This window comes from Pseudomonas sp. MAG002Y (genome assembly GCF_019400845.1).
GTDB classification, from domain to species: Bacteria; Pseudomonadota; Gammaproteobacteria; order Pseudomonadales; family Pseudomonadaceae; genus Chryseomonas; species Chryseomonas luteola.
This window is the reverse complement of the sequence record NZ_WOEJ01000005.1, coordinates 230,686-288,356: the sequence shown is the minus strand read 5'-3', so window position 1 is coordinate 288,356 and position 57,671 is coordinate 230,686. Positions and strand designations below refer to the sequence as shown.

The 57,671-nt window shown below is 56.0% G+C and carries 51 protein-coding genes (2 of these 51 only partly in view); 36 read left to right on the top strand and 15 right to left on the bottom strand.

Annotated features, from left to right (window positions below):
* The 5 genes from GM154_RS09755 to pip all read left to right on the top strand — a co-directional run.
* Positions 1-310, top strand: partial view of a TRAP transporter substrate-binding protein gene (locus tag GM154_RS09755; RefSeq protein ID WP_010798153.1) — the 3' end only. 674 nt of this gene lie to the left of the window's left edge; 310 of the gene's 984 nt are visible here — the last part of the coding sequence; its start codon lies beyond the left edge, outside the window; its stop codon occupies positions 308-310.
* An 89-nt stretch (positions 311-399) separates the two neighbouring features.
* Positions 400-930 carry a TRAP transporter small permease gene (locus GM154_RS09750; RefSeq protein ID WP_010798152.1) on the top strand — a complete coding sequence of 177 codons (531 nt, stop codon included), beginning with the start codon at positions 400-402 and terminating at the stop codon, positions 928-930.
* Between the two features lies 1 nt (position 931).
* Positions 932-2,215: a TRAP transporter large permease gene (locus GM154_RS09745; protein ID WP_150347494.1), complete on the top strand. Its 1,284-nt coding sequence runs from the start codon at positions 932-934 to the stop codon at positions 2,213-2,215.
* Positions 2,216-2,435: 220 nt separating this feature from the next.
* Entirely contained in the window at positions 2,436-4,400 is a 1,965-nt protein-coding gene (locus GM154_RS09740; protein ID WP_219652084.1) for a PAS domain-containing sensor histidine kinase, read from the top strand.
* 245 nt (positions 4,401-4,645) lie between these two features.
* On the top strand, positions 4,646-5,632 hold the full coding sequence (gene pip, locus GM154_RS09735; RefSeq protein ID WP_219652083.1) for a prolyl aminopeptidase: 987 nt from the start codon (positions 4,646-4,648) through the stop codon (positions 5,630-5,632).
* 133 nt (positions 5,633-5,765) lie between these two features.
* Here pip and GM154_RS09730 read toward each other — a convergent pair whose 3' ends face one another.
* On the bottom strand, positions 5,766-7,727 hold the full coding sequence (locus GM154_RS09730; protein WP_219652082.1) for a glycoside hydrolase family 3 protein: 1,962 nt from the start codon (positions 7,725-7,727) through the stop codon (positions 5,766-5,768).
* A gap of 136 nt (positions 7,728-7,863) precedes the next feature.
* Complete coding sequence (locus tag GM154_RS09725) at positions 7,864-8,838, bottom strand: Gfo/Idh/MocA family protein (RefSeq protein ID WP_219652081.1); 975 nt, start codon at positions 8,836-8,838, stop codon at positions 7,864-7,866.
* Between the two features lie 231 nt (positions 8,839-9,069).
* Here GM154_RS09725 and GM154_RS09720 point away from each other — a divergent pair, with 231 nt between their 5' ends.
* Positions 9,070-9,735 carry a nucleoside/nucleotide kinase family protein gene (locus GM154_RS09720; RefSeq protein ID WP_219652080.1) on the top strand — a complete coding sequence of 222 codons (666 nt, stop codon included), beginning with the start codon at positions 9,070-9,072 and terminating at the stop codon, positions 9,733-9,735.
* A 66-nt stretch (positions 9,736-9,801) separates the two neighbouring features.
* Here GM154_RS09720 and GM154_RS09715 read toward each other — a convergent pair whose 3' ends face one another.
* Positions 9,802-10,515, bottom strand: coding sequence for a LuxR family transcriptional regulator (locus GM154_RS09715; RefSeq protein WP_010798145.1), 714 nt, complete (start codon positions 10,513-10,515; stop codon positions 9,802-9,804).
* Between the two features lie 120 nt (positions 10,516-10,635).
* Between GM154_RS09715 and GM154_RS09710 the strand changes: the two genes are divergently transcribed.
* From GM154_RS09710 to GM154_RS09700, 3 genes are all read left to right on the top strand, one after another.
* Entirely contained in the window at positions 10,636-11,052 is a 417-nt protein-coding gene (locus GM154_RS09710) for a DUF4902 domain-containing protein (RefSeq protein WP_083397884.1), read from the top strand.
* An 80-nt stretch (positions 11,053-11,132) separates the two neighbouring features.
* A complete protein-coding gene (locus GM154_RS09705) occupies positions 11,133-11,714 on the top strand; it encodes an acyl-homoserine-lactone synthase (protein ID WP_010798143.1) in 582 nt (193 codons plus the stop codon).
* 180 nt (positions 11,715-11,894) lie between these two features.
* On the top strand, positions 11,895-12,215 hold the full coding sequence (locus GM154_RS09700; protein WP_010798142.1) for an Arc family DNA-binding protein: 321 nt from the start codon (positions 11,895-11,897) through the stop codon (positions 12,213-12,215).
* Positions 12,216-12,612: 397 nt separating this feature from the next.
* Here GM154_RS09700 and GM154_RS09695 read toward each other — a convergent pair whose 3' ends face one another.
* Positions 12,613-13,308: a TerC family protein gene (locus GM154_RS09695; protein WP_010798140.1), complete on the bottom strand. Its 696-nt coding sequence runs from the start codon at positions 13,306-13,308 to the stop codon at positions 12,613-12,615.
* 210 nt (positions 13,309-13,518) lie between these two features.
* Between GM154_RS09695 and GM154_RS09690 the strand changes: the two genes are divergently transcribed.
* Together GM154_RS09690 and GM154_RS09685 are read left to right on the top strand one after the other, a co-directional pair.
* The gene (locus tag GM154_RS09690) at positions 13,519-14,304 is read left to right on the top strand and encodes an exodeoxyribonuclease III (protein WP_219652079.1); all 786 of its coding nucleotides are present in this window, start codon (positions 13,519-13,521) and stop codon (positions 14,302-14,304) included.
* 68 nt (positions 14,305-14,372) lie between these two features.
* Positions 14,373-14,924, top strand: a complete 552-nt coding sequence (locus tag GM154_RS09685) for a GNAT family N-acetyltransferase (RefSeq protein WP_219652078.1) — start codon at positions 14,373-14,375, stop codon at positions 14,922-14,924.
* A 44-nt stretch (positions 14,925-14,968) separates the two neighbouring features.
* Here GM154_RS09685 and GM154_RS09680 read toward each other — a convergent pair whose 3' ends face one another.
* From GM154_RS09680 to GM154_RS09655, 6 genes are all read right to left on the bottom strand, one after another.
* Positions 14,969-16,678, bottom strand: coding sequence for an ABC transporter ATP-binding protein (locus tag GM154_RS09680; protein ID WP_219652077.1), 1,710 nt, complete (start codon positions 16,676-16,678; stop codon positions 14,969-14,971).
* A gap of 168 nt (positions 16,679-16,846) precedes the next feature.
* Positions 16,847-18,049 carry an aminotransferase class I/II-fold pyridoxal phosphate-dependent enzyme gene (locus GM154_RS09675; protein WP_219652076.1) on the bottom strand — a complete coding sequence of 401 codons (1,203 nt, stop codon included), beginning with the start codon at positions 18,047-18,049 and terminating at the stop codon, positions 16,847-16,849.
* Positions 18,033-18,296, bottom strand: coding sequence for an acyl carrier protein (locus GM154_RS09670; protein WP_010798135.1), 264 nt, complete (start codon positions 18,294-18,296; stop codon positions 18,033-18,035). Before GM154_RS09670 ends, GM154_RS09675 begins: the two co-directional genes overlap by 17 nt.
* Positions 18,297-18,333: 37 nt before the next feature.
* A complete protein-coding gene (locus tag GM154_RS09665) occupies positions 18,334-19,248 on the bottom strand; it encodes an NAD(P)-dependent oxidoreductase (protein WP_219652075.1) in 915 nt (304 codons plus the stop codon).
* A 4-nt stretch (positions 19,249-19,252) separates the two neighbouring features.
* On the bottom strand, positions 19,253-21,001 hold the full coding sequence (locus GM154_RS09660) for a fatty acyl-AMP ligase (RefSeq protein WP_125889039.1): 1,749 nt from the start codon (positions 20,999-21,001) through the stop codon (positions 19,253-19,255).
* A 42-nt stretch (positions 21,002-21,043) separates the two neighbouring features.
* Entirely contained in the window at positions 21,044-21,493 is a 450-nt protein-coding gene (locus GM154_RS09655) for an HIT family protein (protein ID WP_219652074.1), read from the bottom strand.
* Positions 21,494-21,722: 229 nt separating this feature from the next.
* Here GM154_RS09655 and GM154_RS09650 point away from each other — a divergent pair, with 229 nt between their 5' ends.
* Complete coding sequence (locus tag GM154_RS09650; protein WP_289927667.1) at positions 21,723-22,877, top strand: N-acetyltransferase; 1,155 nt, start codon at positions 21,723-21,725, stop codon at positions 22,875-22,877.
* The gene (locus GM154_RS09645; protein WP_197870362.1) at positions 22,861-23,691 is read left to right on the top strand and encodes a nucleotidyltransferase family protein; all 831 of its coding nucleotides are present in this window, start codon (positions 22,861-22,863) and stop codon (positions 23,689-23,691) included. Before GM154_RS09650 ends, GM154_RS09645 begins: the two co-directional genes overlap by 17 nt.
* On the opposite strand, the gene GM154_RS09640 is transcribed toward GM154_RS09645, so the two are convergent.
* On the bottom strand, positions 23,682-24,461 hold the full coding sequence (locus GM154_RS09640) for a phosphocholine cytidylyltransferase family protein (RefSeq protein ID WP_258019786.1): 780 nt from the start codon (positions 24,459-24,461) through the stop codon (positions 23,682-23,684). The genes GM154_RS09645 and GM154_RS09640 overlap by 10 nt on opposite strands.
* 148 nt (positions 24,462-24,609) lie before the next feature.
* Here GM154_RS09640 and lptF point away from each other — a divergent pair, with 148 nt between their 5' ends.
* The 6 genes from lptF (at position 24,610) to GM154_RS09610 (ending at position 30,822) form a co-directional block, all read left to right on the top strand.
* A complete protein-coding gene (lptF, locus tag GM154_RS09635; protein ID WP_219652073.1) occupies positions 24,610-25,683 on the top strand; it encodes an LPS export ABC transporter permease LptF in 1,074 nt (357 codons plus the stop codon).
* A complete protein-coding gene (gene lptG, locus GM154_RS09630) occupies positions 25,680-26,753 on the top strand; it encodes an LPS export ABC transporter permease LptG (protein ID WP_019367194.1) in 1,074 nt (357 codons plus the stop codon). Before lptF ends, lptG begins: the two co-directional genes overlap by 4 nt.
* A gap of 105 nt (positions 26,754-26,858) precedes the next feature.
* The gene (locus GM154_RS09625) at positions 26,859-28,043 is read left to right on the top strand and encodes a CDP-alcohol phosphatidyltransferase family protein (RefSeq protein WP_219652072.1); all 1,185 of its coding nucleotides are present in this window, start codon (positions 26,859-26,861) and stop codon (positions 28,041-28,043) included.
* A 37-nt stretch (positions 28,044-28,080) separates the two neighbouring features.
* Positions 28,081-29,007 carry a diacylglycerol kinase family protein gene (locus GM154_RS09620; protein ID WP_258019785.1) on the top strand — a complete coding sequence of 309 codons (927 nt, stop codon included), beginning with the start codon at positions 28,081-28,083 and terminating at the stop codon, positions 29,005-29,007.
* Between the two features lie 8 nt (positions 29,008-29,015).
* Positions 29,016-29,984: a hypothetical protein gene (locus GM154_RS09615; protein WP_219652071.1), complete on the top strand. Its 969-nt coding sequence runs from the start codon at positions 29,016-29,018 to the stop codon at positions 29,982-29,984.
* A gap of 67 nt (positions 29,985-30,051) precedes the next feature.
* Entirely contained in the window at positions 30,052-30,822 is a 771-nt protein-coding gene (locus tag GM154_RS09610) for an aspartyl/asparaginyl beta-hydroxylase domain-containing protein (RefSeq protein ID WP_125889032.1), read from the top strand.
* 53 nt (positions 30,823-30,875) lie between these two features.
* Here GM154_RS09610 and GM154_RS09605 read toward each other — a convergent pair whose 3' ends face one another.
* Complete coding sequence (locus GM154_RS09605; protein WP_219652070.1) at positions 30,876-31,643, bottom strand: aspartyl/asparaginyl beta-hydroxylase domain-containing protein; 768 nt, start codon at positions 31,641-31,643, stop codon at positions 30,876-30,878.
* Between the two features lie 56 nt (positions 31,644-31,699).
* Positions 31,700-34,117, bottom strand: a complete 2,418-nt coding sequence (locus GM154_RS09600) for a mitochondrial fission ELM1 family protein (protein ID WP_258019784.1) — start codon at positions 34,115-34,117, stop codon at positions 31,700-31,702.
* Between the two features lie 300 nt (positions 34,118-34,417).
* Here GM154_RS09600 and GM154_RS09595 point away from each other — a divergent pair, with 300 nt between their 5' ends.
* The 8 genes from GM154_RS09595 (at position 34,418) to GM154_RS09560 (ending at position 43,621) form a co-directional block, all read left to right on the top strand.
* Positions 34,418-35,458 (top strand): purine nucleoside permease, encoded by a 1,041-nt coding sequence (locus tag GM154_RS09595; RefSeq protein WP_219652069.1) that lies wholly within the window; start codon positions 34,418-34,420, stop codon positions 35,456-35,458.
* A gap of 352 nt (positions 35,459-35,810) precedes the next feature.
* The gene (locus GM154_RS09590) at positions 35,811-36,548 is read left to right on the top strand and encodes a FadR/GntR family transcriptional regulator (protein WP_125889078.1); all 738 of its coding nucleotides are present in this window, start codon (positions 35,811-35,813) and stop codon (positions 36,546-36,548) included.
* Positions 36,545-37,540, top strand: a complete 996-nt coding sequence (locus GM154_RS09585) for an ABC transporter ATP-binding protein (RefSeq protein WP_219652068.1) — start codon at positions 36,545-36,547, stop codon at positions 37,538-37,540. The genes GM154_RS09590 and GM154_RS09585 overlap by 4 nt, the downstream gene beginning before the upstream one ends.
* On the top strand, positions 37,537-38,628 hold the full coding sequence (locus GM154_RS09580; RefSeq protein WP_219652067.1) for an ABC transporter ATP-binding protein: 1,092 nt from the start codon (positions 37,537-37,539) through the stop codon (positions 38,626-38,628). Before GM154_RS09585 ends, GM154_RS09580 begins: the two co-directional genes overlap by 4 nt.
* Entirely contained in the window at positions 38,625-40,127 is a 1,503-nt protein-coding gene (locus GM154_RS09575; RefSeq protein ID WP_219652066.1) for an ABC transporter substrate-binding protein, read from the top strand. The genes GM154_RS09580 and GM154_RS09575 overlap by 4 nt, the downstream gene beginning before the upstream one ends.
* Before the next feature lie 55 nt (positions 40,128-40,182).
* Positions 40,183-41,130: an ABC transporter permease gene (locus GM154_RS09570; RefSeq protein WP_219652065.1), complete on the top strand. Its 948-nt coding sequence runs from the start codon at positions 40,183-40,185 to the stop codon at positions 41,128-41,130.
* Positions 41,127-41,999, top strand: a complete 873-nt coding sequence (locus GM154_RS09565; RefSeq protein WP_150347517.1) for an ABC transporter permease — start codon at positions 41,127-41,129, stop codon at positions 41,997-41,999. The genes GM154_RS09570 and GM154_RS09565 overlap by 4 nt, the downstream gene beginning before the upstream one ends.
* Positions 42,000-42,025: 26 nt before the next feature.
* Positions 42,026-43,621, top strand: a complete 1,596-nt coding sequence (locus GM154_RS09560) for a gamma-glutamyltransferase family protein (RefSeq protein ID WP_219652064.1) — start codon at positions 42,026-42,028, stop codon at positions 43,619-43,621.
* Positions 43,622-43,707: 86 nt separating this feature from the next.
* Here GM154_RS09560 and GM154_RS09555 read toward each other — a convergent pair whose 3' ends face one another.
* Positions 43,708-43,890 (bottom strand): hypothetical protein, encoded by a 183-nt coding sequence (locus GM154_RS09555; protein WP_010798112.1) that lies wholly within the window; start codon positions 43,888-43,890, stop codon positions 43,708-43,710.
* Between the two features lie 639 nt (positions 43,891-44,529).
* On the opposite strand from GM154_RS09555, the gene GM154_RS09550 reads away from it, so the two are divergent.
* The 6 genes from GM154_RS09550 (at position 44,530) to GM154_RS09525 (ending at position 51,697) form a co-directional block, all read left to right on the top strand.
* On the top strand, positions 44,530-46,086 hold the full coding sequence (locus GM154_RS09550; protein WP_219652063.1) for an aspartate aminotransferase family protein: 1,557 nt from the start codon (positions 44,530-44,532) through the stop codon (positions 46,084-46,086).
* Between the two features lie 14 nt (positions 46,087-46,100).
* The gene (locus GM154_RS09545; RefSeq protein ID WP_219652062.1) at positions 46,101-47,426 is read left to right on the top strand and encodes a lysine N(6)-hydroxylase/L-ornithine N(5)-oxygenase family protein; all 1,326 of its coding nucleotides are present in this window, start codon (positions 46,101-46,103) and stop codon (positions 47,424-47,426) included.
* Positions 47,423-48,586 (top strand): MFS transporter, encoded by a 1,164-nt coding sequence (locus GM154_RS09540; RefSeq protein ID WP_219652061.1) that lies wholly within the window; start codon positions 47,423-47,425, stop codon positions 48,584-48,586. The genes GM154_RS09545 and GM154_RS09540 overlap by 4 nt, the downstream gene beginning before the upstream one ends.
* 1 nt (position 48,587) lies before the next feature.
* The gene (locus tag GM154_RS09535; protein WP_219652060.1) at positions 48,588-49,193 is read left to right on the top strand and encodes a GNAT family N-acetyltransferase; all 606 of its coding nucleotides are present in this window, start codon (positions 48,588-48,590) and stop codon (positions 49,191-49,193) included.
* Positions 49,190-51,010, top strand: coding sequence for an IucA/IucC family siderophore biosynthesis protein (locus GM154_RS09530; protein WP_219652059.1), 1,821 nt, complete (start codon positions 49,190-49,192; stop codon positions 51,008-51,010). Before GM154_RS09535 ends, GM154_RS09530 begins: the two co-directional genes overlap by 4 nt.
* Positions 51,011-51,283: 273 nt before the next feature.
* Positions 51,284-51,697, top strand: a complete 414-nt coding sequence (locus GM154_RS09525) for a response regulator (protein ID WP_074825481.1) — start codon at positions 51,284-51,286, stop codon at positions 51,695-51,697.
* A gap of 167 nt (positions 51,698-51,864) precedes the next feature.
* On the opposite strand, the gene GM154_RS09520 is transcribed toward GM154_RS09525, so the two are convergent.
* A complete protein-coding gene (locus GM154_RS09520) occupies positions 51,865-54,036 on the bottom strand; it encodes an ATP-binding protein (RefSeq protein WP_219652058.1) in 2,172 nt (723 codons plus the stop codon).
* Between the two features lie 335 nt (positions 54,037-54,371).
* Here GM154_RS09520 and GM154_RS09515 point away from each other — a divergent pair, with 335 nt between their 5' ends.
* From GM154_RS09515 to GM154_RS09505, 3 genes are all read left to right on the top strand, one after another.
* Positions 54,372-55,721 carry an MFS transporter gene (locus GM154_RS09515; protein ID WP_219652057.1) on the top strand — a complete coding sequence of 450 codons (1,350 nt, stop codon included), beginning with the start codon at positions 54,372-54,374 and terminating at the stop codon, positions 55,719-55,721.
* Between the two features lie 135 nt (positions 55,722-55,856).
* Complete coding sequence (locus GM154_RS09510; protein ID WP_074825474.1) at positions 55,857-56,717, top strand: SRPBCC family protein; 861 nt, start codon at positions 55,857-55,859, stop codon at positions 56,715-56,717.
* Positions 56,717-57,671, top strand: partial view of a zinc-dependent alcohol dehydrogenase gene (locus GM154_RS09505; protein ID WP_219652056.1) — the 5' portion only. The gene runs 215 nt beyond the window's last position; 955 of the gene's 1,170 nt are visible here — the first part of the coding sequence; its start codon is at positions 56,717-56,719; its stop codon lies beyond the right edge, outside the window. The genes GM154_RS09510 and GM154_RS09505 overlap by 1 nt, the downstream gene beginning before the upstream one ends.

Genomic DNA, 57,671 nt, shown 5'->3' with positions numbered 1-57,671 from the left:
TTACACCCAGACAGGTCACCTGATCCTGCCGGAAATGCTGGTCATGTCCAAGGCCACCTGGAACAAGCTGACGCCGGATCAACAGGCGCTGGTCAAGAAAACTGCACGTGAAGCGCAGATGGAAGAGCGTGAGCTGTGGGACAAGTACAACGCGGAAAGTGTCGCCAAGTTGAAAGCTGCCAACGTTGAGTTTATCGAAGTTGACCGCAAGCCTTTCTATGACGCCACCGCGCCGGTACGTGAAAAATATAGCCAGCAGTACGGACCCAAATTCGCCGAGCTGGTCAAGCGTGTTGAAGCGGTGCAATAAGGCCTGACGGCCATTACAACAACAACCTGACATGCCCTGCTCGCTCCGAGGTCCTCTCGCAGCGAGCATGCGGCCGCTCGGAGCTTTTCATGAAACATGCTCTTCTGCGTGTCAACGATGTCATCTATACCCTCTGTGTCTGGATAGCGGGCCTGTCAATTCTTGTCATCTCGCTCATCATTCCGTGGGGTATTTTTACCCGTTACGTAATGGGAACCGGTTCATCCTGGCCGGAGCCTATCGCCATTCTGCTCATGTCCATTTTCACGTTCATTGGCGCAGCCCCCAGCTACCGTGCCGGTGCGCACATGGCTGTAGCAATGTTTACCGATCGTCTTCCGCCACTGCTCAAGAAATACGATGCCGTTCTGGTCAATCTGCTGATGACCGCCATCAGCCTCTTCATGACGATCTGGGGTATCAAGCTGTGCATGGCGACCTGGTACCAGTTCACCAGTGACCTGGCCTGGCTCCGGGTAGGGATTGCCTATTCGCCTATCCCAATCGGTGGCGCGCTGACCCTCTGGTTCGTGCTCGAAAGAATCATTTTTGGCGATCAAAGCCAACGGCGCGTCGTGCAATACGATGCGGTAGAAGAAGCGGCCGAAGGAGTTGCCTGATATGGATGCGTTCGTATTACTAGGCAGTTTCATACTGCTGATTCTGCTGGGCATGCCGGTTGCCTACGCACTTGGCCTAGCGGCGCTCGTCGGCGCCTGGTGGATCGATATTCCGTTCGATGCGCTGATGATTCAGGTGGCTGGGGGTATCAACAAGTTTTCCCTGCTGGCCATTCCCTTCTTCGTGCTGGCGGGGGCCATCATGGCCGAAGGGGGTATGTCGCGGCGGCTGGTGGAGTGTGCCAACGTGCTGGTAGGCTTCATCCGCGGTGGGCTGTCGCTGGTCAACATCCTGGCCTCGACCTTCTTTGGCGCAATTTCCGGCTCCTCCCTGGCGGATACCGCCTCGGTAGGTTCGGTGCTGATTCCGGAAATGGAAAAGAAGGGCTATCCGCGTGACTATGCCACTGCCGTTACGGTCAGCGGCTCGGTTCAGGCGCTGCTGACTCCACCCAGCCACAACTCCGTCCTGTACTCGCTGGCTGCGGGTGGCACTGTTTCCATCGGCTCGCTGTTCATCGCCGGCATTGGACCGGGGCTTCTGCTCAGCTCCATTATGATGCTGATGTGCCTGTTCTTCGCCAAGAAGCGCAATTACCCCAAGGGTGAAGTCATTCCCATGAAGCAGGCGCTGAAGATCTGCGTCGAGGCGCTCTGGGGCATGATGACCATGGTAATCATTCTCGGTGGCATTATCTCCGGCATCTTTACAGCAACGGAATCTGCTGCGGTTGCCGTGCTGTGGGCATTCTTCGTGACGATGTTCATCTACCGCGATTACAAGTGGAATGAACTGCCCAAGCTCATGCATCGGACCGTACGTACGGTCTCTGTGGTGATGATCCTGATTGCCTTTGCCTCAAGCTTTGGCTACATCATGACGCTCATGCAGATACCGGCACAGATCACCGGCGCCCTCATGACCATTTCGGAAAACCGTTATGTAATCCTGATGTGCGTAAACATCATGCTGCTGATCCTGGGTACGGTAATGGATATGGCTCCGCTGATCCTGATCCTGACGCCTATCCTGTTACCGGTCATGATCTCCATTGGCGTAGATCCCGTGCATTTCGGCATGATCATGTTGGTCAACCTGGGTATCGGTCTGATCACCCCACCGGTAGGCGGCGTGCTGTTCGTGGGCGCAGCTGTAGGCAAGGTGACTATCGAGCAAACCGTAAAGGCGCTGCTGCCGTTCTATGTAGCCCTGTTTGCAGCCCTGATGGCCGTAACCTATATCCCCGCAATCTCTCTCTTCCTGCCCAGCCTGATGGGTAACTGATCCATCGCATGACTGCTGGTCTTATCGAGACCAGCAGTCCGTCTCTACTGCCGACTGGCAGCTCATCGGATCACCCCTGCAATTCGCTTCGTTTCCCCGCAATTTTTCCTATAGTGAACGTGCCATTATTGATAGCCTTTCAGTACGTTACTGCCTGCATTAATGGCCTGAGCCTGTTGAACCTATAAGAACGATAAAGCCCCACCTGGAGGATGCCTTGATGCAACATGCCGAACGGCTGCCTGCCGCTCTCATCGATGAGGGGCAGTATCGTCTGCTCGTGGAAGCCGTTTCTGACTACGCGATTTTCATGCTGGATCCGGACGGTTTCGTAGCAAGCTGGAATCCCGGCGCTCGCCGCTTCAAAGGGTACGAGACAACAGAAATCCTCGGTCATCACTTTTCGTGTTTCTATACCGCTGAGGACTTGCTGACCGGCCTGCCCGGTCGGGCACTTGAGCAGGCCCGCTGTGAAGGCCGGTTCGAGCAGGAAGGCTGGCGTGTTCGCAAAGACGGCACACGCTTCTGGGCACATGTCGTGATCGACCCTATCCGTAACGCACAAGGCACGCTGTTGGGCTTTGCCAAGGTGACGCGCGACCTTACCGAGCGAAAGGCGGCGGAAGACGCCTTGAGAAAAAGTGAAGAGCAGTTCCGCCTGCTGGTTCAAGGCGTCTCCGATTATGCCCTTTACATGCTGGACCCGACCGGTCAGGTGACCAGCTGGAATGCCGGTGCCGAGAAGATCAAGGGCTACACCCCACAGGAAATCATCGGTCAGCATTTCTCACGCTTCTACACCCCTGAAGATCGGGAAGCAGGCCTGCCGCAACAGGGGCTGGAAACGGCTCAACGTGAGGGTCGTTTTGAAAAGGAAGGCTGGCGAATCCGCAAGGACGGTACACGCTTTTGGGCCAATGTTGTCATCGATGCAATAAGGGACGACAACGGCACCCTCCTCGGCTACGCCAAGGTCACCCGAGACATCACCGAGAAACGGGAAACCCACCTGGCTCTGGAGCAAGCCCGGGAGGCCCTGTTCCAGTCACAGAAGATGGAAGCCCTGGGCCAGCTGACCGGTGGGATTGCCCACGACTTCAACAACCTGCTCATGGTGTTCATTGGCTGCCTTGAGCTGGTTCGCAAGCGTGTGCCGGATGATCCCAAGGTTACACCGCTGCTCGACAATGCCATCCAGGGCGCACAGCGAGGCGTGTCTTTGACCCAGCGCATGCTGGCCTTCGCACGCCGTCAGGAACTGAATCCGGAGACCATTGAGCTGCCTACTCTGGTCCGCGGTATGGCCGAACTGCTTCAGCGCTCCCTGGGCCCGTCGATCAAGATCGAAACCCGCTTTCCGCTGATTCTCAGACCCGCCCACGCCGACACCAATCAATTGGAGCTGGCCCTGCTCAACCTGGCCATGAATGCACGAGACGCCATGCCGGAGGGCGGCTCCATCATCATCTCGGCCCGTGATGAACTAATCTCCCAAGGCCATCCCAGCCACTTGAAACCGGGGGCCTACGTCTGCCTATCGGTACAGGACACCGGCCAGGGAATGGATGAAGACACATTGTCCCGTGCCATGGAGCCTTTCTTTACCACCAAGGGCATCGGTAAGGGAACGGGGCTTGGACTGTCCATGGTGCACGGCCTTACCGAACAATCCGGTGGCAGGCTCATCCTCAAAAGCCGGCTGGGCGAAGGCACTACAGCCGAAATCTGGTTACCCGCCGCACACGTATCTGATGCCGGCATGCAGACCACTGACGACCCTCTACCCGCGCCTTCAACAGACAAACCCGGAAATACCTTTCATATCCTGGTGGTAGACGACGACCCGCTCGTCCTGACCAGTACCGCTGCCATGCTGGAAGACCTGGGAAACACCGTTTACAAGGCCTCCAGTGGCACCCAGGCGCTCGATATAATGAGGAAGGCATATCCGCCTGTCGATCTGGTCATTACTGATCAGGCCATGCCTTACATGAGCGGCACTCAATTGGCAGAGGCCATACGGGCTCATTGGGCGGACCTTCCCATAGTGCTCGCATCAGGGTATGCCGAGTTGCCAGCAACGCTTTCGGTTGATCTGCACAAGCTGGCCAAGCCCTTCCGCCTGGAAGAGCTGGCCAAGGCCATTGATCAGGCCATGCGTCCGGACGCCATAGCCTCGGCTTGATGCTCTCACGCCGGGTGGCCATCGCGCACCCGGCCTTCCATCGGCTCGATACCTTTCAATAGAAACTCCACACCAGCGAAACAGCTCCTATAAAACGTATCCGAATCAATAACCTGATCTGGATTACCACCCCCTTCTCAGCTCATACCTCATTCGCCTTAACCTGACATGGCAAGTATCGCCTCACATTCAGCAGGAAGCCGCACAGTCGAATAGAGCAGTAAATCTGTCTTGCGGAGTTATCTATGGATGCTCAGTGTGAAGTTTGTTATTCAATTTTCCCTCCCATCGAGAATCCCAACCGAAGCGGGATGCTTCAGGTTGACGACACCCATCAACTCTATTGGGAGGAGTCCGGCAATCCTGAGGGGTTACCCGTCGTCTATCTGCACGGCGGACCTGGCGAAGGGGCCCCGCCCTCCAAGCGCCAATTCTGGGACCCGGACTATTACCGCATCATCCTCTTCGATCAGCGTGGCGCGTTACGCTCCACTCCTCTGGCCGAGGTTAAAAACAATACGACCCAGCATCTGATCGATGACATCGAGACCCTAAGGGAGATGCTCGGCATTGACAAATGGCTTGTCTGTGGCGGCTCATGGGGAACCACCTTGGCGCTTGCTTATGGCGAAGCCCATCCTGAGCGTTGCCTGGGTTTTGTCCTGCGTGGCATCTTTCTGGGCACAACCGATGAGATCAACTGGTTCGTTTACGGTATGCGCCTGTTTTTCCCAAAGGCCCATGAAGACTTCGTCAAATGGCTGCCAGAAGAAGAACAAGGTGATCTGCTGGAAGCCTACAGCAAGCGGGTGATTTCCGAAGACGAAGACATCCGGAGGGAGGCCGCCCGTTACTGGGTAAAGTATTCCGGCAGCTGTGCGCTGCTGCGCCATGATCCTGAAGGCGTTGAAGAGCAAGTCGCTGACGATACGACCATGATGGGCATGGGTATCCTGGATCCGTATTACTTCAAGCACAGCATGTTTCTGGAAGACGACCAGTTGCTTCGCAACATTGACCGTATCAACCACCTGCCGTGCGCCATTGTGCAAGGTGGGCACGATATGATCGCAACGCCTCATGCTGCCTATCGGCTGCACAAATCCTGGCCTGGCTCCGTGCTGAACATGGTGCCTGATGCAGGCCACTCACCAATGGAACCCGGAACGCTGAGTGGGCTGATCCAGGCGTTTGAAGTCTTCAAGAAAACCGGCGACTTCCACCAGCCTTGATAGCTCTGTCACGACACAGATACCGCTGGAGCGCTTGCAATAGACCACGCCACACAAGACCTGTGGCGTGGTCGAGGCTGCTGGCAGGGTTTGCCGCACTGGCAACCACACGGCAAACCTTTCCAGAGAGCAGTTAGAACATCAATCCATACCCCATCGGGTACAGAGGTTTGCGGTTGCCTTCCTGGTTGGTTGAGTGACGGTTGATTACCTGTTCCATGGAAAGCGGCAGATCAAACGGTAGCTTGCCTTTGAAGCGGGTCGGATTGACTACCGCGTCCAGAAGGATCTCGTCGGATACACCAAAGTTGCCGATCAGAGCGCCTACCTGCCCCTGAAGCTTGGTCAGTACCGCCGGACGATCCAGATACACACTTACAACGGTCGGCACACCCTTTGCGCTGGCAGCCTTGATCTGGATAAGGTCTGGATTGTCCTCCGGGTAGTCCAACGAACCCTCATGCTGCATGCTTCCGAACAGATAATTCGGATGTAAGAGCTCGTAGGGCGCTGTGGAACGCATGATGGCAACGTCCGCCTTGTCCAGCGAGTCCACGACATTCAGGCCGGCCTTTTGCGCCGCAGTGGCATCGACGTTATAAAGATAAACGTTTCGGCCCTGGCCAATAGGCAGCAACTTGCGGTTCTTGAGCAGTACCAGCGAGTTCTTTTGTGCGTCATCTGCCAATTGCTGATGCTCTGCACTGCCTACAACCTCGGCAGCCTTGGATTCATCCACATACGGATTCTCGAAGAGTCCCTGCTCGAACTTCTGCTTCATGATGCGGATGACCGCCTCGTCCACACGACGCTCGGACACGAGCCCCTGCTTGACCGCACTTACTACAAGACTGCTGTCATCCACTCCGCCAAGCTGGTCGACCCCGGCGTTGATAGCCTTGGCGGTACGCTCAAGCTCTGTCAGCGACTCGACCCCCCAGGGCATTCCCAGCGAGAACGGCTCACCCGGCTTGCTGCCGTTCTGGCAAGCCTCGTTACAGTCTTTGGTGATCAGCCAGTCGCTCACGACGACGCCCTTAAAGCCATAGCGGTCCCGCAGGAGATCCTGTAGCAGGAAGCGGTTGAATCCCGCCCCCACCTGCTCTTCGATCGGCCGTCCCTGGTGAGAGGCGTTCTGCAGAATCGAATAGGTCGGCATGACGGAGCCTACATTCGCCTCGAATGCCCCTATGAACGGAACGATATGCTGGCGAATGTCCTTGCCGTAGAAGTCTGCGTATTTGCCATAGGCATTGTGGCTGTCCCAGCCATCCTTCGCTTCTCCATAGCCTACCCAGTGCTTGACCACCGTCACCACACTGCCAGGGTTTAGGAAATTACCATTCTGCATGCCTTGAACATAGGCGCGAACCAGACGCTTGGCCAACTGGGCATCTTGTCCGAAAGTACCACTGCCACGGGGCCAACGCGGCTCGGTATAGAGATCCGCCTGCGGAGATAGCGCCACGTTGATGCCTACCGCGCGATACTCATCGCGTACGACCTCGGCAAAGGTCTTGACGACCTTAGCGTCCCCAATGGCGCCCAACCCCAACGCTTCCGGCCATTTGGAGAACGAACCGGACTGGTTGCTGGCGCCTGGTGTGTAGAGGAAAGAGTTGCGGGGGTCGGTGCTGATGCTCAGGGGAATCGCCAGCCGCGATTGTTCAGCCAAGACTTGCAGCGCATTGTTCTGTTTGGCGAAATTCTCGGGGTCTGTATCCAGGCGCGTGATACAGGTGTTTACCTTCTTGGTTTCGATCGTCTTGGCAATCGCGTCCTGATCATAGACGGCACCGCCACCCAGCCCACCGGCATCCGCTACGGTCGGAAAGGTGCCATGCATCATGGCGCCTGCTTTTTCCTCAAGCGTCATCCAGGTGACCAGGTTGCGGGCACGGTCCTCGGCAGGCAGTCGCCAATCCTCGTAACGATCCAGCCGACCGTTACGGTTCATGTCCTTGAACTGCAAGCCGCCCACCGTTAGTACAGGCAGGTCTTTCTGCTCAAGTGTTACACCGTGCGAAGAAATACCTTGCGCCGAGACTCCTGTTGCCAGTGTGGCTAAGCTGATTAAAGCAGCGGCCTTTTTCATCGAACCCTCTCTTTTCCTTGTTATTGGTTAACGTAGCGCACTAATGATCTAGGGCACTGGAACTATAGAGCAGGTTTTACGAATCCGCCTGTTAACCCTACCGATTTGTCTGGCGCAGGTATTTCAGCAAGCTTATCTATGTCTTGGCACGCCCCAGAATCTGGTCCATTACCCGGTCCGTTTTGACGGCTTCCCTCGCCAGCGCAGCGTAGTCACGCTCACCTCGAATATGCGCATTCATACCCAGCACGTGATACCACTGGATATGCTCAGGGTGCTGGATGTACTCGCTGACAGTTTCTTCAGCGTCCAGCCGGACCGGTTCATCACCAAATACTGAAAAGAGAATACGCCCTCGACTGCCAATGATTTCGACTCGATCTTCATGGCGGTCAGCCACAAAATTCCAGCACCCCATGCCGAGCGCGCCGGATGAGAAACGCCAGCTTGCAACTACTGCATCTTCCGCCGCATAGAGCCCTGCCTGCCTTGCAGTGAAACCGCTTACGGCCACGATATCGCCCAACAGGTACTGGAACAGGTCAAGGCCATGACTGGCCAGATCGGCAAAGTATCCACCTCCTGCGACAGCCGGGTCGGTTCGCCAGTTGGCGTGCTGCTCCAGATCTTTTTGCGAAGGTGGCTTTATCAGGCTCCAGGTCAGCTGCCTGACCTCGCCAATATGGCCCTGCGTCAACCATTCGCGTACCCGCTGAAACCGGGGCAGTGACCGACGGTAATACGATACGAAAAGATGGCGACCCGCCTTGTCGAATGCCTGCTGCATCTCCTCGCTCTGCGTACTGCTGAGCGCCATCGGCTTTTCGACACAGCAATGTTTACCTGCGGTGGCCACCTGCATGCTGTAGGCATGATGGCTGTCGGGAGGCGTTGCGATATAAACAGCGTCCACGTCTGGATCATCGATCAAGGCTTGCGCATCGGTGTATACCCGCGCAATGCCATGACGCGCCGCATAATCGGTGACTGCCTCGGCACGGCGGCCCATCACCGCTACCAGCGCAGAGCCAGACGCCTTGTAAAAGGCTGGCCCGCTTTTCCGCTCCGTCACATCCCCACAGCCAATCATTCCCCAGCGCACAACATCCATGAATTCTCTCCCGTTCAAGGAATCAATAGGTTCGGCACCTTTTTCTCTTGTCTTCGTGCGATACGACCACGCAGACTCAGGACTACCGTATAAAACAGGTGTGTCGGAATAGTAGTCACTGCATCCTATGCTGCGAACTGTTAGTTGGTAACGGCGCGGTGACAAACCGTCTGCCCAGGCATACAGCACGTTCGGCATAGACAATCCATCCGCAACAAGAAGCGAGCCACGATGACCAGCAGCCAACGCCCGGTAGCGGGCCTCTCCCTACCTAAACCCATTATCGAGCGGGCCGAAGCCCTTTTGCAGCAAGGTGGTCGTCGCCTGCTGGGAATCGCTGGCCCACCGGGTGCTGGCAAGTCGACCGTGGCAGATCTGCTGGCGGCTGAGCTGGGCACGCGAGCATTGGTCGTACCCATGGACGGCTTTCATCTGGCCAATCGGGAGTTGGCTCGCCTTGGCCGCGCGAAACGCAAAGGGGCACCGGATACATTCGATGTGTATGGATACCGGGCCCTGCTGGAGCGCCTCAGGCACCAGCAGGCAGACGAAACGGTCTACGCGCCCTCGTTTCATCGTGACATCGAGGAAGCCATTGCCGGATCGATTCCAGTCTCATCCGAAGTGTCGCTGATCATCAGTGAGGGAAACTATCTGCTACTTGATGAGGGCCCCTGGCAACCCGTGGCCGAACTGTTCGACGAGTGCTGGTACGTTGCTGTCGACCCTGATGAGCGCCGTACCCGGCTGATCGAGCGCCATATGCATTTTGGGCGAAGCCGCGAAGCTGCTCAGGCCTGGGTTGAGCAGACCGATGAGCCCAACGCTCTGCGTATCGACCAGTACAAGGATCGAGCCCATCTTCAGATTCCCTGGTCTGATGGACCGGCCCGGTAAGTGAGCTGCGTAATGAATCAAGGATCTGGCTGATGCGTTTCAGACAGGCCCTTGAGGCAGTAGTCACTAGAATAACATCCCCAACAAAGACGCTTTGACCGCCGCCTCCGCCTTATTGGATGCATGAAGTTTCCGCATGGCATTTACCAAGTGAAACTTAACGGTACGCTCGTCGATATTAAGAATCAGTCCAACTTCGATATACGTCTTGCCTACGGCTGTCCATTTGAGAACTTCCCGCTCACGGCAAGTTAGTTCACTCGTACATTCAGGCATGGTTTTCGGAGCCAGAAAACGCACCATTGAAGAATGAACAAGCGTAGTCAGCCATATAAGCTTGGCTTCTTTTTCGTCGAGTTCTGTAACGGTAAGTTTTTCCGAAGAACGAACCAGCGACAACAATCCCATCGTCCCGAACTGCCCTCGCGACGACAGGCACCAGCCATGACGAATGTCATGCTGCATCGCCTCTTCCCAGAAATCATGCTCCACTGCTGGTTGCTCCGCTGACCAGATCAGAGGGGACTGTTCCCGGATACCGTGCCGTACAGTTGGGTCGATGCAGTAATAATTATTAGCTACATACTTACTTTTCCAGGCATCAGGAAATGTTGTAAGAAGTTCTATTTTTGGGCTAGAAACAGGAAGTGGCGCCTGAAGGCCATAAGAACAGAATTGAAACCCCAGACCTGAAATGATCTTTCCAAGCTCACTGAACAATTGATGTTCGGATTTAGCCCCGGAGCATAAAGAGAGATAATCCTCACGCCAGTCTTTCACATTACTTCAACCTTTGTAAAAGATGCCCAAATGGGCAGTGGTTTGTTTCTAACAGGCTCCGTACCATCATCTATTGGTGATGACTTAATTATTGCGAAACAACTTGTAAGGTGATGAATCTTGGTCGATTTAGGTATTCTTTCGTCGCATCCCAAGGGCGCTGCCATGTCTTTATTAGCACCAGATCATTTCATCCGCATGTCTTACAAGGAGTTCAGCGACGTCACCTTTTACCAATACATGGCCTGGATGGACATGGATCTTGTTGAGGAGCTGCACAGCCTTGGAATAGACGCCGCTTCTGCCGGATTTTGCGAATGGGCCAGCACGACACATTCACCCTCCATCAGCATTGGCTGGACCTGGTTCAGACAAAGTTCAATTGGAAGCCCCTACCTTGCTCCCGGTGGAATCAGCACCAATCTGATGCTGCGATGTGCAACCGGTTACGATCTGGGACCACGGGCTACAGAAGAACTACTAATATCCTGGCTCTCTCGACAAAACTGGCAGTCCGGAATTCCAGTCACCTTATAAGCAGACCTGTCCAGATGGGCAGCTGTCCAAAAAAACGTCGCTCTCTTGTAATGGAGTAAAGACACTTACGGAGATGCGATATGCTTAATATGGTAACAGGGACGGTTAAAGATTTAAAACCGGCCATGGCACAGGCCCTTTCGGTATATCGATACAATATTTTTGTTGAAAAGATGGGTTGGCCTCTCGAGTGTCAGGAAGGTAACGAACAAGATGAGTTCGACCGTGAGGACACCCTTTATGTAGTGGCACATGACAGCAACAACGAAGTCTGTGGCTGCGCCCGCTTACTGCCTACCCATAAGCCGTATCTACTGGGTGAAGTCTTCCCCGAATTAATGGAAGGCGCGGCCTTACCGCATTCTTCCGATATTTGGGAACTGTCTCGCTTTGCCTTGAGCACCCCCAAAAATAAAGTATTAACCGCTGCGCAATCATGGCAAAACAATATCGCCTTGATGTCAAAAGTAGTTGATGCTGCAAGTGCTCGAGGAGCGCACCGCCTGATCGCTTTTTCCGGTGTTGGCAACGAAAGACTGCTCAAACGTGCCGGCCTGAATATTCACCGTATTTCCAAACCACATCTTATTGATAACAAACCGGTCGTCGCTTTCTGGATAGAAATCGACAACCAGACAAGAAATGCATTAGGTCTTCAATAAAACGACCTGATTGCCATGCGTGCTTAATAGAAAGATGGATAGACCAATCAATAAAAGGACGTTGATAAAAAGGCCCTAGTTTGGCTTTAAAAACACATCAGGTGATCCCTGCCTTTCAACACCTGAAAGCCAGCTTGACCTTGAATATACGCTTCCCAATCATTTAGATGACTTAAACTCATGACTCAGGCAATCAGATCTTATTCCAGCCGTACAGCAGACAAATTTGTCGTCCGTCTTCCTGAAGGAATGCGCGATCATATTGCGGATGTAGCCCGTCACCATCACCGGAGCATGAACTCCGAAATTATCGCTCGCCTTGAGCAGAGCTTGATCCAGAATGGTGAAATGGACGGTAGCGCCAGAATGCGGCTGGATAGCCCTGAGCTGAGCGCCCATGAACGCGAACTGCTGCAGCGCTTCAGGGGCTTGTCAGGACGTCAGCAGAACGCCTTGATTTCATTGATCGCCGATAACGCAGCGACAGCAGCACGCGAATAGGCACTCTTATCCGGGCCTGCCTTCCGCCATAAGGGCGGGTCCGGATCTTTTCAGGTACAGCCCAAGGCTCATCCCTACCTCCCCAGCCCCGCCCTAGGTTCATCCCCTCTGAAAGCAAGCGAACCGCAGATGACAACAGCGCCGCATTATCTATAATTGGATTCTGCCTTTGCTCTCTTCTTGTCATCTTTAACAGGCTGCAATGTTTGCTTGCTTCTTTGCCCTTGCGTGCCTGTATGTTCAGAGGCTTTCGCCATGCGCGTCTTTTACTTTCTCTTGATTCTTACCACGGGTCTTGCATTTCTCTGGTTATCACTCCCTGATATCCCCGGCCTTATCACGTTCTCGTGAATACTTCTGGTGCCTGGGCTTTATCAGGCGCCAGGCTAACCTCACCTTAAGCACCACCTGACCGTAGCGCACGATGTTGCTGATAGCGCCCCAGCAACGTACCTATCGCGACAACGATCAGCGCGCCTGTTACACCCGCTGCGTAATGCGCCCATGAAGGCAAGGCAGGCAGGCTGGTATCGGCCACCGCCATTCCACCCGCAATCCAGCCCAACAGCGCCGCGCCCAATTTGATGATGATTGGAAAACGCTCCATCAGGCGCAACACCAGCTTGCTCCCCCAAATAATGATCGGGATGCTGACCACGATTCCAAAAATGACCAGTTCGAGCTGGCCATGGGACGCCCCTGCCACCGCCACAACGTTATCCAGGCTCATAAGCGCATCTGCCACGATAATGGTCCAGATAGCGCCCAGCAGTTTCGGGCTTGCCTTCAAATCAGCATGTTCGTCCTCACCCTCGGGCAGCATCAGTTTTACACCGATCCAGGCGAGCAGCAGCGCACCGATTAGCTTGAGATAAGGCAACGTCAACAATTCAAGAGCGAAAAAGATCAATACGATCCTGAGCAGGATGGCACCGAGCGCGCCACCCAGAATGGCTTTATTTCGCTGCGCCTCGGGCAGTTTTCTACAAGCCAATGCAATTACCACGGCATTGTCGCCACCCAAGAGGATATCGATCAGGATGATCTGTCCAACAGCAAGCCAAAGATCAGGATTATTCATCAAATCAGTCAACACTATCTCCCTTGAAACAGAGACAGCCGCAACGTGCCGAGCCAGAACACGCAAAGTCTGCCGGTGAGGATTTACACCCCTTGTGGAGCCTCAATGTATCCAAAGGTTTCATGAAGAAGTGCAGACGACCGGAAAGAACGCCTGCTGCCGAGGTCATACGTCTATCCCTACAACGCGTTGTGGATGACATTACCGCTACAAGGAGCTCTTGTGGAACCGCTGAAAATCGCCACATTCAATGTGAATGGCCTGCAGGCACGACGTGCTCATCTGCTCGAATGGCTACACCGTGAATCCCCTGACATTGTGTGTTTGCAGGAATTGAAAATGGCTGATGCCAGTTTTCCTGTCGATGAGATCCAGAATGCCGGTTACGGTGCGTTATGGCAGGGCCAGAAGTCCTGGAATGGAGTGGCTATCCTGGCAAAGGGCGAAACGCCCCAGGAAAGTCGACGCGGCCTCCCGGGTAATGAGAACGACCCCCAGAGCCGTTATCTGGAAGCGGTCGCTCATGGAGTCGTCGTGGGTTGCCTGTATCTTCCCAATGGCAACCCACAACCAGGTCCTAAATTTGACTACAAGCTGGATTGGTTTGAAAAGCTGAATGCTCATGCTGCCCAGCTGCAGGCAAGTGGTCATCCGGTCGTTCTTGCAGGCGACTACAATGTCATTCCTACAGATGAGGATATCTATAGCACGCGCTCCTGGCAGAAAGATGCGTTATTGCAACCGGAAAGCCGAGCCTGCTTCGAGCAGCTTCTGGAACAAGGCTGGACCGATGCCCTGCGCACCTGCCACCCTAACGAGCGCATCTATACATTCTGGGACTATTTCCGCCAGCATTGGCAGAAAAACTCGGGCATGCGTATCGATCATCTCCTGCTCAGTGCATCACTTGCGCCACGTCTGCTGGATGCCGGTGTAGACCGCTGGCTACGTGACCAGCCCCATGCCAGTGATCACGCTCCTACCTGGATTACGCTCAAGGCCCCATAGACGAAGACACGATTCGGTCATGGACACCATGCTACATTCGGGATCTGTCCATCGCCACAAAACAGACCGTGACTCAGCCTACCCTCCTATCGGACCGTTTGCTATTAAGCCCGCTCCTGCCAAGTGATGCGCCACGCATTCAGTTGCTGGCCAATTCGCCCTTGATTGCCGATGTAACGGCGCACATTCCCCATCCGTATCCCGATGGATTGGCCGAATCATGGATCGCTACTCACATCGCTCGCTGGGAAGCCGGCGAGCTGGCTGCCTTTGGCATTCGATTGAAACAGACAGAGCAGCTGATTGGCGTCATTTCGCTGAATCACATCCGTGACCGACGCGCTATCGTTGCCTATTGGATCGGCGTGGATTACTGGAATCAGGGATACGGCTCCGAAGCCTGCAAGGCTATTACAGACTTTGGCTTTCAAACGCTGGACCTGATCGAGGTGCGCGGCAATCATCTTGCGCGCAACCCTGCCTCAGGCAGGGTTCTGGTCAAGAGCGGCTTCGAGTATCTGTTTTCCAAAACCGCTTCGCTAGGTCTGAAAACGGAAGACGAAATGATGATGTTCTATCGACTCACCCGTAGCCCACAAGGTGAGGCAGCCAGCGTCTGAACGGATGCCCTCCGGGGCAGACCGGACGGCATCCGTGTTAGAGGTCAATGCGCCACCTCGTCGAGCTCATTGCTTTTGATCTGCGTCAGCCGCCCTTCGAACAGGCGATACACCTGATCGGCCACATCAATCAGTGCAGGCCGGTGCGATACGGCAATTATGGTAATACCAGGGGTTAGCGCTTTCAGGGTATGGCTGATCGCGGCTTCGGACTCAGGATCTAGCGCACTGGTGGCCTCATCCAGAATCAACAAACGAGGGTTATGCGCCAGGGCACGGGCAATAACGATACGCTGACGCTGCCCACCCGAAAGACGTCCGCCCCGCTCCCCTACGACAGCATTCATACCGCCGGTGAGTTTTTCCACGAACTCCCATGCTCCGGCTTGCTTCAGCGCCCGCTCGGCATCAGCAGCCGTAAGCTCGGGATCACCCAGCGTAACGTTAGCCAGAACGGTGTCATGCAACAGTAAGGTTTCTTGCGGCACATAGCCAATCAGGCGACGCCATTGGCGCTTGTCGAGCTCCTCAATCGGAACACTGTCGATCAGGACACGTCCAGACTGGGCAGCCAGCAGCGCACATATCAGATCCAGAATAGTGGTCTTTCCCGAGCCAGACGGCCCAATGAGACTGGTAAACGTTCCAACCGGAATAGTAAGGTCCACCTCGCTCAGGATCGGTTTGCTTCCGTAATGAAAGGACACCTGCTCGAACACGATAGCGCTTTTCAGAGACGGTGTGCGGGTGCCGCCATTGGGCTCAGCATCCGCCAGCGCCGCGTTGATGGAATCCTGTAACGCCCAATAGGCGCTCTCCTGTGCGGCCATCCGATGATAGCGCTGCTGTGCCTTGTGAAGCAGACCCAGTACCCGCACCACCAGAAAGATGAGCACCATGACAGACGACAGAGGCAGCTTCCAGACCACCAGCGCCGCATACAGCCCAGCGGCTGCCAGGATGGCAAGCATGGGCTCCTGAAGCGCACGCAACGCTTCACGGCTCATGACCTCACGTTCCATCGCCTTGTTGAGCTCGGCTGCCTGATGCCGAAGCAGCGAATCGGCAATGTCATAACGCGCCATGGCTTTGAGCGGCTTGACCGACCCCAGCGTATCGGTCAGATGAGCCAGCAGCTCGCGCATGAGACTGGTCTGACTCTTGCCGGCGCGCCGGGACGTCTTTACCAGGCGCTGCAGGGCCATCAGGAGAAAACCTCCCAGGATGAGCGAAACCAGCGTTGCCTTCCACGAAACGATGAACGCAATGACGGCATACACAACCGCCTGAATGACCAGCGCCAACATATTGGCCGCATGCTCATACCCTGTCGAGGCACGATAGGCTTCGGTCGCTACAGCATTGGCCAGCGCACCGGCAGGCTGACGCAGGTAATATTCCCAGCGACTCCCCAGCAACGCACGAATCAGATCGATTCGAAGGTCAGTGGCCACATGGGCTACGGCATAACCGACCTGACGGTTACCCAAGAGCACCAAGGTACTGCTCAGCGTCAGCCCAACAACGATCACGACCAGCATCGTTGCCAGTGTAGGCTCAAGACCCACCAGCCCAAGGACATGAATGACCTTATTGGCCAGGTCGGAATGCGCCTGATCGCCCAGGGCAATAGAGAGTAGCGGCAGTAAGGTCGTCAAGCCGACCCCTTCCGCGATACCTGCCAGCAGCAGGCTTATCAACATCAGAAACGTACGCACCGGGTAAGCCCGGCCGTAAGCAAAAAGAATCCGCATGGTATATCCGTTAGCGATGGGCTCGGTTAACTGGATAGGGAGCGCACGGCTCAACCTATCGCCAGACTACAAAGGGGTAATCCAGCTCCGTATCCCTGTGAGCCTATAGCTTGGTTCATAAACTTTCGATTTGCCTTACCCCTGTAAAAGCGGCGTAAGGCAGACACGTCAGCCGACTTGCGCCGCGGTCGAAAACACATCACGCAGCGTTGCAAAGGCAGCAATGATCTGGTCGATCTGTTCTGGCGTATGAGCGGCGCTGACACTGCAGCGAACCAGCGCATCCCCGTTGGGGCTGGCAGGAGGCAGCACCAGATTCACATAAACGCCCTGCTCGATCAGCGCTTCCCAGAAGGCAACCCCCTCCTTGGGCGAACCCAGCATGACCGGAATGACAGGACTCGGTCTTGAACTTACCCGATAGCCTAACGCCGACAATCCCTTGTGCAACTGTCGTGCATTGTCCCAAAGCTGCGTTCTAAGCTCGGGACGGGTACGCAGGCTACGTAACGCCGTACGCACGGAAGCAATCACTGAAGGCGAAGGTGACGCTGTAAAGATATAAGGGCGACTTGCATAACGAAGCAGATCGAACTCAGCGTGCTGGCTTGCTGCAAAGCCGCCAATCGCACCCAGACTCTTGCTGAACGTACCCAGGATGACATCTACCTCATCCTCGACGCCCAGCTCCTCGGCCAGACCGCGGCCGTTGGCACCCAGCACCCCAACGGAATGCGCTTCATCAACCAGCAGATATCCACCCAGACGACGCTTGACCTCGACGATCTCCTTGAGTGGAGCCTGATCACCCATCATGCTGTAGATGCCTTCTACAATGATGATCGCATCACGGGCCTTTTCGCCCAGGCGAAGCATGCGCTTTTCCAGGTCGGCGGCATCGTTATGCCGGAAGCGAATGACCTGGGCCCCACCCATGCGGCAGGCATCATAGATACTGGCATGGCAATCGGCATCCAGCAGGACGATGTCGTCCGGCCCCGCCAGGGTGCCGATAATGCCTAGGTTGGCCAGATAGCCTGTCGAGAATACAATGACCGAGCGGCGCTGAAAGAAATCACCTAATTCCTCTTCAAGTGCCATGTGGCTGCCGTAGCTGCCATTGGCCATGCGCGAGCCGGTCGTACCAGTGCCTTCATGTTCCAACGCCTGCTGGGCAGCCTTGATGCATTCAGCATCGAAGGTCAACCCCAGGTAATTGTTGGTTCCCGCAAGCACTACACGCCACTGCCCAATACGTCCTTCAGTAGGCGTATAGATTTCGTCGATGCGCGTACCAAAGGGACTGGGCTCCGCCTGGATCAGAGCGGTACGTTCCTGTGCCAGCTTGTTGAACTTATCGAACAGTGCCATCTGCAGGCTCCAGCAAGGCGATGACAGCATGTGCCAGTTGCGCGGGGGTTCGGACGTCGGTCAGGACATTGAGCGGGATGGAGATATCGAACTCGTCTTCCATTTCCATCAGAAGGTCCATGACCTTGATGGAGTCTAGGCCAAGCTCCTGAATCAGATCGATATCGGGATGAATAGGCGTACCGGGAGGCGCAAGGCGATTGAGGTAAGCAAAGATCTTTTCGAGTATTTTTTCTTGGGATGTCATGACTAAGTCCCTAAACGGAATGAATGCCCTAGGCCTTTCAGAAACTACGCTCTTGCAAAGCCTTCTCCAGCAGGATATTTGGATGCCATCCCAGTGCCTGCTCAACGGCTGCATTACTGCATGACCAGTCAGGATGTCTCAACTCACCTACCTTGGCAGGTGTCAGCATGGGCGCACGTCGTGTCAAGTGGGAAAGGGACAGATTGACTTGTGCCATTCCCTCAAGCACTGCGGCAGGCACAGTAACCTTACGCACCGGCCCTTGGCGAACTCTTTTAGCAATCTCGGCAATGCTCTGCCAGTCATAGCCGCCAGGATGACCATCACTGAGTTCATAGGTAGCCGAGTGTACCTGTGAGGCACCGACCCAAGCCACCACAGCGCGAACGAGATCTTCCACATGGATGAATGACAAGCGTGCGGATTGCTCACCCAGCGTCAATAGCCAGCCACGCAGCAACCACTGGAATAGTGGCCGTATCTCCTTGTCGCCAGGCCCATAGACCGCGGTAGGTCTGAATACCGTAACCGGAAGGTCGCCGGCCCGTTGCTGGATAGCCTGCTCTGCCTCACGTTTGGAGGCTGCATACCAGGACAACTCTGGATGCCGAGCCGCTAAAGAAGACATCAAAAGAAACCGCCGGCCTGCGCCAATCCGCCGTACAGCCTCCATCAGATGGGCGCTACCGTCGACGTTGATCCGGTTGAACTGATCGGGAGTGCTGCCTCTAACGGCACCGGCAAGGTGAATAACAATACCCGCCCCGTCTACCAGACGCTCAAGTGAGGCAGGCTCCTCAAGCGAACCCTTAATCCAGGTGACGCCGTCGCAGGGGCCGTCTTCGCGTCGGTTTAGAGCGCGTACCGTGAGATTCGCTTCAACCAGACGCTTGCGCAAGATGGTTCCGATGAAGCCTGTCGCCCCCGTGAGGGCGACAACCTGAGCGGTCAAAGGCTTATCCAGCAGCAAGAGAGAGGCCGCAATCAGCCTCGATCTGCTGGATAAACCGCTTGCGTGCCTCGGCTCGCGAGGGCTTGCCGGATGACGTACGCGGTAATGAATGGGGCGGCACCAGCTCCACCCGGCAGGTAAGGCCAAACTCGCTGTTGATGAGCTTGGTCAGCGATTGAGCAAAATGCTCACGCTGTTCCGTATCCATGATACGGCACTGAACCTGGACGATGACCTGAGGCTCTTCTTCGCCTGGGATAAGAAAGGCAATGACATCCCCAGGACGAATATCCGGCTGACATTCGGCCAGGTACTCAATGTCCTGAGGCCAAATATTACGTCCGCGCACAATGATCAGGTCTTTGCGGCGACCGGTAATATAAAGCTCACCCTTGGAGAGATAGCCCAGATCTCCTGTATCCAGCCAATCACCTTCAGGGCTCATGACTGCCTGGGTAGACTCTTCGTCGCAGAAATATCCCGACATCAGGCTCGGCCCTTTCAAGGTAATACGACCGATTGCACGCTCAGGTAAGGCATGTCCATTGTCATCACGGATTTCAAGCGTATGTCCGGGCAGGGCCGCACCACAATTGACAAAGCTGCTGGCGTTGCTGTCCGGCCCGTCGAAAGGAATGGCCTGGGAATGGTGCTCAAGCTCCCAGCGATTGATACGGTCCGTCTGGATACCGGTATCACGACGCGCGAAGCTGACGCCCAGGGTGCTCTCCGCCAGTCCATAACAGGGCAAAAACGCCTTGCGATCAAAGCCCGTCCGTTCAAACTGCATGGCGAAACGGTTCAACACCTCTGCCCTAATGGGCTCGGCGCCAATACCTGCGATGCGCCAGCTGGACAGGTCAAAACGCTCCATATCGCTTTCGCGAACACGGCGCGTGCAAATGTCGTAACCAAAAGGAGGCGCAAACGAAATCGTACCGCGGTTCTGGCTGATCAGACTCAGCCACTGCCTGGGACGCATGGCAAAGTCCTGGGTCCGCAGATAGTCAACGGACAGCTGGGACGCCATCGGGCCAAGGACAAATCCGACCAACCCCATGTCATGATAGAACGGTAACCACGAGACGCAGCGATCACCCGGCTGAACGCCCAGCCCATCTCGCGTAATGCCTTGCAGATTCGCCATCACAGCCCGCTGCGTTACAACGACACCACGGGGGAAACGGGTACTGCCAGAGGTGTACTGCAAATACGCAACCTCATCGGCACGGGAAGGCACCAACTCGACTGCTGGCAGCGTGCGCAGGGAGAGCTCCTTGGCCGTACCGATGAATCGCATCGGCTGCTCAGCAGCCTCCTCGGCAAACTTGACCAACTCGGCCGGTGCGAATACGGCAGAGGCCTCGCAACTCTTGAGAAGTCCCTTGAGTTTCTTGACGTAGATATCGTGACTGCCTAGCCCCGAGGGAATCGGCAGCGGAACGGGCACAAAGCCACCGTACTGACAGCCGTAGAAAACCTCCATGAAAGACAGGTCGGTGTCGGCGATCAGGGCAACCCGGTCTCCCCGCTCAAGTCCCAAACCATGAAGCCTTTTAGCTACCTTGAGAGCCTCTCTTCTGAGGGCACCGTACTGTACAACAGCCGTCAGGCGGCAACGGCCATCATAGAAATTCAGCCCTGTCTCCCCTTCAGCTGCATAATCAAGCGCTTCCGACAACGTCGAGAAATCAGCCAGGCGCTGGGGTAAACCATGTTGAGTTAGTGTTGCAGACATGTACAGTTCGGCCATCCCTTTGGTCCTGCTCTCAGCACATCGCATGCAGCGGGCCGATCAGCAAGGCCAGCAATGCATCAGTTCATCACGTAATTTAACGCTGTCGACCTTTTGAAACTCAATTGATGAATTCAACTGAGGGGGTCCTGGCCAGGCACTATCACTGAACTCCCGGTCAGCCCAAGTACGGGGACTGTTGTAACGAGGTATTACATGAAAATGGACGTCTGGATCGACCATCATTAACATTAGATAGTTCAGTTTGTCGTAGTTGAAAACACTTTTTAAAGTACTTTCTATATCGACAGTAACGTTCTTCAGTTCTGCAAATGCCGCCGGACTCAATTCGGCAAATGCCGTGACTCGCTCCTTGGCGATCAATACCAGAGAGCCTAATGTTACCTGCTGGGGTCGCAACAGCACGGACCAGTAGCGGTAATCACGAATCACCGTATCAGGAGCGCCAAACTTCTTCATGGTGGCGTTCAACGCATCAGTCGATTCCATCCAGATCCCATTGATCATCGTATGATTAGGTTCGGCTACGGAAGTTAAATGTTTATGCGCTGCTTTGAAAGCCTATTCTTAGCATTAATTCTTGTTATTTTTTGAAACATTCGCAATACCATAAGCGCATAATCATGCTTTAGGAAGAAGAACGAGTGTATGTAAGGAAGCATGTTTCTAGCGCAATCCGAAGCATTATTGTTCAGCTAATCAAGCTAAAGGTCTTCATGTGGATCAACTTACTTCCGGGATCAAACAAACAATTGAAGTCAGGCCGGTTGGCAGCAAGGCGGATATGGCGACTTTTATCGGTTTCCCGGGCCGCCTCTACAAGAGCGATCCGAACTGGGTCGAACCTTTGCATTTCGAGCGCCACGAGCACCTCTCTCGAAAAAATCCCGTATTCGAACATTTGAAATGGCGGGCCTGGATCGCCTGGTCAGGTCATGAGCCGGTAGGACGTATCACGGCGCAGGTAGACACGCTCCATCGAGAGCGCCATGGTCAGGACACCGGTCACTTCGGCATGCTCGAAGCCATTAATGATCCGACCGTCTTTCAGACACTGATCGATACGGCTGAAGCCTGGCTGCTTGAGCAAGGCGCTCATCGTATTACAGGCCCCTTCAGCTTGACCATCAATGAGGAGAGTGGACTTCTCGTCGAAGGCTTCGATACACCGCCGATGTTCATGATGGGCCACGGCCACCCCTACTACAGCCAGCAGCTGGAGAACAATGGCTACCAGCCCGCTGCCGATCTTCTAGCGTACTGGATGCGTACGGACGAGCTCAACTTCACGCCGACCATGCGCCGTATGATGGATCGCTACCGTGGGCGTGTTCACATCCGAACGCTGGACCGTAGCCGTTTCGCCGAAGAAATGCAGACGCTGCGCGACATTTTCAACGATGCCTGGGCTAATAACTGGGGCTTCGTTCCCTTTACCGAAGCCGAGTTCCGGGAGATGGGTAACAACCTCAAGCTGCTGGTGCCCGATGACCTGCTGTACATTGCTGAAGTAGATGGCAAGCCCAGCGCATTCATCATTGCCCTGCCCAATCTGAATGAAGTGATCAGGCCACTCAACGGCAAACTCCTGCCCTTTGGTTGGCTGCGTCTGCTGTGGCGACTCAAGATTCGCAAGCCAACCACGGCTCGTGTACCGTTGATGGGGGTACGCCAGGAGCATCAATTCAGCCGCCTTGGCCCTACGCTGGCATTGCTTCTGATCGAAGCGCTCAAACCACCCTTCGTCAGGCACGGCCTTGAAGCCCTGGAGATGTCCTGGATTCTAGAAAGCAATACCGGCATGCGCACTATTCTCGAGCAGATTGGCACCCACCAATACAAGCGATACCGCGTCTATGAAAAGCAGCTATGAATCCAAACCCTTTTCGGCACTGGTTCTGGCCGCTGACCGACATGACGGGGACGCAGTGGCAACGGCGGCCGGTGTGGACTGTAAGGCATTGGCAACCGTAGGCGGCATTCCGATGGTTCGCCGTGTAACTAGCACCCTGCGCTCAAGCCCTCTGGTGGAGCGCATTACGCTCATAGGCCCTACCCGCGCCCTGTTGCGCCAGGAACCTCAGATAGAAGCATGGCTGCAAGCCGGTGAAATCAACTGGCTGAGCCATGCGAACTCCCCCAGCGCCAGCGCCGCGCTGGGCCTTGAGGCGGAGGATCCAACGCAACCGGTGTTATTGACGACTGCCGACCATGCGCTGCTGACGCCAGATATGGTGGACTACTTCCTGACCGAGGCCCGGCGCAGCGGATGTGACTTTATAGTAGGCGTCGCTCGCCTGGAAACAGTCAAGGCGCGCTTTCCCGGAAATCGCCGCACGGCGATCAAGCTCAAGGACGGCCCTTTTTGTGGCTGTAATTTATTTGCATTCATGACGGAGCGCGGTCATCAGCTGGCCCCTTTTTGGCGGCGTATCGAGCAGGAGCGCAAGCGACCATGGCGAGTCATTACAGGCGCCCTGGGCTGGACAGCAGTGCTTCGTTACCTGGCGGGGACGTTGACCCTGGAGCAGGCACTGGAGCGGTTGTCACGTAAACTGGATATGCGAATTGGCGCGGTGGTGCTGCCCTTCGCCGAAGCCGCAGTCGATGTGGATACGCCGGCGGACCGCCAACTGGTAGAGACGATCCTGGCGGAAAGAGTCGGGAGTGAAGCGGCTCAGTGTTGAGCCGCTGCTGATGTCGCCATCTGCCACGTATGCACCTTATGCTTGGCAGCTTCGAGATCCTGGGGAAAATCCAGCTCGCCCCAGCTCAGCCCCTCAATAGACTGTACGAAAACCTGGCCGGTCTGCTGAGCGATTTCATCGATAATACTCAAATACCAGCGCTGCAGGGCTTCCGGCCTACGCATGTTGTCTTCAAGCGCCTTGTGAAACAGAGCGGCCCCCTCCGGCTGGAAGTACATCATGCCGATTGATTCACCATTGACCGTTGGCAACGGCAACGTCTTGCCCACACGCATCAGCTGATCGCCTTCGAGACAGACCTTCATATCATCACTGTCATAGGAAGGCTTGCGGTCGATAGCCAATGTGATGGGGCGCGGCGACGCACTCAGAAGACGCTTGAGTACCGGCAGATCAAACAGCGTATCGCCATTGAGTAGCAGAAAAGCATCCCGCATGGCCTCTCGCGCCATCCAGCAACTGGCCAGGTTATCCGCCACCTCATAAAAAGGGTTAAACAGCGTGTGGATGACGCCTGCACCATAACGGTCACCCAATACGCGCTCTACCTGACCCGCCTCATAGCCTACGACAACCGTAATATCTTCTATTCCAGCCGCCATCAATCCGTCGATTTGCCACTCAATTACCGTCCGGCCTTCGAGTTCTATAAGGCACTTGGGCTTGCTTTCGGTATAAGGAAGAAGCCGACGTCCTTGCCCTGCACTCAAAATAATTGCCCGACGGGGCTCGTTCCGTTCAAGATTCAATGCCGTCTCCTAACAGGAAGGAACTTAACCACCTCGAAGCAGCCAAACTCGGCCACAACATTTAAGGATGGTTTTTCAGCCAGTTACGTATGAATAAGCGGTATAGTAACCAGCGGGTGTTTTGGAACCACAGAAGGCTCCAGAGTTCATGCGTTTAATTGAGCGTTATATTATCTCTGAAATATGCCGTCCATTAATGGTCATGGTGGGAATTCTCACCTTTATCTTTGCCAGCTATTCCTCGGAGCGTTATCTGGCTGAGGCGGCAAATGGCACGTTGGCACTGAGTGTCGTTCTGGATATCGTCTATTACAAGGTACTTATTGCGCTCGAAGTGCTTGTCCCTGTAGCGCTTTATGTCGCGGTCGTCCTGAGCCTGGGACGTTTGTACCACGATACGGAAATGACGGCTATCGCTGCATCAGGTGTCAGCCCGCTGCGCCTGTATAAAGCTATCCTGTTGATTGCGCTGCCCGTTGCGATCGCCGTTGCCTGTCTTTCCCTCTATGGCCGACCCTGGGCATATGACAACGCCTATCGACTTGAACAGCAGTCCAGAACGGATCTAGACGTCAATCATTTGCAGGCCGAACGCTTCAACGTCAATGAAGACAATGGCCGGATGATCCTGGCAAAACACATCGAGCCTGACTCAGGCGCGTTAAAGGATGTGCTGATCTATGACAGCGGCGCAGAAAGAGCCCACCTTTTCAGGGCCCGCCAAGCATTGATTACAGACCCTAATCCGGAAGACCCTGTTCTGTCCTTGGAACAGGGTACTGCCTACTCACTGGAGCGCAAGGGCAGCCGGGACCAGACCATGCTTTTCAAGGATATGACCCTGCACCTGGCGCCGGTTGCCCAAACAGCCGAGTATCGCCGCAAGGCCGCACCCAGCAGTGCCCTCACAACTTCGTCAGCCTTATCTGATCAAGCAGAGCTGCAATGGCGCCAGACCCGAGGCATCACCACCCTACTGTTGGCACTTTTTGCCATACCACTTAGCTATACCGCTCCCCGCAAGGGCCGTTTTGCGAGAATGCTACCGGTCACGGCGGCATTTGCTCTGGTTTTCTATGCCAGCGACATTTGCCGGAGCATGGTTGGCAATGGCTCGTTGCCCCTCTTTCCCGGCATGTGGCTGATCCCTATTCTCATGATGCTGGCGCTGTTTGTCGCCATCCGGCGGGACGTAGGCAAGAAGCGGATCCGCACGGCATGAAGATCATTGATAAATACCTGTTGCAGTCCCTCTTCATGGGCTTCATAGCTGCTGCCGCATTGTTACTGCCACTGTTCAGTACCCTGGACCTTGTCGGGGAGCTTGATGACATTGGCGGAGATTACCGGCTTGTCCAGGCCATTGAGGTAGTCGCCATGACGCTGCCTCGACGCATGGTAGAACTCGGCCCCTTCATTGCCTTGCTGGGCGGTATCGCTGCACTAGGGCAGCTGGCTCTGACGCAAGAGCTCAACACGCTGCGTGCTGCTGGCATCTCTGCTGCCCGTATCGGACTGAGTACCGTGTTAGCCGGCGCGCTGCTTGCGGTAGCACTGGCGGCAGTCGATGAGTTTGCTGCCTCGCCTCTTCAGCAAAGCGCTATTCAGCTACGTGCACATGCCATTGCCTCAGTCGAAGGGAACGGCAAGGATGGCAGCATCTGGGGGCGTAAGGACCAGCAGTTCGTTCGTGTAGGCGGGCTGCGCCTGGGACGGATTCCTACCCATATCGAAGTGTTCACCTTTGACGGCAACCAGATACTCACGGAATATCTGTTCGCTAACTATGCCGACATTCAGCCCAAGGGGATATGGCAGCTGCATGATGTGACGGTAAAGCGCTGGGTCGATGGTGACGAGACGGTCGAGCACATGGATCAGATGATTTGGCAATCAGTGCTGCCTGAAACACGCCTGCAGGAGGTTGCGCTTCCGGCGTACAGTCTTTCCTCCCGGCAGCTTTACCACTACATCGAATTCCTGAAGGGCACCGCGCAACCAGCGGCCCAGTATGAAGTGGCCTTATGGGAAAAGCTTGGAACACCTTTGCTGACCCTGGCCATGATACTGCTGGCCGTGCCTTTTTCATTTAGCCAGGTACGCTCCACCGGGCTGGGCGGCAAGCTGGCCCTTGGCGCAGTGACGGGGCTGCTGGTTTATCTGACTAATCAGATTATTGTAAACCTCGGCATTCTGTTCGGACTTGTTCCTGTTCTGGTGGGAACCGTTCCGGCGCTGTTAATGCTGGTATTCTCGATGAGCCTGATTTTTCGGTTCGACAGAAAACGATAAGGCGGTACGAAAGGCTGCCAAACAGGCTGCGGCCCTCGTCAGACAGGGCTCGCAAGGCTTAATAATTTAAATAACACATCCATTGCGTGGACTAAGGCAGAACTTATGACGATACAGGTCCATCTGGTAGGCCGTTGCGAGGTGATCTTGTGGGGCCTGACCTCACGGGAGCGGCTGCGAAGAATCCTGAAAAAATTTCCCAAGGCGCATCTGGCCAGCCCCGGCGAAGCGCTTCCTGCTGAAGGTGATGTTCTGCTGCTGCGCGAGGATTATCTTTACGATGACCGGGTACTGAGAGGATTGCTGGATACCCAAGACGTTGCCTTGCAGGACCCTCGGGATGGCGCGGTTGTCGCGGCCCGACTCTCCGCCTCGCGCCTGTCTGGCGTTGCCGACCTGAATGCACCTGCTGTCTTCCAGCTGCGTCCTGCGCAACCTGACACCGTAGCCTCCGGCCTACAGACCCAGCTGCGCAAGTTCGATCAGCCTTGGGTAGCAAGAATCACCCAAAGCAACCGCCAGCACCTGGAAAAGTCCTTGTTCAATGGTGCGTACAAGGGTGTAACGGACTTTATCACCCGCGGCGTCTGGCCTGTGCCGGCACGCTGGGTAACCCACCTGTGTGTTCGTCTGGGCCTGAGTCCCAACCACGTCACGACCGCCAGTTATGTGCTGGCCATCCTGGCCGGTTGGTGGTTCTGGAACGGGCAGTTCGGCCTGGGCCTGATCGCTGGCTGGATCATGACCTTTCTCGACACCGTGGACGGCAAACTTGCCCGCGTAACGGTAACCTCGACCCGCTTTGGCAATATTTTCGACCACGCCCTCGACATCGTGCACCCCCCGCTCTGGTATATCGCCTGGGGTATGGGGCTTGCTGCAACCTGGAGCTACAGCCTGCCGCTTTCTTTAGTGTTCTGGGCCATCTTTATTGGCTATGTAGCAGGACGCCTGTGCGAAGGCTCGTTCAAGTTTGCCGCCCCTTTTTCGATGTTCCTCTGGAAACCCTTCGACTCGCTGAACCGACTGGTTACGGCCCGCCGCAATCCCAACCTCTTGCTGCTCACGCTGGCATGGGCTGCTGGGGCCAGTGATATGGGCCTGCTACTGGTGGCAGCCTGGACAGTTATTTCGACGCTTGTTCTGGCGTGGCGCGTCATATGGGCCATTACGTTGCGGCGACGCGGTGCAGAATTGCAGCCGTGGTTAAGCCAGATCGATCTCAAAGCTGAAGGGCATCGTCCGGTGGTTCGGCTGTTTGCTCCCCGCTCCGGGCTAGCCGATGCCTGAATACGAACTTCCCGTACCGAAACGGATCGGGATACTCATGAATCCATTGAGCGGTCGTGTTCGTCGACGTCTGCAGCCTTTACGTGCATCAATTGCCACCCTGCCTGGTGTCATGTTGCATGAGGCTTCAGAACCAGCGGATATTACCCGCGCGCTGCTTCAATGGCAGGGAAACTCACCAGAACTTGTGGTTGTAATCGGTGGCGACGGCACGTTACAAGCCGTCCTGACGGCTCTGCTGCAAACGTCTTCCACGCCCTTACCTGCCTTGTTGGTAATTGCCGGTGGCACCACAAACATGAGTGCCGCCGACCTGGGCACACGGGCGAAACCTGAGGCCGTACTGAAGGCCTTGCGCGCCTGGCTGGAGGGCCAGGGAGCGGCGCCGCGCCAGGTGGAGCGGGCCGCGCTAAAAGTCGTGGGCGACGAGACGAACGGGCCACAGTACGGAATGTTTTTCGGCACGGGAGCGATTCTGAGCGGTGTCCGGTATTTTCATCAGCATGTTCGCCCAACGGGTGTACGCGGTGCGCTAGGCCCTGCCCTGGCCTTTATCCGTATGCTGCTGTCGCTGCTGCGCAGCAAACCCCATCCACTTCTCCCAGCCACACCCGCGTCACTGAGAACCGATACGCATGACTGGAGCAGCAGCTGGCTTCTGGTACTCGCGTCAACGCTCGATAATCTGTTGATCGGCTGCCGCCCGTATTGGGGCACCGAAGCGGCCCCTATGCATTTCACAGCCGTCGAGCATCAGCCGCGACGGCTGATGCGCGTCCTACCGTTCCTGCTGTGCGGTCGCGGCAAATCGGTCGCGCATGAGCGGGACGGCTATATCAGTCGTAACCTCAGTACGCTCAGTCTTGAGGGCAGCTCACATTTTCTTCTGGACGGCGAACAGTTCGAGGCTACTTGCCCGATTCGTCTTTCAACCACCGCTCCCCTGCGCTTTCTAACTTACTGAGGCCGGCCATGCCAGATCTTGCCCCGCTCCCCCGTCCTTCACCGGCATTGCTTGAGGTGATCGCCAGGCAAAGCGGGCAACCGGTACGCCAGGAACTCGATTGCCTGTGTGAAGCGGTCCAGGCACGGTTTGGCGAGTCCGTCGTAGGCGTGCTGTTTTATGGCTCCTGCCTGCGAAGTGGCAATCCGGCCGAAGGCATCGTTGACCTGTACGCTATCGTCGACAGTTATGCGGGGGCACATGCCAATGCACTGCTCAGAGTCGCCAATACGTGGCTGCCGCCTAACGTTTTCATGTTGCAGGCCCGCACGTCTGAGGGAGACGTACTGCAAACCAAATGCGCGGTGATTTCGCTGAAGGATCTGGAGCGCGGCACTGCCCACTGGTTCCAGAGCTATCTATGGGGCCGGTTTGCGCAGCCGTCTCGCCTGGTGTACTGCCGGGACGACACGATACGGCAGCGTATTTATCAGGCACTGGGCTACGCCGTCTTGAGGTTAGTGGAACAGACACTGCCCTCAATGCCGGAACGCTTTAGCAGTGAACAGTTATGGCAAACGGGCCTTGCCTTGAGCTACGGTACTGAACTGCGTCCAGAAGCCGCAAGTCGGCCTGCCGAGCTGGTTCATTATGATAAAACCTACTACCGTCAGTTAACGGCAGCCGTTGCCAATGACTTTTCCAGCATGCATCGAATAGCGTCTGAAGAGAATCTTTATTCGCATATGCCTTCCCGTGAGCGCTTGCTCCAAAGCCGACAGCTGTGGAGCACCCGGCGGCGTCAGGGACGAATGCTGAATATTCTTCGGCTGATGAAGTCTGTTTTCACATTCGAGAATGGAGTGGATTACATCGCCTGGAAGCTGGAACGGCATATGGGCCGGCCAATCGAGGTAACGCCTCGGCTGCGCCGCTACCCGCTGATCTTCGGCTGGCCGTTGCTGTGGCGGTTATTGAGGGAACGTCGTTTACGCTAAATCGAACGCAAGCGGAGCGCTCTTCGCTTGCATCAGGAACCATGCGGCACTGCCTACGAGGTGAAGAGTGGAAAAGACCCAGGACAACGCCACGCTGTCTACTCAGAAACGCAAACGCAAAAAGCACCGCCCCAGTGTGGCGATCGGTCTCTGGATCATCAAGCGCCTGGAAAAAGCGATCAAGCACTACTCCAAGGTAGAAACGACACCCTTTATCGATGCCGGCCAGTTTTCCTGGGTGCCTGAACTGGAAACCCACTGGGAAACGATTCGTGCCGAGCTGAATGAAGTCCTGCAAAACAAGCACAAGATTCCCAATTTTCAGGACATCTCCAAGGACCAGAAAAACATCACCCAGGATGATCGCTGGAAAACCTTCTTCCTGTACGGATACGGCTACAAGATGGATGGCAATTGCCTGCGCTGCCCGGAGACTACTCGCATCATCGAGTCCATCCCAGGCATGTTCACGGCGTTCTTTTCCATTCTGGAGCCTGGAAAGCACATCCCATTGCACCGCGGTCCCTACAACGGGCTGCTCCGGGCTCACCTGGGGCTAGTCGTCCCCGAGCCGAAAGAAAAGTGCCGTATTGAGGTGGGCGGCGAGACCCGGCACTGGGAAACCGGTAAGTGCATGATCTTTGACGACACCTACCGGCATCAGGTCTGGAACGAGACCGATGGTGTTCGCGTAGTACTGTTCCTGGACATTCAACGACCCCTGGCTTGGCCGGGCTCGCTGCTTAATCGGATCATCCTCCGATTGATTCGCTGGTCACCCTTCATTCAGGATGCGCGGCGCAACCATCGCGCCTGGGAACGTGGTTTGGAGCCGTAACGATAGAATAACGGCTCGGCGTTTCCTGGCGTCGAGCCGCCACTCAAACGTAGTTATTCATCCAGCAATTTCTGAGCATCGTCCCACGCAGCAAGATTGCGACGTGCTTCCTGAACGAATGGGCTCCGCTTTACTGCACCTAAAAACAGGTCGCCCAAGAGCCGTCCCGGGAGGCGCAATGGCCGTTTGAACTGGATTAGTAGCACGACCCGCGTCTGATCGGTTTCATTCCAGACCTCATGGGGATAGGTGTCATCGAACACGATACATTTGCCATCATCCCAATGGACCATTTCATCCCCTACCTGAATGCGGCAGTTTTCACGTGGAGTAGGCGTCAGCAGTCCCAAGTGACACGTCATGATGCGCTTGGTCACTCCGGTATGCCGCGGAATGTGCGCACCCGGCGTCAGGATAGAAAAGAAAGCACTGTTCAGACCAGGCACTACAGACAAGGCCTCGGTGGTCTTTGGGCAACGCAGGCAGTTTTCTTCGATCTTGTAGCCATACCCCCACAGAAAATAGGAGCGCCAGCTATTACCCTCGGCGATCCTGCGGTGATCAGGCGAAATATCGCGAAGCGCAGGAATTGAATCCATGCCCTTCAAGAGCTGTTGTACCTCCTGTCGTATACCCTCCCAATGCTGTTCCAGCGAGGCCGTCCAGGGAAACAGCTGCTTATCGAATACAGGCGGATCGCCGACCAGAGAATTTTTGGCCAGATAGCTGTTAAGCGCGGGCCGCAGCTTTTTACCGGTCCGGTAGAGGGCGCTGCGTTTGACTTTTGTTTTAGCGGCAACAGGAGGTGCGGCGTTGGTCATTGTACGTGTGTCCTGACGGTATTCGATGCGGCCCAGCGGACCGCCTGCATGTATGCCTAGATGCGATTTGCCGACAAGGCCCGCTCGCCTGTAATCACAGCCCGTACGGCCTCGATAGCACGCTGGCGCGAGGTAGCCATAAGCGCTGGCGACAGACCTGGCACTTGATCAAGTCCCTGCGGCAAAGGCAAAAGCCCCAGCGCTACATGAACTTCCTCGATTCTTCGCTCACGCTTGATGAGTCCTTCCTCTACAAGACTGTCGTAGAGTCGTCCGGTCTTGTTCTGCTGCCGGGGCGTGCCACGGCTACCTGCCACCCGGTCAATCACGCCTAGCTTGCGTTCAAGCGCATGATGCACACGTGCCTTGAAATGGCGCCGTACCGGTAATGGGAAAACTGCAACCGGTTTGCCGGTCAGGGCAGCCTCCGTCAGCATCGAGACACTTTCGCCGGTCACGATGAAGGCATCGGCCAACGCCAGCAATGCCCGGTAGGGATTATCGCTACCCTTTTCAAAACGGTAACACCAGTGCGGCGTCTCGATGGCCTCTAATAGCGACTGGGTAACCGGCTCTGCGGTACGGGGGCTTGTAGAAATCAGAAGCGATCCCCCCTTGGCCCCGACAGCAGCGCTGGCCTGGGCACCCAGTGTTCGCCCTGCGGCCTTGTCCAGTTCGTAAGGAATACTGCTTCCCCCTACCAACATGGCGACCCAGGGCCGCGGCAGATGCGCAAAACGCTCTTTCCAGACCGCCAGCTCTTGGTCAGACGGTATCTGATTCTGGATAAAGGGCACAGGTAAATCCACTACGTTGTCCCGCAGTGGCAGGCTGTATTGAGGTGTGGTCAGGACCAGATCAAAGCTGGATAACGGTGCGCGTGGGCGCCCAACGACTACCAGACGGCTCCGCCCTTCGGAACGGCGCTGGATCCAGTGCGCCACCGGGGCTGTACGCCGGCCCGAACTCAAGACAAGATCCGGCCAGGGCGCGGCAAGACCCGGCGCGGACTGAGCCATCTTGCCCTGCAACAAGGCACCCGGCACATACTTGGCCGGCTTGAACCGCGTTTCCTTGCATTCATATGGCCAGCCAAGCGACTCGGCAATGGCAACCAACTGTGCATTATCGCCCGCATGTTGGCCCAGCAGTACCCACACCTTGGGCAGCGCCTCTGCCCGTCGGGAACGTAACGGGAAGTCCGCCAGATAACGCTGCAAGGTGCCGGTGCCGTCTTCGCAGTCAAGCTGCCAGCAACGATCCGGATAGCGCTGGGACACACGGCGCAGCAGTGCCCGCCATCCCTTGATCGAGCTGATGAGTGACTCATCTGTCCCTAGTCCTGTCCGGATGTAGACAAAACTGCGGCTAAGCCTGAACAGCCGGTCCACGAGCCAGGGCACATCTTCCGGTGGCAGATGCTCAAGACCACTGACCGCCAAAAGGTCATGGCTGGGCAGGTCTGGTTGGCGCAATTGCTCGAAGCGGTAGTGGGTCGTAGCCAGTGAGTCCTTATGAACATCAGTCCAGTGCCCTACGAAGGCGATATCGTTGCCGTTCAGTGCGCTTGCAAAGGACAGGACATCCGATGGCAGAGACGCAGCAGGCGATGCCAGCGTCTGACAGGCTGCGTTAAAGCCCGGGCTAGGACTCGCCATAGTGTAAGGCTCGTAACCTTTAGCATTGGCCGCCTGCTCAAGGCTCAGGAAATACTCGGCATACGGGTTGATCTGATAGGAGTATTGCTCAGGTGTTGGCCGCCAGGGCTGCAAGTGCAGCGTGGTGTAGTGCAGCAATCTGGAACGGCCATGCTCATACTCAAGGTCACGCGCATGCCAGACGGGGTCGAGCTGTCCCCAAAGGCCGGGTTTCTCGGCAGCCTGGGCGTGCAACGCCTTCTTGCTTTCACAACGTGCCTTTTCAAAATTCCAGACCTCGACCATGCGCTCGCAATCGATCAAGGCGACGGCCGTGTCGTTTGGGGTTAACGCCAGATAACCATGCTCCCCCATAGGTTGATCAAAGAGGTCCGCCGGATCAGCCGTATAGATCTGATCCACATCGTTATAAATGGCGCGCCCATGACGCCCAGCCAGATCCGGAATGGCAAATCGATAATTCGTAAACCCGGTACGCCAGCGGCTTTCATCAAAGCCCGGCAGACGGGTCATGCGGTAGACCTCGTAACGCCGATCAGGATTGCGCACCTGCTCCAACGAATACACAAAGATCCGCTCGGCGCGGTATTGTGCAGGCTCGGTTCCCAGGAAAATACGTACAGCTGGCTGTTCGGGTGCCCCTGCCCTTGCTTCCAACACAATCGGCACAATATGCGGAACCGCCATGGGCGCATGAGCAGCCTGGCTAGCAGATGTTCCGGCCGAAGCGGTGGAGGGAGACACTCGTTTTTTTTCCGAACGGGGCAGTTTCCACTTACGTATAGCGCGCGGCGCTTTCCAGGCAAAGAAAGTCATGCGTCCTCTTATGCTTCGATCTGAGGCAGAACAGCTGTACAACCTGCCTTGGTTGCTGACGGAAGAACTATAGTTCCCCTGTTCAGATTGAACAGGCTCTTGCACACATCACAAAGCGCGTGGCTGGCCCTTTGTTATCACTGCTTTTCCTATACTGCCAGCCCGTGAAGCCAATCCGCGTTCTATCAGCGATTCGTGTTGCAGACAACCGCTTTTGCACGTTTGCGCCTAGCGCTGGCATGTACCTTGAACATCCGGTGAGGTTTTTCACGCTCACTCTATAAGAGGCTATTTCATCCCATGCTGAAAAAATCCCTCGCAAGCGCGCTAGGACTGGCAGGTCTGCTGGGCGGACTTACCGCGGCGCCCCAGGTATCCGCAGCGGAAAAACCCATTGCGCCCAAAGTCATGCTGATCGCCATGTTTGGCCCGGAAGCCAAGACCTGGATCGAGCAACTCAAGCTCGATAAAAAGGTGCCGATCGAAGGGTTGTCTGCCGAGTATCCGGATGTGCTTTGTAATGAGGCGCAGGTGTGTCTGATGACGACCGCAATGGGGCACACCAATGCCGCGGCGTCGACTATGGCATTGGCCTTCTCACCCAAGTTCGATCTGCGCAAGACCTATTTCCTGGTCGCTGGTATTGCAGGAATCAACCCGCACGAGGGCACCATTGGCACTACGGCATGGGCGCACTATCTCGTGGATTTCGGCATCCAATGGGAGCTGGACGCTCGAGAAGCTCCGGCTGACTGGAAAGGTGGCTACCTGGGTATCAATACGCGTCATCCCACTCAAAAGCCTCCTCTGGACTACAAGACCGAAGTGTTCGAGGTTAACCAGAAGCTGATGGAAAAGGCTTATGCCCTTTCCAAGGACGTCAAGCTCATCGAAAGCCCCGAGTCTACTGCGTGGCGCAAGAAGTACAACTATGCGCCCGCCAACCAGCCTCCTGTGGTTACCCGCTGCGACACCGTCGCCGGCGATACCTGGTTCTCCGGTACGCTGCTCTCCCAGCGCGCCGAAGAATGGACGCGTACGCTGACGGATGGAAAAGGCCGTTACTGCACCACGCAGCAGGAAGACAACGCCACTTATGAGGCGCTGCTACGGGCCAGCCGTACGGGCCGTGTCGATATCCAGCGCCTGGCCGTAGTGCGTGGCAGCTCTGACTTCGATCGCCCTTACGAGGGTTATTCAGATGTTGAAAACCTGATTGATTACGCCAAGCAAGGCGGCTTTGAACCTGCCCTGGAAAACCTGTTCCGTACAGGCAATCCTCTGGTGCAGGACATCATTAAGAACTGGAGTACCTGGGAAAAAGGCGTTCCCTCCTCCTGATTAATGAAAACAGGACCGGGCATAGATGTTCGGTCCTGTCAGTCATCCTAGCCGCACCGTTAACGTGCAGTGTCGCCCGTAAACGGACCATTCCCGTAACCATTCCAGAAATTGGTTCGCATAGAGACTGAACCAATGCCAGATCATCCCCTACTCCCTGCCTCAACACCTTTGTACCAAAAGCCTGACACGCCTGTAGTCATAGCCTAAGCGCCCGGTCATAACCGTTTCGCCAGTATGAACCAATCGCTATTGGCATCTCGCTTGCAAAACTGCCTGTAACTGTTGCGCCCCACTATCAAGCATATACAAGGCGCACAGACAGACATTCATGTTGGCCTGAGAGAACATGATGCAAACGTGCGAAACGGAAACTCCTATCGATCAATCAGCCCGGATGGCACTCGATGCCCTTCGCCAGCTGGTAGCACAGCATTCGGCATTTCCGGAACGACCTCTGCCTCCGGAGCGTGATCTGGCTGCTGGCTTTGGCGTTAGCCGTCGCTCGGTTCGCCGCGCCCTTTCAGTGCTTGAAGCAGAAGGACAGGTGTGGCGCCGCCAGGGCAAAGGCACCTTTGTAGGCCCAACCCCACCCAGTGCGTCCCTGAGCTTTACCAAGCTGTCCAGCCGAACCAACTTCATCGAAATCATGGAGGCCCGCCTTTACCTGGAACCTGCTCTTGCCTCACTGGCTGCCATTCGCGCCAGCGGCGAGCAGATGGCAATGCTGCGGAGGCTCGCTGAACGTACCGGCCAACAACTCAATGCCCAGACGCCCGATGCAGAAGCACTGGAACTCTGGGACAGCGCCTTTCATAGAGGCATTGCGGAAGCCGCTGGCAACCGACTGATGCTGGATATTTTCGAAATGTTCGATGCCATTCGCCTGGACTCTGTCTGGCGCGACCTGCGCCAGCGTGCCCGCAACACTGACCGCATGCATGCGTATAGCCATGATCACGACGACATTGTGTCCGCGATCGAACAGCGTGACCCCGGCAAGGCGGCGATGGCCATGCGTGGCCATTTGCGTGCGTTGCAACAGGCGCTCGACACCGTTATCCATCACGATCTGGTGAACAGTTTATGAGCGAATCCCCATGCTCTGTCTTGAGTATCCGTAACCTGACCGTTCGCTTTAAAGGTGCAGCGGCCAATGTAGTAGATGGCTTGTCATTCGACATTGCGCCAGGTCGAACCCTGGCCATTGTTGGTGAATCCGGCTGCGGCAAGAGCGTAACATCCATGGCGCTGATGGGGCTTCTACCGGATAGCGCCCAAGTGCATGCCGATACTTCGACCTTCCTTAACGAACCTTTGCTGGCAATGACTGAGCAGCGTCGCCTGGATGTACGCGGTAACCGCCTGGCAATGATCTTTCAGGAACCCATGACGTCACTCAATCCGGCATTCACCATAGGTGATCAGATCACCGAGAGCGTCGTGCGTCACCAAAGCCTGTCTCCCCAACAAGCCCGCCGCCGGGCGTTGGAGATGCTGGAAAAAGTCCGTATACCCGCAGCGGCTCAACGGCTGGAGGCTTTTCCCCACGAATTGTCAGGGGGTATGCGCCAGCGGGCCATAATTGCCATGGCGCTTGCCAACGACCCAGCCCTCATCATTGCCGATGAACCAACCACTGCACTGGATGTAACCATTCAGGCGCAGATTCTTTCCCTGATCGCAAACCTGCAAGCCGAAACCGGAACAGCCATGATGCTGATTACCCATGATTTGGGCGTCGTTGCAGAAGTAGCTGACGATGTAGCGGTCATGTATGCGGGCCAGGTTGTCGAAAGCGGTCCCGTTACTGCGCTGTTCGATGACCCTCAGCACCCCTACACCATTGGCCTGATGGGCTCGATGCCCTCGATGGGCCCGCGTGAAGATCGCTTGGCCACCATTGCCGGCCGTGTTCCCACGCCTGCAGAAATGCCCAGTGGCTGCCGCTTCGCCAGCCGCTGCCCTTTTGTGATTCAGGCGTGCCGCGCAGATCGTCCCCCGCTACGCGAGATCACACCAGGGCATCTGGCAGCATGCATTCGTACACCGCTGGAGCAGCACTTGGGAGTTAGCGCATGAAAACGCCCGAACGCCCTATTCTTGAAGGCCTTCATCTGACCAAACACTTCACGTCACCTACAGGCTTTCTGCAACGCAAGAAGGCTCCTGTTCAAGCCGTCACGGATGTTTCCCTGTCGATCAGACGAGGCGAGACATTAGCCTTGGTAGGCGAGTCGGGCTCCGGCAAGTCAACCCTGGGGCGATTGCTGCTCAACCTGCTGGCGCCTACCGCTGGCGATGTCATCTACGAAGGCAGAAACCTGGGAAACCTGCCTGCGGATAAGCTCCGGCAGGCAAGGCGGGAATTGCAGATCATCTTTCAGGATCCCTTTGCCTCACTCAACCCCCGGATGACAGTGGCCTCTATCGTTGGCGAACCCATCTGGCTGCATACTGATAGCCACCGCGCAGATCGCGCAGCACGAGTAGCAGAGCTCTTGCATACCGTGGGCCTGGCCCCTGAACATGCCAACCGTTATCCCCATGAGTTTTCCGGTGGGCAACGCCAGCGTATCGGTATTGCTCGTGCCCTGGCCTCCAATCCACGCTTGATCCTAGGGGATGAACCGGTTTCGGCATTGGATGTGTCGGTCCAGGCGCAGGTCGTCAACTTGCTGGAAGACCTCAAGCATCAGTTTGGGCTGACGCTGCTTATCGTGGCCCATGGACTGGCCGTGATCCGCCATATGAGCGACAGAGTCGCCGTGATGTATCTCGGGGAGATCGTGGAGCTGGCCGAGGTCGACACGCTGTTCGAAACGCCACTTCATCCGTATACACAAGCGCTTATGGCCGCTGTGCCTGTCAGCCACCCCGGTCTGCGACGGGCTCGCCCCGTATTGGGTGGGGATATGCCAAGCCCGGCAAATCCACCGCCCGGTTGCCGTTTTCACACGCGCTGCCCCCATGCCCGCCCCCTCTGCAGAGAAGCAAAACCTGCCTTTGAATCTGTCGAAGGGGCGCGTCAGGTTGCCTGCCATTTCTGGCGCGAAGTTGCGAATGCCGGTGCAGGAAATTCGATTGCGCCAGCTCCCAGCCCCGCCTTCTCCCAACGCCTTCATCTATTCAAAAGCCATCAGCCCTTTGCCCTGGAGAGCCAGCCTTGAATCCTGTACGCCTGTTGACTGGAGCCTTGTTATTGACGATCGGCACCACGGCATTTGCCGAAACCACCTTGCGCATCGGCATCCAGGACGACCCGGATGTTCTGGATCCGCACCGTTCACGAACCTATTCGGGACGTCTGGTATACACCGCCCTGTGCGACAAACTGGTGGATGTTGCGCCGGACCTAACCTTTGTACCGCAACTGGCCACAGGCTGGAGCTGGAGCGACGACAACCTAATCCTGACCGTGACGTTACGTGAAGGAGTGACCTTTCATGATGGCGAAGCCTTTGATGCCGCCTCGGTCAAATTCAATCTGGACCGAGCTCGTACGTTGCCCGATTCACTGCGCAAGAGCGAACTGGCCTCTATCGAACACGTGGATGTAATCGATCCCAAGACCGTAGCGATCAAGGTGAAGCAACCGGACGCTACCCTGATCGCCCAGCTTTCCGACCGGGCCGGCATGATGCTTGCCCCCAACGCCTCACAAAGCGATGTCGGGTCCAAACCTGTCTGCTCCGGACCCTATAAATTCGTGCAACGCGTACAGCAGGATCGCATCGTGCTGGAGCGCTTCGATCATTACTGGAACACGCAGGCCTATCACTTTGATAAAGTGATTTTCCTGCCCATACCTGACACGTCGGTTCGTCTCGCAAACTTGCGCTCTGGAGACCTGGACATCGTCGAACGTGTTGCTCCCACGGACATCAAGGCGGTCAAGGATGACCGGAGTCTTACGGTCTATAACACGCCCGGCCTGGGGTATATGCAACTGATGGTCAATGTCGCCAATGGTGACAAAGCCAAAAATCCGTTGGGAAGTGACAAGCGTGTCCGCAAGGCCTTCGAGCTGGCAATGGACCGGGACGCTATCAACCAAGTGGTATTCGAAGGACTTTACGCGCCGGGCAATCAGCCTTTTCCACAAAGTAGCCCTTATTTCGATAAGGAACTACCACTCCCCTCGCGAGACATTGCCAGAAGCCAGGCGCTGCTGGCGGAAGCAGGCGTTAAGCCCCCGGTAAACGTTGAGCTCAAGGTTGGCAATACACCTGTCTCTCAGCAGGTAGGCCAAATTATCCAGGCGATGACGTCCGAAGCGGGATTCAACGTCAATCTGGTCGCCACCGAGTACGCGACGCTTCTTAACGAGCAGCAATCCGGAAACTTTCAGGTAGGTATGAGCGCCTGGTCCGGTCGTCCTGATCCAGATGGCAACCTCCATCAGTTCGTGACATGCAAGGGAAACCAGAACGATGGCCATTACTGCAATCCAAAGCTGGATGAGCTGCTTAATAAGGCACGTACTGTCAATGACCAGGCCCAGCGTCAGGATCTGTATCGTCAGGCGATGACCATCGTGGCGGACGAAGCGCCGAACATTTACCTCTACTTCGAGCCTCGACTGATTGTGGCGAATCGCAAGGTGACAGGGTATGTCTCCAACCCGGACGGACTGATCCGCCTGGCCAACGTGTCATTCGCGCAATGATCGATACGGCCCGCTGCAGTAAACCGCACGGGCCGGTAATCCACGAGGGTTATGCATGCTGACGTTCATCCTTCGCCGCCTGCTCAGTGCCATCCCAACACTGGTTCTGGTCTCGCTCTTTGTCTTCACCCTGCAAAAACTGCTGCCCGGCGATCCGGTGCTGGCCATGGCTGGGGAGGAGCGCGACCCCGCTGTCATCGAATACTTAAGAGACAAGTATCGTCTTAACGATCCCGTACCGGTTCAATACCTGAACTGGGTGGGCAATGTCTTGAAAGGTGATTTCGGTACTTCCTTGCGCACCGAACAACCAGTGACCGCGCTTATCGTCTCGAAACTGCCGGTCACCCTGGAATTGTCAGTTTTCGCCTTGCTGATTGCGCTGTTGATAGGTATCCCCACCGGTATTCTCTCGGCGGTGCGTAAAGGGAGCGCGGTAGATTACAGTGCGAACATCGTTGCCCTTTCTGGTATCTCTATTCCGCACTTCTGGCTGGGGATACTGCTCATCATGGTGTTTGCGGTAAAGCTGCGCTGGCTGCCCGCCTCCGGTTTTGTACCGTTCAGTGAAAACCCGCTGCAAAACCTTAAAACCTTGTTGTTACCAGCCTTCGTGCTGGGTGCAGGTCTTTCCGGAACCCTGATGCGTCATACCCGCAGCGCCATGCTTGAAGTGCTGCGCTCAGACTATGTGCGGACAGCGCGCGCGAAAGGGCTGTTTCCCAGAACAGTCATTCTCAAGCACGCCTTTCGTAACGCGCTGATGCCCATCGTGACGCTGACTACACTGCTGTTCGGCGAACTGCTTGGGGGCGCAGTCCTGACTGAGCAGGTGTTCAGTATTCCCGGCTTCGGCAAGATGATCGTCGATGCCGTTTTCAACCGGGACTATGCCGTGGTGCAAGGTGTAGTGCTGTGCGTAGCCATTGGATTCGTGCTGATGAATCTGCTGGCCGATGTGCTCTATCGCCTGATCAACCCGCGCCTGAGGACTGCCGCATGAATGCCATTGCCACCCCTCTCCCTCCTGTCTTACAGACCCGTCTACAGTCTCGTTTCCTGGCAAAGTTTTTGAAGAACAAGGGTGCTGTCATCGGTGCAGCTATCCTCTTGTTATTTGTCCTGGCAGCTGTTCTGGCACCCTGGATTGCGCCCCATGATCCACTCAAGGCGAACTTTCTGGCCGTTCGCAAGGCACCTTCGGCTCTGTATTGGCTAGGCACGGATGAGCTGGGCCGCGACCTGTTCTCACGCCTGCTCTGGGGTGCGCGCAGCTCGTTGCTGGCGGGTGGAGTATCGGTCGCCATCGCCATGGCCATCGGTGTTCCGCTAGGTCTTATAGCCGGCTATTTTGGGGGCGCGCTGGATGCCCTTATTTCCCGGATCATGGAAGCACTGCTGTCTTGTCCGTTTCTGGTGCTGGCTATCGCGCTGGGGGCATTTCTTGGCCCTAGCCTGACTAATGCCATGATCGCCATTGGCTTGTCTGCCATGCCTATCTTTGCGCGCCTGACGCGCGGACAGGTCCTTTCGATTAAACATGAGGACTACCTGGAAGGTGCCCGCGCCATTGGCCTGCCGGATCGCTGGATCATTCTGCGCTATGTGTTACCGAATGTCCTTTCGCCGCTGGTAGTCCAGGCAACCCTGACCATTGCCTCAGCCATTCTCGCAGAAGCGAGTCTGTCGTTCCTGGGCCTTGGCCAGCAACCGCCAGCGCCCTCCTGGGGCTCCATGCTCAACACAGCCAAGAATTTCATGGAACAGGCGCCCTGGATGTCTATTGCTCCAGGCGTGGCCATCTACATCACAGTGCTGTGCTTCAACCTGCTGGGCGACGGCTTGCGCGATGCGCTGGATCCCAAAGACTAACCGTCAGACAAGAAGAGAGTGATCCCATGTTTGATCATCTGGATTATAGCCAGCCTTACGCCTCTGCCCGCTCCCCTGTCATGGGACGGAACATGGTAGCGGCCTCCCAGCCACTGGCCGCCCAGGCAGGCCTGGACATGCTGCGCCGTGGCGGTAATGCGGTAGATGCGGCAATTGCTGCTGCCATGGTGCTTACGGTAGTAGAGCCAACAGGGTGTGGTATCGGCAGTGATGCCTTTGCCATCGTCTGGGATGGCAAAACATTACAGGGCCTGAATACCTCTGGACGCGCACCGGCAGCGTGGTCGCCCCAGTATTTTGCAGGGCACAAACACATGCCGGAGCGCGGCTGGAATGCAGTGACCGTGCCCGGTGCGGTTTCCGCCTGGGCCGGGCTTTCCGAGCGTTACGGCAAGCTGCCTTTCACCACGGTGGCCGAACCCGCCATACGCTATGCGCGAGAGGGTTACCAGGTAACGCCTATCATTGCTGAACTCTGGCAGCGAGGCGGTCAGCTCCTGAAAGATCAGCCCGGCTTTGCCGAGTGTTTTCTGCCCGATGGCCGAGCCCCCAGAGCCGGGCAGAAGATTCAACTCAGGGACCATGCCAAAACGCTGGAGCTGATCGCCGAAACCCGCGGCGAAGCGTTCTATCGAGGCGCCCTGGCCGAAGCCATGGTTGCTCATGCCAGAGCCAACAACAGCGTTATGAGCCTGGATGACCTGGGCAATCACTCAATTGACTGGATCGATACCCTGTCCACGCCCTTTGCAGGCGCCATGGTCCATGAGTTGCCTCCTAACGGCCAGGGCATCGCTACGCTCAGCGGCCTGGGGATTCTGGAGGCCATCGGTATTGGCGATCATCCTGTCGACAGCCCCGAAACCCTGCATGTGGTATTGGAAGCGATGAAGCTGGCCCTGGCGGACCTCAATCATCACATTACAGATCGGGACCATATGCGCGTTCTGGCTCACCATCTGCTTGACCCGGCCTATCTAAAGGAGCGCGCCAGGCTGATCGGCGAGACTGCTGCTGACCCAGGCCATGGCTCGCCCAAGCCCGGCGGTACGGTGTACCTGTCAGCGGCAGATGAAAGCGGCATGATGGTGTCGTTCATTCAATCCAACTACATGGGTTTTGGCTCCGGCGTAGTGGTTCCAGGCACGGGAATCAGCCTGCAAAACCGCGGGGCGGGCTTTTCTCTGGACCCAGAGCACGTCAACACCGTCGCTCCCGGTAAGCGCCCCTTCCACACCATCATCCCCGGTTTTGCCATGAATGCCGACGGCACGCCGTTGATGTCGTTCGGCCTTATGGGCGGTCCCATGCAGGCGCAGGGACACTTGCAGATGATGTTGCGTATCCTGCGCTACAAGCAGAACCCGCAGGCGGCGGCCGACGCGCCCCGCTGGCGGATCGAGTCAGGTCGGAAGGTTGCCGTTGAGCGACAGTTCGATTCACAGACCGTAGCTGCCCTACGCGCCAAAGGACATGATATCCAGGTTGAGGCGCCAAGCGGCGTGTTTGCATTCGGTGGTGCTCAGATCATTCAGAAAACGGCCAATGGTTATGTCGGTGGCTCTGATCCACGCAAGGACGGTCAGGCCGTCGCGTTCTGACCTTGCCGGAGGGAGGCCGCGCAGGCCTTCCTCCTATCCCTTACACCTGATCGAGTCTTAGCTCATTCCAGGTCCTCACGAAGGTGCTAGTCCTGATAGTTTTCTTCTTCTGCATAAGCGAACTGGATGAATCGCTTGGCCTCGTCGAGGCTGCCGACGCGCTTGACGCAGCGTGTGCCCATTCTGATTTCATAACAGCTGCCGCCAGTCGCATCTGCGCATTCGAACACGTAGTAACCATTGGAACTGCTGACGACTTTCTCTTGCATGAGTGCGCTCCCTTTCTCAGGACGGTGAATTCGTTATCGTCACGCCCTCAGTACATGCAATTGGGCGCCCTTCTAATGGGACCCAAATATTCCCTGGCAATTCGCCTCAGTCACGGCAACGACCTGTTTGTTCATACAACAGGTTTATGCTCAGTCTGGTACAGGCGACCGTCGTGCCCTAACCGTCGCTGAAGGATTTTCCTACTAATCACTGGTCTCGGCAGCTCCGCCCGAATCTGGCTGCTGGCTCATGTGAGTAAACTGAAGGCGATTGGCCAAGTTAGCGCTGTTGTGTTTGTTTCGCTCCGTCACCGATCCGTTTTTTCTAATATCATCGTGCCACAGCACCAAAAGAGCGCACCATTAAGCGAAGCTCATCACACTTCATCACCCGTATTGCGTTAAATGATATTGATTTTCATTCAACACAAGGTCTACTCTGAATGGGCTTTGCGATAGTAATAAACACTTACTTTTAATGCGTTATCACTGCTTTTAAATTATAAAGGCTAAGCCGTTTGATAATGGCATATAGCTAACTATTAATATCAAACTACCGTGAGAGCCCGGCGAGGCATATATCCCGACAACATGTTGGGTTATTGCAGAATTGTTTAATCAATTGCCGAGGTTCCATTCGTGAATAATCCATTGCATTCGTATGCGGCCATTACTGCATACCCTTCCGCTCGCCTACAGGATGATCAGGCGACTTCGCATCTTTTCAACGAAAAGAATGCGCAGGCCTATGAAAGCCTTATGGTTCAAGGGGCTGAATGTATAAAGGAAACATTGCTCGGTATCGATAAACCTTATACCGGCATATTGCCGCATGAACTAAAGCGGCAGTTCGACGAAGTGAATCTGGATGAAAAACTGGGTAACTTCAACGAGGCACTGGAAGAACTAAAAGCACTGTACCTGAAAGATGCTGTTTACTTCCATCATCCTCACTATGTTGCTCATCTTAATTGTCCTATTGTTATTCCGGCTATTCTTGCCGAACTGGTACTTTCTTCTATCAATTCCTCACTGGATACATGGGATCAAAGTGCCGGCGGCACGTATATCGAACAAAAGTTGATTGACTGGACGGCTGAGCGTATCGGTCTGGGCAGCGAAGCCGATGGGGTATTCACCAGTGGTGGTACTCAGTCCAACCTGATGGCCATGCTGTTGGCCCGTGATCATGTGTGCAACCGTCAGACCGGTCACGCCAGCAACAAGACGCAAGGCTTGCCGACCGATTTCAAACGCCTGCGCATCCTGTCATCCGAGGTCAGTCATTTCAGCGTACAGAAATCCGCGGCCATCCTAGGCCTGGGTTATGACGCCGTGATACCGGTACGCAGCGATGCGCGCAAGAAAATGGACTTGAGCGATCTGCGCCGCGTGATGGAAGAATGCGAAGCCGATGGGCTGATTCCGATGGCGGTAGTGGCTACTGCCGGTACTACGGATTTCGGCAGCATCGATCCATTGGAAGACATCGCGGCAATCTGTCGCGAGAAAAAAATCTGGATGCATGTCGATGCCGCCTACGGTGGCGGACTGCTGATTTCGCCCAAATACCGTAACCGTCTGGCCGGTATCGAACATGCCGACTCGGTCACCATCGATTACCACAAATCATTCTTCCAGCCGGTCAGTTGCAGTGCGTTTCTGGTACGGGATCGTCGAGAGCTGGGCCATGTCACCTGCCATGCCGATTATCTGAACCCCAAGAGCCAGACCCAGGAAGGCACACCCAACCTCGTTAACAAGAGCATTCAGACTACACGCCGCTTTGATGCGCTCAAGCTCTGGATGACGTTGCGCACCATGGGTGCGAATGCCTTGGGTAGCCTGTTCGATCACGTGATCGACTTGACTCGCGCAACCTATCCGCTTATCGAGCGTGACCCACGCTTCGACATTGCCCATGTTCCTGAACTGAGCACCCTGGTCTTCCGCTATATCCCCGAGGAGCCGCTGAGTGCCGAGCAGATCGATGCGACCAATGCAGCCATTCGCAAAGCGCTGTCTCGTAGCGGACGCGCCATCGTCGCCGGCACCAAGGTAGGCGGCCAACAGTACCTCAAGTTCACCCTGCTCAACCCCATGACCACCCTGGACGACCTGCGAGGCATTCTCGACGCCATCAAGCATGAAGGTGCCCGTTACGTTAACCAACAATCTGCCCTGGCCACGTGCTGATCTGGAGAACCACCATGACGGCTTCAACCTACGATTTCATCGCGATTGGTGTTGGCCCCTTCAACCTGGGCTTGGCGTGCCTGACTGCTCCCATCGACGAGCTCAATGGGTTGTTTCTCGACAAGAACGAGTGCTTCGATTGGCATCCCGGCATGATGCTGGAATCTGCAACCCTGCAGACGCCCTTCCTGGCCGATCTGGTCACCCTGGCGGACCCGACCAGCCCGTTCAGCTTTCTGAATTATCTTAAATCCACTGGCCGCATCTATGCGTTCTACATCAAGGAAGACTTCTTCCTGATGCGCCGCGAGTACAACCAGTACTGCCAATGGGTCATCGATCGGCTGCCCAATATCGAGTTCAACCGATACGTCGAACGTATCGACTATGATCCGGCAACCGGCCTCTATACGGTGAACTGTACCTGCACCAAAACAGGAGAACGCCTGGTTTATCAGGCGCGCCGTCTGGTCCTGGGAACTGGCACGTCACCCTACATCCCTGACTGCTGCCAGGACGCCAGCAGCCACTTGTCCCACACGTCGACCTACCTGACCGACAAACAGGCTCTACAGGCAAAAAGCACCATTACGCTGATCGGCAGCGGTCAGAGCGCGGCGGAGATCTACTATGACCTCTTGCAGGAAATCGACACGCGCGAGTACACCCTGAACTGGATCACCCGCTCGCCTCGCTTCTTCCCGCTGGAATACAGCAAGCTGACCCTGGAGATGACATCGCCCGAGTACATCGACTACTTCCATCAGCTGCCTACCCACAAGCGTGACGCCTTGATGCGCAGTCAGAAGGGGCTCTACAAGGGGATCAACAGCGCCCTGATCAATGACATCTACGACCTGCTGTACAACAAGAGCTTATGCGGTCCGGTCAGGACCAACCTGCTTACCAACACGGAGCTGCAGGACTGCCGCTACGATGAGCGTACCGGCACCTTTACGCTTACCCTGTTTCAGGAGGAACAGGAGAGCCGCTATACGCTTCAGACTGACGGGCTGGTATTATCCACTGGGTATTGCTACAGAACCCCTCCTTTCCTTCAAGGGTTACGCTCACGCCTGCGATTCGATGAGCGTGGCCGCTTCGCCGTCAATCGAAACTATACGATTGATACCGCCGGCCAGGAGATCTTCGTCCAGAACGCCGAGCTTCATACGCATGGCCTGGTAACGCCCGACCTAGGCATGGCGTGCTACCGCAACGCCTATATCATTCGCGAGATGCTCGGCCGCGAACATTACCCCGTCGAACGCAAGATCGCCTTCCAGCAGTTCACGGCGCCCTCTTCGACACTGCTCCAGCCGGAGCCGGCCAAGACATGACGCTGCGTACCTCGCTGATCGCCATGACGGCCCTTGCCGTCATCAGCGACACCATGCTGATTCCGTTCTATCCGCAGTACTTTGCCAGCCGTTTCGGTGAAACGCGGCCGGAGCATGTGGGGGCCTATCTGGCCGCCATCTGCTTTACGGTCATGCTCGCGCTGCCCCTCTGGGCGCGCGTGGCGCGGCGGGTACACCCGATCCGGCTGCTGATCTGGACGCAGCTCGCCGCCGGGCTGCTGTGCCTGTACTGCTATTGGGCATCGGCGCTCCTGGAGTTCTGGCTTGTCTCGCTGGGGATGATCGTGTTCAAGGGCAGCTACCTGCTCATGTACCCCTACGTGATGAGCCTGGAGGACTCTAGGAACCATACCCATACCATCGGCATGCTGTCGGTTGTCGTTCACTTCGGCGCCATCCTCGGCGCCGTGGTGGGCGGCCTGGTCCTTCAGGTACTGGAGCCACGAGATGTCTTTGTGGTAATGGCCGCGGGGGATTTTCTGCAAATGGCGATCTGCCTGCGCCTGCTACGGCGGGAACCACCCCATGCCAAGCCGGAACAAGCCATTACGCACCGTACCGGCAAGGCATGGCCTATCTATCGGCTCTGCCTGCTGATGCTGCTGTTCTATTTCAGCGGCTACCTGGTAAAGCCGTTCTTTACGGTGTACTGGGAGCAGGTCGCTCAGCTGGACCACGCCGCCCTGACCGGACTGGTGTACGCCATTCCTGGTGGCATGGCCCTGCTCGGACTCTGGCTGAACCGGCGTACCAGCAGCCGACAACAGGCCCTGAGCGGTGCGCTGCTGCTGGGTGTGTGCGGCCTGCTGCTTCAGGCCGGTGAGCAGACCGCCCTGATCCTGACTGGCCGCTGCCTGTATGGCTGGGCCATGTTCCAGGTCACGGTACGGCTGGATGCCCTGCTCTTCGAGCTGAGCACGCCCGATGCGTATGCCGCTGACTTCAGCAAGATCAATTTCTTTCAACAACTCGGCGTAGTGGGCTCGTCCTTTGCGGCGGGGTCCCTGGTCAGCACGTTTGGCCTGACTATGCCCTTTCTGATCGGCGCGGCAGGCTTTGCCCTGACCGCCCTTGCCTATCCGCTGCTGGTCCGCACAGCCCAGCCCACGACAACACCTGTTATCGACAAGGGGGTCTGATATGACTGCCATTGCCTTGCAAACACCCATCGATACCCGCCCGTGCTTCAGCAAGCCACAGCATGGACTCGGCCACTTCAGCCTGCGCCCACTCAGCCTGCCAGAGGATACGGCGCGACTACATGATTGGCTGACTCGTGACTATGCACGCTTCTGGGGGATGCAGAATGCGACCCAGGCAGAGGTGGAAACATTCTACCGCGACCTCATGGCCTCTCCTCATGCCAACGCCTACCTGGGTTTACATGATGGCGCACCGGCTTTCCTGGTCGAATGCTATATGCCGCTTCATGACCCGGTAGGCCAGCACTACGACGTGAAGCCAGGTGACCGGGGCATGCATTTTCTCGTCGCGCCCTGCGAGAAACCTGTTTCAGGCTTCACCCTGGCCGTGATGCGAACCATCATGGAATTCATTTTCAGCGATCCCTTTGCCCGCCGCGTTGTCGTCGAGCCCGATGTCCGTAACGACAAGATCCACGTGCTCAATCAGCGTGTCGGTTTCGAGTACGACCGTGTCATTCAACTGGGCGAAAAACCTGCCCACCTCGCCTTCTGCACTCGCGAGCACTACGCCGCCAGCCTTGTAATGGAGAACCGCCCATGAACCAGATGATCACTACTCTGCCCACCGCCACGCCCGGTCAAGCCGCATTGCACCTGACCCCCGAACGTTGGAGCAAGGTCAATCGCCTGCTCGTGCGCAAAGCCCTGGCGGAATTTGCCCATGAAAAGCTTATCGAGCCGGCCTTGATCGCGTCTGAAAACGGTTGGGAGCATTACCGTCTGGACAATGGCAATCCGGCACTGGAGTACCGCTTCCGAGCTCGCAAGCTGGCGCTTGATCATTGGCTGATCGACACCGCCTCGATCGAAAAGACGCAGGACGGCAACGCTGCGCCGCTGGATGCGCTGGAGTTCATCATCGAGTTCAAGGATCAACTGGGTATTCAGGAAAGCATGATGCCGGTCTATCTGGACGAGATCAGCAGCACGCTGTATGGCAGCGCCTACAAGCATGCCAAACCAGGATTAACCGCCGAAGAACTCACCCGCGCTGACTTCCAGTCCGTAGAAACCGGTATGATGGAAGGCCACCCGGGGTTCGTCGCGAACAATGGCCGCATGGGCTTCGACGCGAACGATTACCGCGCCTATGCACCTGAAGCCGCCTCCCCGATCCAGTTGGTCTGGCTGGCTGTACGCAAGACCAAGGCAACGTTCTCATCGTTATCGGACCTGAGCTATGAGCGCCTGCTCGAAGAGGAACTAGGCAGCCAGACGGTTGCTGATTTCACTGCTCAGCTGACCGAACAGGGCTTGAATCCGAACGATTACCTCTTCATGCCGGCTCACCCGTGGCAGTGGTTCAACAAGCTTTCCATGGCCTTCTCGGCCGATGTCGCCAACCGCAATATCGTCTGTCTGGGCTTTGGGGAGGATCAGTACCTGGCGCAGCAGTCGATCCGCACCTTCTTCAACGCAAGCCACCCTGAAAAGCGTTATGTGAAAACGGCACTGTCCATTCTGAACATGGGCTTCATGCGCGGTCTGTCGCCTTACTACATGCTGGCGACGCCTGCTATCAACGAGTGGCTGAAAGCATTGATTGAAAGCGATCCGTTTTTGACCGAAAACGGCTTCAGTATCTTGCGTGAAGTAGCCTCGGTGGGCTATCGCAACCACTACTACGAGACGGCACTGGTCAACGACACCCCTTACAAGAAGATGCTCTCCGCCCTGTGGCGCGAAAGTCCGGTTCCACAACTAAAGCCCGGCCAACGCCTGATGACTATGGCCTCGCTGCTGCATCTGGACGCCCAGGGAGACTCGCTCCTCACGGCGCTGATTGCCTCCTCCGGCGTAGATACGGACACCTGGTTGCGCCGCTATCTCAACGCCTACCTGACGCCCCTGCTGCACTGCTTCTATGCTCACGATCTGGTGTACATGCCTCACGGGGAGAACCTGATTCTGGTACTGGATAACAACGTTCCGTCGCGGGCAATCATGAAAGACATTGCGGAAGAGATCGCCGTGCTGAACCCTGATGCCAAGCTGCCGGAAAAGATCAAGCGATTGGCCGTCTCTGTACCCGAAGAGCTGAAAATCCTGTCGCTCTTCACCGACGTGTTCGACTGCTTCTTCCGCTACATGAGCGCCATTCTAGTGGAAAAAGCCGACTACTCTGAGGACCGTTTCTGGTCGCTGGTAGCCGAGTGCGTCAGCACCTATCAGCAGAGCCATCCTCAATATGCCGAGAAATTTGCCCGATACGACCTGTTTGCGCCCGAGTTCATCCGCTCCTGCCTGAACCGTCTTCAATTGGGCAACAACCAACAAATGGTCAATCTGGCAGATCCGGCTGGAAACCTGAAGCTTGCCGGAACCTTGATCAATCCGATCGCACCATTTAAGCGTTAACGTGAATAAATCCGCTCCGGCCGCCTGCATAGATAGCCGGAGCGGACAGGATGGGAAACCGTAGAAACAGCCAGACGTTGCACCTGTTAATGGCATCTTCACGCGGTGCGCTTAGGATGTAACACCTTCTGCATCACTACTGATGTCGCGTTGTGTTAATTGGATCAAGTAACTTACAGGTGTACGTTCGTCCACCTATAAAGCGAAGCGTCCTGAAATTTGAGAAAATAAGGGATTGCGCATGAAGCGCGTCTGATCTGGGCTGGCAAAGCTATGAATGGTGTTATCGAAGAGCCTAAAGCTTTGCTTGAAGGCCACTGGCTTGTCTTGATTGAAGATGATCCACTTCTGCAAAGTATCTTATCGGGCTTCGTGGAAGAACTGGGCGGTCGTGTCAGCAGCTTCGAGACGGCTGATGATGCGTTGGTTTACATGCTCAGTGCAGGTGAAAAGCCCTCTCTGGTCGTCACCGATCATCTGGTGCCTGGGCAGATCAAGGGCGCCGAGCTGGCAACCATGGTTGGCGCACGCTGGCCAGGTCTTTCAGTCATTGTAACCACCGGACGTGATCTGGAGACCATTCCTGAGCTACCAGACGGCATGCTTTATCTACAGAAGCCGTGGGATTTGGTACAGATGAAAAAAGCCATTATCCAGATGCTAAAGAAAACATCTATCAGCCTCTAGCAAAAGCGTGCATCCATTCAGACTGCGCCGCCAGTCATTCTTTAAAGAGCTATCCACGAGAAGACGGACTTTCCTCAGCTTAACCTGCCACATGGGTAGCAAAGCGATTCGATCCATACCCATGCTGTCTGGATAACGTGGATCAGATGCAGATGGTCAGGATGCCTTTAGGTTTCGTCCAGAATCATACGCACCTGCTTTCCGAACGCTTCAAGGGAGAAAGGTTTGGTAATCAGATGCATGCCCTCTTTGAGCTGCGCTTGTAGCGTGGCGATATCCTTGGCGAAGCCAGTAATGAACAGGACTTTCATCTCTGCTCGCTGATCGTGTATCAGCTTGGCAAGCTCAGAGCCACTCATGTCTCCAGGCAGCCCGATATCGGTAATCAACAGATCGATTCGCTCATGCCTTTCCAGCTGTTTGAGAGAAGATTTACTATCGATACCCTCAAGAACGGTATATCCCAGCTCCTCTAGCAGCTCGGTCAGCATCATTCGAATGATCGAATCATCTTCGACCAGTAGAATCGTTTCGCCTGACTTGGCCTCAGGAATGGTATTTTGCTCAAGGGTAATGATTTCCTCAGAGGTCACCTCATGGCTGGGCAAATACAGCGAGACAACAGTACCTTTGTCCGGACTGCTCTGAATAAAGGTTTGCCCACCGGATTGCCGGGCGAACCCATACACCATGGACAGTCCCAGGCCGGTTCCCTCGCCAAGTCCTTTGGTTGTAAAGAACGGATCAAATGCCCGCTCGACCACCTCGGCTGACATACCGATGCCGTCGTCTGTCACTGTAAACAACACGTAAGCACCTGGAGCCAAGCCCTGAATAGCGGCCTGGGTCTTATCGACCTCTACGTGTGAGGTCTGAATCTGGATAGTGCCTCCATTGAGCATTGCATCACGGGAATTGATGCAAAGATTGAGCAAGGCATTTTCAAGCTGGCTGGGATCACAGAGCACAGCGCCCGTGTCAGGCGCGAATCTGGCTTCGACCGATATCTGCGGTCCTACGGTGCGCTTGATCAGCTCCTCCAGCTCCACCACCAGTCGATCTGGTCGTACCAGCCTGGATTCCAAAGGTTGCTGGCGTGAGAATGCCAACAGGCGATGAGTCAGGGCCGAGGCCTTGTTGGCCGAACTCATGGCTGCGCCAATATAACGTGACAGCTCGCCTGATCGGCCTTGCTCGACCCGTTTCTGCAGCAACTCAAGAGCAGCGATAATCCCAGCGAGCATATTGTTGAAGTCGTGGGCAATCCCTCCTGTAAGTTGCCCGATGGCATCCATCTTCTGGCTTTGACGTAGTTTCTTTTCTACCAACTCACGCTCACGCTCGGACTCACTCAGTGCAAGCGTACTCTCGGATACCCGCTCCTCTAGGACATCGTTCCAGTCTCGCAACGCTTCTTCCAGCTGTTTGCTTTCGACAATACTTTCGACCGTACCATGCCAGCGGAGGATTTCTCCTCGGGCATTTTTCCAGGGGAATGCGCGAACCCGATGCCAGGCAAACTGTCCGGACGCTGTTCTGATCCGAACCTGAGAATCATAGGGCGAACCGCTGCTCAGGGACCTGAACCAGGCGCTATCAGTGGCTTCTATGTCGTCTGGATGAACAACCTGCTTCCAGGTATCACGCAAGGCCTGTTCATGGGAAAGTCCTGTCAATTCCAGCCAGCGCTCGTCAAACCCGGACATCCTTCCATCCGGCGTAGCCGTCCAGGGAATCTGCGGATTCAACTCCGATGAAATCCGGTACTGCTCCTCACTGAGTCGCAAGGCCGCAGCTATCTGCTTGGCCTTCTCCAACGTGGTCAGCCGATTGACCGAGGCAGCGAGCAGGTTCGCATAACTTCGCAGGAACTGAATGTCGCTGTCGTTAAAACGCCGTGCACTCCGGCTGTCGACTTCAAGAATGCCGTAGGGCTTCTGATCTCGGGAGCCGATAATAATGACGTTGATTAGCGCTTTTACACCGTGATCCTTGATGAAATCCGCATAGACGAAGCGTTTTTCGGTATTTATGTCATCGGAAATCACTGGGAAGCCGGTCTTTAGGGCATGGCCCTCAGAAGAACGCTTGTCAACCTTGATGATTTCCTGGCCTACGATGCCCGGCCGCCAGCCCACACCTGCCTTTACAAGCAGGGTGTGGCCATCAGGCTGAAGCTCCATCACCTTGGCCAGATCTGTACCAAGCGCGTGCCCTACAAGGCGACAAGCCTCGTGAAGTATCTCATCCAGGCTTTCTGACTGAAGCGCCAACTCACCAAACTGGGCAAGGATAGCTTGCCGTTTCAGTAAATCAGCTTCGCGATTGGTAGCAGACAAAAGACTTGGCTCCCTCGATAGGCTGAATAAGACTCGGACTCCTTACCCAATACAGACGTTCGTTCAGCCAGACGAAATACCAGTACCCGCCTTGAACATGCAGCGACAGGCTAAAGCGCAGAGCGCTCCTGTGGCGCCTCCGAAAAGGTTCTGCCAACCACATGTCGTCTGCTCAACGATAGGGGTCGTCGGCAGACCACTGTGCCTGGGAAACCGCCTTTACAGTTCAGAACGGTAGCGTTTGATACCACCAGGCCCCTATCCTCATTATCCTAATAATCCGTGCGCCTGCTCTTTCCTGCCCGTTGCGAATCCCTTTCCTCTGGAGCGTGATCATGACCCAGGCAGCACCCGGTTCCGTCGACACCCATACGTTGCGAAAAGTCATTGCCGCCGCCTCGATCGGTAATTTCGTCGAGTGGTTCGACTTTGCCATCTATGGCTTTCTTGCAACGATCATTGCCGAGCAATTCTTTCCCAGCGGCGACGCGAAAGCCGCTTTGCTCAAGACCTTTGCCGTATTCGCCGTTGCCTTTGCCTTCCGGCCATTGGGCGGCATCGTTTTCGGCATGCTGGGCGATCGGATCGGCCGCAAGAAGATACTGGCCCTGACGATCCTGATGATGGCCGGTGCCACGACGCTGATAGGCCTGCTACCTACCTATGCCGCCATAGGCATGGCCGCTCCGCTACTGCTGACCGTTATCCGATGCGTCCAAGGATTCTCGGCCGGAGGCGAATACGCTGGTGCCTGCGCCTATGTCATGGAGCATGCACCACGGGAAAAACGCGCCACGTACGGAAGTTTCGTACCCGTATCGACGTTCTCGGCCTTTGCCTGTGCAGCCGTATTGGCCTACGGTCTGGATGCTACGCTTACCAAAGACGCCATGGCCAGCTGGGGCTGGCGTATACCCTTTCTTATTGCAGCGCCTCTGGGCCTCGTAGGCCTATATTTGAGGTTGCGGCTAGGCGAGACCCCGGCGTTCCAGTCTGTCGAGGCTCAACACGCAGTAGCACATGCGCCACTGCGTGAAACGCTCAAGTCCAATGGCGGAGCTATCTGTCGGCTGGGCGCGTTTATTTCCGTAACGGCCCTGTCCTTCTACATGTTCACAACCTACTTTGCGACTTACCTGCAGGTAGCCGGTGGGCTTGATCGCGCCTCCGCCCTTCTGGTTACCGTCATTGCCCTGGTTTTTGCAGCCATGCTATGCCCATTCGCAGGTCTCTTTTCAGACAGGGTTGGGCGCAAGGCTACCGTATTTACAACCTGTACCTTACTGATCGTTGTGGTCTATCCGTCGTTCTGGATGGCCAGCTCAGGCAACCTGCTGCTGTCGGTTCTGGGCGTACTGCTATTGGCCGTCGGAGCGGTACTGTCCGGTGTCGTCACCGCTGCACTGCTGTCAGAAGTCTTCCCCACCCGGACGCGTTACACCGCCTCAGCCATTACCTACAACATGGCTTATACCGTTTTCGGCGGTACTGCGCCTCTCATGGCAACCTATTTGATTGCACAGAGCGATAGCAACCTGGCACCAGCGTTCTATCTCATCGCGATATCCGTAATGGCGTTGATCGGAGGTCTGCTGCTACCCGAGACGTCAAAGGTTGAACTGAGCGAGGTAACCGGGCGTGTGCCCGCTGCGGAGACGGCTTCCTTGACCAGCATAACCACCTGAGACGCTTTCAGCGTCAGGCGGCAAACCTGTCCATCGCCTGAACGTTTGTCAGCCTTTGTAACGACTAGGGAACAGGACGTCTCGCAGTGGAGTCCCCTTTAGATACCGATTGGTTCTATATGGAGATAACACACGATGAAAGCCCTGCATGAACCACTAATGGCCACACGCAAGTCCCAGCAGTCACTCAATGAGCCTAATGTACAGGGAACCGAGCGCACCCTTTCCCTTGTAGGTGGTGGCTTACTCCTGGCAGGCGGCCTGCGCCGTGGCGGTCTTCTGGGGCTGGCACAAATGGCCTTGGGCGCACTGGTAACAGCCCGTGGCGTCACTGGTCGTTGCAAGGCCAAGGCAGCGCTTACGCCTACGCCATACGAATCGCTTCTGCAGGAAGAGTACGGCTGGACCAATGCCGAAGCAATTTCCCGCACGATTACCATTGGCAAACCGCGTGCTGAGGTCTACGACTTCGTACGCAGCATTGAAAATCTCCCCCTCTTCCTGCGTCGCCTCGAACGCGTCCAGCAGATGGACGCCACTCACTATCGCTGGGTTGCGGTAGGCCCACAGAATCGGACAGTAGAGTGGAATGCGTTCCTGGAGGAAGAGATTCCGCAGGAACGTATTGTCTGGAGCACCGAATCCACGGCATACCTTCAGCATAAAGCCACCCTCACTTTCAGAGATGCCCCTAACGGCATGGGAACGGAGTTACAGGTCGTTCTGGCGTGCGAACCGCCAGCCGGCCGGGTAGGTTATGCTGCAGCCAGTCTGATCAGCCAATTCTCGGGACGTGAGCTTAATCTTGATTTGCGTCGCCTGAAGCAGCTCCTAGAGACCGGCGAGATTACCAACAGCCTCATGAGAACAGGTGCTGTCGAACGGGTCCCGGTGGATGAAGTGTCAGCAACCGTACCGTTGGAAGGCGAAGTAATCAGCGAGCCGCGCACCATCGCGTCACATACCGATGAGACTCGTCAGGGAGGGGCTTACTGATGCGCGCGCTCACCTGGCAAGCCCCTAATGTTCTTCAAGTAGAAACCGTACCGGACCCGGAAATCGTTAATCCACGCGATGTCATTCTGCGCGTCACCATGTCATCGGTATGCGGCTCCGACCTTCACCTGCTGGGCGGTTACGTGCCGGCCATGAAGCCGGGAGACATCATCGGCCATGAATTCATGGGTGAGGTAGTTGAAGTTGGCTCCGGCATTAGCCAATTCAAGAAGGGTGATCGCGTTGTTACCATTTCCATCATAGGGTGCGGCAACTGCGAACATTGTCAGCGTAGCGATTTTTCCTGCTGCGACAACTCCAACCCGAACCCGGAAACGACAGATCTGGCCTACGGCCAACCGTGCTGCGGCATTATTGGTTACAGCCATGCCTTTGGCGGATATGCCGGAAGCCATGCGACGTATATCCGGGTGCCCTTTGCCGACGTCAACCTGTTCAAGGTGCCCGATGGCGTTACCAATGAGCAGGCAGTCTTTGTGTCGGACGCTGCGCCGACTGGCTATTTTGCTGCTGATAATGCCGATATCCAGCAGGGCGATACTGTCGCCGTCTGGGGCTGTGGCGGTGTTGGCCAGATGGCCATTCGCATCGCCTACCTGATGGGTGCCGAGCGGGTTATTGCTATCGACCGCTTCGCCTCTCGCCTTGAACTGGCCGAGAAGAAGGCCGGGGCGATTACCATCAATTACGAAACCACGAATGTCCACGAAGCCTTGCTGGAGTTGACTGGTGGGCGCGGGCCAGACCGCTGCATCGACTGTGTCGGCATGGAAGCGCACGGCACCGAGCTGGATTATGTATACGACAAGACTAAACAACTGATGCACCTGCACACTGAGCGCGGTACTGTGCTTCGCCAGGCCATTCGGGCCTGTCGCAAAGGCGGGACGGTATCCGTGGTGGGCGTTTACGGCGGCCTCCTGGACAAATTCC

Bases quoted from the DNA above. Each gene is read 5' to 3' on its own strand.
- GM154_RS09750 (WP_010798152.1), top strand. From the start codon at position 400: ATGAAACATGCTCTTCTGCGTGTCAACGATGTCATCTATACCCTCTGT.
- GM154_RS09745 (WP_150347494.1), top strand. From the start codon at position 932: ATGGATGCGTTCGTATTACTAGGCAGTTTCATACTGCTGATTCTGCTG.
- GM154_RS09740 (WP_219652084.1), top strand. From the start codon at position 2,436: ATGCAACATGCCGAACGGCTGCCTGCCGCTCTCATCGATGAGGGGCAG.
- pip (WP_219652083.1), top strand. From the start codon at position 4,646: ATGGATGCTCAGTGTGAAGTTTGTTATTCAATTTTCCCTCCCATCGAG.
- GM154_RS09730 (WP_219652082.1), bottom strand. From the start codon at position 7,727: ATGAAAAAGGCCGCTGCTTTAATCAGCTTAGCCACACTGGCAACAGGA.
- GM154_RS09725 (WP_219652081.1), bottom strand. From the start codon at position 8,838: ATGGATGTTGTGCGCTGGGGAATGATTGGCTGTGGGGATGTGACGGAG.
- GM154_RS09720 (WP_219652080.1), top strand. From the start codon at position 9,070: ATGACCAGCAGCCAACGCCCGGTAGCGGGCCTCTCCCTACCTAAACCC.
- GM154_RS09705 (WP_010798143.1), top strand. From the start codon at position 11,133: ATGCTTAATATGGTAACAGGGACGGTTAAAGATTTAAAACCGGCCATG.
- GM154_RS09700 (WP_010798142.1), top strand. From the start codon at position 11,895: ATGACTCAGGCAATCAGATCTTATTCCAGCCGTACAGCAGACAAATTT.
- GM154_RS09680 (WP_219652077.1), bottom strand. From the start codon at position 16,678: ATGCGGATTCTTTTTGCTTACGGCCGGGCTTACCCGGTGCGTACGTTT.
- GM154_RS09675 (WP_219652076.1), bottom strand. From the start codon at position 18,049: ATGGCACTGTTCGATAAGTTCAACAAGCTGGCACAGGAACGTACCGCT.
- GM154_RS09670 (WP_010798135.1), bottom strand. From the start codon at position 18,296: ATGACATCCCAAGAAAAAATACTCGAAAAGATCTTTGCTTACCTCAAT.
- GM154_RS09660 (WP_125889039.1), bottom strand. From the start codon at position 21,001: ATGGCCGAACTGTACATGTCTGCAACACTAACTCAACATGGTTTACCC.
- GM154_RS09655 (WP_219652074.1), bottom strand. From the start codon at position 21,493: ATGGAATCGACTGATGCGTTGAACGCCACCATGAAGAAGTTTGGCGCT.
- GM154_RS09645 (WP_197870362.1), top strand. From the start codon at position 22,861: ATGAAAAGCAGCTATGAATCCAAACCCTTTTCGGCACTGGTTCTGGCC.
- lptF (WP_219652073.1), top strand. From the start codon at position 24,610: ATGCGTTTAATTGAGCGTTATATTATCTCTGAAATATGCCGTCCATTA.
- lptG (WP_019367194.1), top strand. From the start codon at position 25,680: ATGAAGATCATTGATAAATACCTGTTGCAGTCCCTCTTCATGGGCTTC.
- GM154_RS09625 (WP_219652072.1), top strand. From the start codon at position 26,859: ATGACGATACAGGTCCATCTGGTAGGCCGTTGCGAGGTGATCTTGTGG.
- GM154_RS09620 (WP_258019785.1), top strand. From the start codon at position 28,081: ATGAATCCATTGAGCGGTCGTGTTCGTCGACGTCTGCAGCCTTTACGT.
- GM154_RS09615 (WP_219652071.1), top strand. From the start codon at position 29,016: ATGCCAGATCTTGCCCCGCTCCCCCGTCCTTCACCGGCATTGCTTGAG.
- GM154_RS09605 (WP_219652070.1), bottom strand. From the start codon at position 31,643: ATGACCAACGCCGCACCTCCTGTTGCCGCTAAAACAAAAGTCAAACGC.
- GM154_RS09600 (WP_258019784.1), bottom strand. From the start codon at position 34,117: ATGACTTTCTTTGCCTGGAAAGCGCCGCGCGCTATACGTAAGTGGAAA.
- GM154_RS09595 (WP_219652069.1), top strand. From the start codon at position 34,418: ATGCTGAAAAAATCCCTCGCAAGCGCGCTAGGACTGGCAGGTCTGCTG.
- GM154_RS09590 (WP_125889078.1), top strand. From the start codon at position 35,811: ATGCAAACGTGCGAAACGGAAACTCCTATCGATCAATCAGCCCGGATG.
- GM154_RS09585 (WP_219652068.1), top strand. From the start codon at position 36,545: ATGAGCGAATCCCCATGCTCTGTCTTGAGTATCCGTAACCTGACCGTT.
- GM154_RS09580 (WP_219652067.1), top strand. From the start codon at position 37,537: ATGAAAACGCCCGAACGCCCTATTCTTGAAGGCCTTCATCTGACCAAA.
- GM154_RS09570 (WP_219652065.1), top strand. From the start codon at position 40,183: ATGCTGACGTTCATCCTTCGCCGCCTGCTCAGTGCCATCCCAACACTG.
- GM154_RS09565 (WP_150347517.1), top strand. From the start codon at position 41,127: ATGAATGCCATTGCCACCCCTCTCCCTCCTGTCTTACAGACCCGTCTA.
- GM154_RS09560 (WP_219652064.1), top strand. From the start codon at position 42,026: ATGTTTGATCATCTGGATTATAGCCAGCCTTACGCCTCTGCCCGCTCC.
- GM154_RS09555 (WP_010798112.1), bottom strand. From the start codon at position 43,890: ATGCAAGAGAAAGTCGTCAGCAGTTCCAATGGTTACTACGTGTTCGAA.
- GM154_RS09545 (WP_219652062.1), top strand. From the start codon at position 46,101: ATGACGGCTTCAACCTACGATTTCATCGCGATTGGTGTTGGCCCCTTC.
- GM154_RS09540 (WP_219652061.1), top strand. From the start codon at position 47,423: ATGACGCTGCGTACCTCGCTGATCGCCATGACGGCCCTTGCCGTCATC.
- GM154_RS09535 (WP_219652060.1), top strand. From the start codon at position 48,588: ATGACTGCCATTGCCTTGCAAACACCCATCGATACCCGCCCGTGCTTC.
- GM154_RS09530 (WP_219652059.1), top strand. From the start codon at position 49,190: ATGAACCAGATGATCACTACTCTGCCCACCGCCACGCCCGGTCAAGCC.
- GM154_RS09525 (WP_074825481.1), top strand. From the start codon at position 51,284: ATGAATGGTGTTATCGAAGAGCCTAAAGCTTTGCTTGAAGGCCACTGG.
- GM154_RS09515 (WP_219652057.1), top strand. From the start codon at position 54,372: ATGACCCAGGCAGCACCCGGTTCCGTCGACACCCATACGTTGCGAAAA.
- GM154_RS09510 (WP_074825474.1), top strand. From the start codon at position 55,857: ATGAAAGCCCTGCATGAACCACTAATGGCCACACGCAAGTCCCAGCAG.